We start from the raw sequence: 56090 nt of genomic DNA, 5'->3' as shown, positions 1-56090 counted from the left end.
GCTCGGGCAAGTCCACGCTGGCGTTTGACATCCTGTTCAACGAAGGCCAGCGTCGCTACCTCGAATCCCTCAATGCCTATGCGCGCTCCATCGTGCAGCCTGCAGGCCGGCCCGAGGTGGATGCGGTGTACGGCATTCCGCCTACCGTCGCCATCGAGCAGCGCCTGTCGCGCGGCGGGCGCAAGTCCACCGTGGGCACCACCACCGAGGTGTGGCACTTCCTGCGCCTGCTGTACGTCAAGCTCGGCACGCAGCACTGCGTGAAGGACGGCGCCGCCGTGCAGCCGCAGACGCCCGAGAGCATCGCCGCGCAGCTGCTCACGCAGTTCCGCGGCCAACACATCGGCCTGCTCGCGCCGCTGGTGATGAACCGCAAGGGCGTTTACACCGAACTGGCCGACTGGGCCCGCCCACGGGGCTACACGCACCTGCGGGTGGACGGCAACTTCTTGCCGACCACCAACTTCCCGCGCATCGACCGCTTCAAGGAACACACCATCGAGCTGCCCGTGGCCAGCCTCGATGTGTCGCCCGAGAACGAAGCGGCTTTGCGCACCGCGCTGGCCGATGCGCTCACGCACGGCAAGGGCGTGGTGCATGTTCTCTCGGGCATCACAGGCCTGCGTGAGGCCATGGAGGGCGGCCAGCCCACGGCCGGTATTGGCACGCTGCAGGCGTTCTCCACCAAGCGCGCCTGCCCCGTGTGTGCCACCAGTTATGCCGAGCTGGACCCGCGCCTGTTCAGCTACAACAGCAAACATGGCTGGTGCCCCGACTGCGTGGGCACCGGCGTCAAGCTCACCAAGGACCAGCGCAAGGTGTTTGACGACTCGGTGCAGGACGACAAGGAAAAAGGCCGCGAGCAGACCTTTGCCGAGCCCGAGGTGGAAGACCTGGCCGACACGGCCTGCCCGAGCTGCAGCGGCACACGCCTGAACGCCACCGCGCGTGCTGTGCAGTTTGCCGGTGTGGGCATTACCGACATTGCCGCGCTGTCCGTGACCGATGTGCGCCGCTGGGTCGAGACCCTGCGCATTGAAGGTGGCATGACGGCGCGCGAGGCCGACATTGCCCGTGACCTGGTGCCCGAGATCCAGAGCCGCCTCGAATTTCTGGAAGAAGTGGGCCTGGGCTACCTCACGCTGGACCGGGGTGCGCCCACGCTCAGCGGTGGCGAGGCCCAGCGCATCCGCCTGGCCGCGCAGCTGGGCAGCAACCTGCAGGGCGTGTGCTACGTGCTCGACGAGCCCACCATCGGCCTGCATGCGCGCGACAACCAGATTTTGCTCAACGCCCTGCACAAGCTGGGCGACAAGGGCAACACGCTGGTGGTGGTGGAGCACGACGAAGACACCATCCGCCGCGCCGACCACATCATCGACATCGGCCCCAGCGCGGGCAAACGCGGCGGGCGCCTGGTGGCGCAGGGCAGCGTGGCCGACATCACGGGCGCGGAGGATTCGCAAACCGGCCGCTACCTGCTGCACGCGATGAAGCACCCGCTGCAGCTGCGCCGCAGCATGGCGCCCGGCGAGGTGAGCGCTGAGGCCACAGCCGCCTTTGCCCAGGCCGAGGCGGCCGCGCCCACCGGCCGCCAAAGCGCGGCCGTCAAGAAGCGTGCGGCGCAGGCTGCATCGCTGGCTGCAGACGCGCTGACCGAGGCCAAGGAACGCGCCGCCATGCGCTGGCTCACGGTGCACGGCGCGCAGCTGCACAACCTGCAGAACGTGACGGCCACCGTGCCGCTGCACCGCCTGGTGGCAGTGACGGGCGTGAGCGGTTCGGGCAAGTCCACCCTGGCGCGCGATGTGCTGCTGGCCAACGTGCAGGCCTGGGTGCAGCAGCGCAGTACCAAGGCCGGGCGCGATGCCATGGATGCAGGCAAGGCACCGCCGCTGGTGGGTTGCACGGGCCTGTCGGGCTTCGAGAGCATCGACCGCGTGCTCGAAGTGGACCAGACGCCCATCGGCAAGACGCCGCGTTCATGCCCCGCCACCTATATCGGCTTCTGGGACACCATCCGCAAGCTGTTTGCTGAAACGCTGGAGGCTAAGGCACGCGGCTATGCCGCAGGGCGCTTCAGCTTCAACACCGGCGAAGGCCGCTGCCCCAGCTGCGAAGGCGCGGGCGTGCGCACCATCGAGATGAGCTTCTTGCCCGATGTGAAGGTGCCCTGCGAGACCTGCCACGGCGCGCGCTTCAACCCCGAAACGCTGGCCGTGACCTGGCGCGGCAAGAGCATTGGCGATGTGCTGCAGATGGAGGTGGACGAGGCGGTGGGCTTCTTTGCCAGCATGCCCAGCATTGCGCATCCGCTGCAGCTATTGCAGGACGTGGGCCTGGGCTACCTCACGCTGGGCCAGCCGTCACCTACGCTCAGCGGTGGCGAGGCGCAGCGCATCAAGCTGGTGACTGAACTCACCAAGGTGCGCGATGAGGTGGGCCGCCGGGGCCAGAAGGCGCCGCATACGCTGTATGTGCTGGACGAGCCCACGGTGGGGCTGCACATGGCCGACGTGGACAAGCTCATCCGCGTGCTGCACCGCCTGGTCGATGGCGGCCACAGCGTGATCGTGATCGAGCACGACCTCGATGTGATCGCCGAAGCCGACTGGATCCTGGACCTGGGGCCCGAGGGCGGTGGCGCAGGCGGCCGCATCGTGGCGGCGGCCACGCCCGAAGACGTGGTGGCGGCGGGGACCCATACCGGCAAGGCCCTCGCGCCCGTGCTGGCCCGCTGAGGCGTGCAGGGCTGACGGCAGGAGGCTGGGCCAGCCTGGTGGTTGGCGCACAGCCCTGTCGGCCTCTGTCCTACGCACTGCGCAGAACAAGGCGCACGCGCTGCATGGGGTGGGCTTCCTACGATGGATTGCAGGGGATCGGCTCCCCACCTTCCATCCACATTTCAAGGACACCCATCACCATGAACGCATTCAAATTCCTCAAGACCTGTACCGCTCTGGCGGCCACCTCCGTGTTGCTGGTGGCCTGTGGCGGTGGCAATGACGACGACCCATCTCCCAGCAATGAGCCCGGTGTGCTGACAGTCAGCAACGCCACCATCGACGGCCTGAATGGCGTGTATGGCAACGGCGCTCTCAACCTCACCGATGTGGACAAGAAGAACCCTGTCGGTTCGGTGCCGGAGCTGTGCACCTTCCGGTTTGATGGCGCCAACAAGGTGGGCTCATCGGCCACGGCCTTTGGCGATATCCGTTACCGCCCCGACGCCACCAGCCTGCACCAGGTGTTCCTGACGTTCGATGGCAAGGAATACGGCAGCGGCGAACCCACCGACACTGCCGTGGTCCGCGAAAGCGACCAGGTGCGCTTCAGCGGCAAGACGCTGACGGCGTCGGACGGATCTGGCGCCACGCTGCGCGTCAGCGGCATCGTGCCCATGCGCCCCAACCGTCCTTCGGGTTGTTGAGTCCGCGTTTTGCGCCTCTGAGACTCGGTTCAAGATCTCATTGCTTGTCTCCCTCCCCGGTCCCTTCGGCCGGTTCAGCCCCAGCTGCGATAGCGGCAGGGGCTTTTTTATGGGGCGTGCGCGGGGCGGGTGCACACCGCTGGCCCACGGGTTGCGGCGCAGGGCTGGGCGAACCTGTGTACCTGCGATCCCGGTGCGCGCAGCGGTTTGCTGGCGGCACAATGCATCGGTGCGCGTGCGGCGCTGTGGCCGCGCTGCACGCTACCCATCGTCCATGCCCGTACCACCCCCTCACCCAACCACCGTGGTGTGGCTGCACCCCGAAGCACCTGCCAAGCCGGCCGAGGGTGCGCCCTGCAATGGCTGTGGTCTGTGTTGCCTGGCGGAACCCTGTCCGCTGGGGGTACTGGTCTCGCGCCGCCGCAGTGGCGCCTGCGTAGCCCTGCGCTGGAGCGATGTGGACCAGCGCTACTGGTGTGGCATGGTGGCCGATCCGGCCGGGGTGACGGGGCTCACCCACCCCTGGGCAGTGCGCGCCATGTCGGCGCTGGCGCGGCGCTGGATCGCATCGGGCGTGGGTTGTGATGCGCGGCTGGACGTGCAGGGCCCGCCACCAGGCAACCAGTTGAAGTAGCATGCTATAAATTCAATAGCTATTCGGGCATGTTCGACTAGCGCAAGCAGTGAATTGGACTGAAATTTCAGCCCCCCGCACTGCGCCGGGCCAGGTGCACGCCCGCCAGCATGCAGCGCACCGATCCACCCGCCAGTTCGATGGTTGGCACGTCCAACGGCAGCAAGCGGGCGCTTTGCTCGATGGTGGCACGCTGCGCCGGTGTGAGGCTGGCAGCGGCGCGCGCCGACAGCGCCAGCACCCGGCCCTGGGCGCCCGAGAGCTCCAGCGCGTTGCCGGCAAATTCCCTGATCTGGTGGGGGCTCAGGGCGATGACCTCGCGGCCCGTTTCGCGCAGGCGCTCGCACACGGCCGCTCGCCGCGCAGGGTCGGTGATCATGTGAAAGCCACCCAGCGCAAACGTGGTGCCGATGCAGAGCATCACGTTGGTGTGGTAGCAGGGCTGGCCCTCGTCGTCGGCCGTGGCAAAGACCATGGGCTCGTAGTTGAAGTGCGTGCAAAAGCGCTCCAGAGCCACGGGGTCGGCGCGGTTCGATTGCGCGGTGTAGGCAATGCGGCCGATGTGGTCCAGGACCATCGCACCGGTGCCCTCCAGAAACATGCCATCGGCCTCCAGTCCCGAGTAGTCGATCACGTCCTGCACGCGGTACTCGGCCTTGAGCAACTCGATGACATCGCTGCGCCGCTCGCGCCGCCGGCTCCTGGCGTACATGGGGTAGATTGCCACATGGCCGCCCGCGTGGGTGGAGAACCAGTTGTTGGGGAACACTGCGTCGGGCGTGTCGTGCTCGCCGGGGTCGTCGAACAGGTGCACGCGCACCCCTGCGCCCTCCAGGCGCTCTGCAGTAGCAGTGACCTCGGCAAACGCGCGGCGCGAGGTGTCTGGGGCCGCCAGCTGCGCGGTGCGCACCTGAAAGGCGTTGTCGGCGGCGGTTTCGGGGTTGGGGCGAAAGCGGTGGGGGCGCACCATCACAACGGCGCTGGGGGCTTGGACTGAGGCGTGCATGGCGGGGCTGGGTGTGAAAGAAGCGGGAAGAAGTTCCAGAATTTTCTTGGCAGCCCCTGCTATCCTCTAGCCTCATAACTGGTCAAAATGGCTGATAAATTGCCGTTCTGCCAGTTTTGAAGCCCACTATGACCAAGCTCGACGACACCGACCGCGAAATCATCAGCATCTTGCGTGCGGACGCGCGCACCCCTGTGGCCACGTTGGCGCAAAAGCTGCGCGTATCGCGCGGCACGGTGCAGAACCGCCTGCACAAGATGGAAGAGAGCGGCGTCATCACCGGCTACACCGTGCGCCTGCGCCCTGATTCCGAGCCGCAGCGCATCCGTGCGTGGATGAGCATTGCGGTCGAAGGCAATGCCGCCCCTGCCGTCATCCGGGCGCTGCGCGGCGAGCCCACGGTGGGGACGCTGCACACCACCAATGGCCGCTGGGACATCGTGGCCGAGGTGCGTGCCGAGAGCCTGGAGGCGTTTGACGCGGCCCTGGGCCGCATTCGCCTCACGCCCGGCATTGGCAACACCGAAACCAGCATCTTGTTGTCCACCTACAAGGCGTGATGCGACCCGGGCGGTGCACCAGCGCAAGGGCTGCGCGCTGGCGCCTGGGCGACAGCGGCTAGGGGGTTTCCGCATGCCCTCGCAGCGCGGCCTGCAGTCCAATGGCGAAGTCTTTGTTTTTGCATTTTCAGGAGCCTCGCCATGCAACGTCGCCAGATCATCCAATGGGGAGCCGCCAGCCTCGCTGCCCCCGCATTCCTGGCGCAGGCCCAGAGCTTTCCCAACAAGCCCATCAAGCTGGTCATCGCCTTCCCGGCCGGTGGCCCCACCGACATCACCATGCGGTCGCTGGCCGACAACGCCAGCAAGATCCTGGGCCAGCCCGTGATCGTGGAGAACAAGCCCGGCGCCGGCGGCACCTTGCCCGCGCAGCAGCTGCAAACGTCTCCGGCCGATGGCTACACGGTGGCGCAGATTCCGCTGGGCGTGTTCCGCCTGCCCTACACCACCAAGATCAACTGGGACCCGGTCAAGGACATCAGCTACGTGCTCAACGTCACCGGCTACGCGTTTGGCCTGGTGGTACCTGCCGACTCCCCGCTCAAGACCTGGACGCACTTCGTGGCCTGGGCCAAGGCCAACCCCGGCAAGCTGAGCTACGGCTCCACCGGCACCATGACCAGCCCGCACCTGACCATGGAGCTGATCGCGCAGCAGCTGGGCCTGGAGCTGCTGCACGTGCCCTACAAGGGGAGTGCCGACCTGATGCAGTCCATCCTGGGCGGGCAGATCATGGCGGCGGCCGACTCCACCGGTTTTGCACCGCAGGTCGAGGCGGGCAAGCTGCGCGTGCTCAACACCTGGGGCGCCGAGCGCCTGGCCAAGTTCCCCGACGCGCCCACGCTCAAGGAGCTGGGCCTGAACCTGGTGCAGAACTCGCCCTTTGGCATCGGTGCACCCAAGGGCACACCCGATGCGGTGGTCAAGCGCCTGCACGATGCCTTCAAGCAGGCCATGGAGCAGGAGAGCTATCGCACGGCCCTGGCGCGCTATGACATGGTGCCGATGTACATGAGCACGTCGGCGTACAAGAAGTTTGCGCAGGACACATTCACGCGCGAGAAGGCGCTGGTGGAGAAATTGGGCTTGGCCAAACCCACCTGAGGCCACTCCCTTCGGAGGGTGCAATGCGTTCCGTGTGATGATCCGCAGCATTGAACGGAACTCACACACGATATGGCATCCCCCTCCGACAGCATCAGCATGGCCTTGTTCTGCGACTTTGAAAACGTCGCTCTGGGCGTGCGCGATGCGCAGTACGAAAAGTTCGACATCAAGCCCATCCTGGAGCGCCTGCTGCTCAAGGGCTCCATCGTGGTCAAGAAGGCCTATTGCGACTGGGAGCGCTACAAGGGCTTCAAGGCCACCATGCACGAGGCGAATTTCGAGCTGATCGAAATCCCGCATGTGCGCCAGTCGGGCAAAAACTCAGCCGACATCCGCCTGGTGGTGGACGCGCTGGACCTCTGCTACACCAAGTCGCACGTCAACACCTTCGTCATCATCAGCGGCGACTCGGACTTCTCGCCGCTGGTGTCCAAGCTGCGCGAGAACAACAAGCAGGTGATCGGCGTGGGCGTGAAGCAGTCGACGTCCGATCTGCTGATTGCCAACTGCGACGAATTCATCTTCTACGACGACCTGGTGCGCGAAAACCAGCGCGCCCAGGCCCGCCGCCAAAGCCCCGGCAGCAACCCACCACCAGCAGCCCGCCGCAGCCCCGAAGAGGAGCGCAGCCGCAAGGAAAGCCAGGATGCGCGCCGCACCCAGGGCGTGGAGCTGGCGGCCGAAACGTTTGAAGCCCTGCTGTCCGAGCGCGGCGACACCGGCAAGATCTGGGCGTCGGTGCTCAAGGAGGCCATCAAGCGCCGCAAGCCCGATTTCAGCGAAGGCCGGTATGGCTTCCGCACCTTTGGCAACCTGCTCGAAGAAGCGCAGGCGCGCGGCCTGCTGGAGTTTGGGCGCGATGAAAAATCGGGTGCGTATGTGTTCCGCAGCCACGGTGGGCCGACGGCCGCCGCCGCGCGGCCTGAAGGATCCGGTGAGCGAGCCAGCCAGGGCGGCGCCACGCGGCACGACTTTCATGCGGTGGCGACGGCACCCGATCTGCGTTCTGACAGTGGTGAAGGGCAGGGCGCGCCGGGCCGCAGCCGGGGGCGCCGTGGTGAGGGCGCAGACCGCCCGGACACTCGCTCCACGCAGCGCAGCGAGCCGCGCAGTGACTCGAACCAGGAGCCACGGGCGTCCGAGCAGGCGGATGTGCCGTCAGAGCGCCCGGCCAGCCGCTATTTCAGCCAGCCGGTGGCCCACGAGGCCGGGCCATTGGAGCGGGTGATCGACAGCAGCCCTGAGCAGGATGCGCGCGCCGAAGCGTTGGATGGCTCCGAGGCCCCGGCAGAGCAGATACCTGCTGAGAACGATGGTGCCGAGCCTGCAGCCCCTCGCCGCAGCCGCGCACGCAGTGGAGGCGGTGCCAAGCCCGCTGCCAGCGCCCCCAAGACTGCTGCCACGCCCCGAGCGCGTGGCGCGCGTGCCGTGGCGCATGCGGGCGGTGCTACAGATGCCGGGGCATCGGCTTCTGCGGCCGAGGCACCAGCCGCTGAGGCACAAGACGCGGCTCCCACCAAGGCGGCCGCTCCCCGTCCACGCAGCCGGGCCCGCAAGCCGGCCGCCAAACCCGCCGAGTAAGTGTTATTGGCCCGCTGCGGTCGCTGAGCGCCGCAACGCCAGCCGCTCTTGCACTTCTTCGTAACGGGGGGGCGTGCAGCCCGCCCGCTCCACACAGTGGCTGGCGCTGGCCAGCGCATGGTGCAGCACGGCGCGCAGCCGGGCCTCCGCAACGGGCGCCGTCAGGCCACCCGTGCGCAAAGTCAGGGCTTCTTCGCCCCGCTCAGGCCCTGCCAGCCAGGCGGTGATCAAACCCGCAAGAAAACAGTCGCCCGCGCCCACCGTGTCCACCACCGTGATCGGCGCCTCTTCGCGCGCATGCACGGCCAAGCCGTCGCGTTGCAGCAGCCAGGCACCTTCCGGCCCCAGGGTCAGGGCAAGCCATTGCGCCTGTGTTTGCTGCTGCAAACAGTGGGCGCGTTCCAGCGCAGTGGTGCCCGGCACGGCCAGCGCTTCCAGGTCGTCGTCGCTCACCTTGATGAGGTGGGCGTGCTGCAGGGCGGCCTTCACATTGGCGCGGTAGGCCTCCGCATCGTCCACGGCCGATAGGCGCAGGTTGGCATCGACCACCACCATGCGGCCGGCTGTGCGTTGCGCCGCCAGCCAGGGTTGGTAGATGGCGGCATCTTGTGCCACCAGCGCCAGGCAGCCCGTGGCCACTACTTGCAGCTCTGGTAATGCGGCGCAAGCAGCCGTCAGCGCAGCGGCCGTCACTTGGCGGTCGGCCACGCCGTCGCGGTAGAAGCTGTAGCTGGCCTTGCCCTCGGCATCCAACGCGGCCAGGGCCAGCGCGCTGGGCGCACGCACCGGCGTGGGCGCTGCCAGGGCCACGCCAGCATCGTGCAGGCCGCGCGCCAATTGCCGCCCCAGCATGTCGCCCGACAGTGGGTTGAGGTACTGCGTGCCCACCCCTTGCAAACCCAGCGCTCGCGTGAGGTTGTACACCGCGCCGCCCGCGCAGGGCTTGAGGCGGCCATCGGGCTCTTCGATCAGGTCAAACAAGGCCTCGCCCGCCGTGGCCACCCGCAGCGGCGGTGCGGTGTGGGCGGGCCTGGAGTCGGCGGACTGGATAGGGAAAACCATAAGTAAATCCACTTGATTTATTAACTAGTCGGCCACTATAGTTCGATCCCATCCACCCGACAAGAGTGGTTCACCTGCCAGCCGCGCAGCACGGGGCCGACAGGAATCTGCCATCCCACAACCCGGAGACAACGCCATGCAACGCACCCCCGCCTTCGCGCTTTCTGCCCTTGCCCTCACCGGCGCCCTGGCCTGTGGCCTGGCCCAGGCACAGACGTCCGAGCCCGTCATCGGCCTCATCACCAAGACCGAGACCAACCCCTTCTTCGTGAAGATGAAAGAGGGCGCCACGGCCGAGGCCAAGAAGCTGGGCGCCAAGCTGGTGTCGGCGGCGGGCAAGACCGATGGCGACAACGCGGGCCAGGTCACGGCCATGGAGAACCTGATCGCCGCGGGCGCCAAGACCATCCTCATCACCCCCAGCGACGCCAAGGCCATCGTGCCCGCCATCAAGAAGGCGCAGGCACGCGGCGTGATGGTGATTGCGCTGGACAGCCCCACCGAGCCCATGGATGCGACGGACGCGCTGTTTGCCACAGACAACTACAAGGCGGGCGAGCTGATCGGCCAATACGCCAAGGCCGCCGCGGCGGGCAAGAAGCCCGTGATCGCCACGCTGGACCTGTTCCCCGGTCACCCCGTGGGCGCACAGCGGCACAACGGCTTCCTGAAGGGCTTTGGCCTGCAGGCTAACGATGCCAAGAGCAATGAGTTGTCGCGCCCCGCCGAAGTGGTGTGCATGGCCGACAGTTTTGGTGACCGCGCCAAGGGCCAGACCGGCATGGAAAACTGCCTGCAGAAGAACCCCGACATCAACATCGTCTACACCATCAACGAGCCCGCCGCCGCCGGTGCCTACAACGCGCTCAAGGCCGCAGGCAAGGAGAAGAACGTGCTCATCGTCTCGGTGGACGGCGGCTGCGCAGGCATTGCCGACGTGGGCAAGGGCGTGATCGCCGCCACCAGCCAGCAGTACCCGCTGCGCATGGCGGCCATGGGCGTGGCGGCAGGCGTGGAATACGCCAAGACCGGCAAGAAGGTCAGCGGCTACACCGACACGGGCGTGACGCTGATCGCTGCCAAGCCCATGGCGGGCGTGGAAAGCAAGGATGTGAAGACCGGCACCGACCTGTGCTGGGGCGCCAAGTAAGAGCCGTTCTCAAAACTCTTCTGGCGTCGTTGCTGCGTCTTGTCGTACTACCGTACTGCCTGCGACGCAGCGCCTAGCCAGAACCGCTTCGCTGAGTTTTGCGATCGGCTCCCAACCGTCAACTGCTTTCTGAGCGCCACCTTTGTCCACCCGCACGGAGCCGCCATGTCCTCGACCGCTTCCAAACTACCGCCGCTGGCCACGCTGGGGCCGTTCATCGCGCTGATCCTGGCGTGCGCCTTTTTTGCCACGCAGAGCGAGCGTTTTCTGTCGGCGCAGAACTTCGCGCTGATCCTGCAGCAGGTCATGGTGGTGGCGGTCATCGCCATTGGCCAGACGCTGGTCATCCTCACCGCGGGCATCGATTTGTCGTGTGGCATGGTGATGGCGCTGGGCGGCATCGTGATGACCAAGATGGCGGCGGACTATGGCCTGTCGGCCCCGGTGGCGATTGCCTGTGGCATGGCGGTGACCATGCTGTTCGGGCTGGTCAACGGCCTGCTGGTCACCAAGATCAAGCTGCCGCCTTTCATCGTGACCCTGGGCACGCTCAACATCGCATTTGCCGCCACGCAGCTGTACTCTGGCGCGCAGACCATCACCGACATCCCGGCTGGCATGACCGCACTGGGCAATACCTTCCAGCTCGGGCAGACCGCCATCGTGTGGGGCGCGGTGCTCATGCTGGTGCTGTACCTCGTCACCTGGTTTGCGCTGCGCGAAACCGCGCCTGGCCGCCACGTGTACGCCGTGGGCAACAGCCCCGAGGCCACGCGCCTCACCGGCATTGCCACCGACAAGGTGCTGCTGGGCGTGTATGTGCTGGCGGGCCTGTTCTACGGCATCGCGTCGGTGCTGTCGGTGGCGCGCACCGGCGCGGGCGACCCCAATGCCGGACAGACGGAAAACCTGGACGCCATCAGCGCCGTGGTGCTGGGCGGAACCAGCCTGTTTGGCGGGCGCGGCATGATTTTGGGCACGCTGGTGGGGGCGCTGATTGTGGGCGTGTTCCGCAACGGGCTCACGCTCATGGGCGTGTCGTCGGTCTACCAGATCCTGGTCACCGGCATCCTCGTGATCCTGGCCGTGGCCACCGACCAACTCTCGCGCAAAGGAGTGCGTTGATCATGACCAACTCCCCACACACCACGAACGCCCCGCTGGTCATGCAGGCCAAGGGCCTGGTCAAGCGCTACGGGCAGGTCACCGCGCTGGATGGCGCCGACTTTGAACTGCGCGCCGGTGAAATCCTGGCCGTGATCGGCGACAACGGCGCGGGCAAGTCGAGTCTCATCAAGGCGCTGTCCGGCGCCACCGTGCCCGACGAAGGTGAGATCCTGCTCGACGGCCAGCGCATCCAGTTCAAAAGCCCCATCGACGCGCGCAAAGCGGGCATCGAAACCGTGTACCAGGACCTGGCCGTGGCCCCGGCCATGACGATTGCCGAGAATTTGTTCCTGGGGCGCGAACTGCGCCGCCCCGGTGTGCTGGGCAGCGCGCTGCGCATGCTCGACAAGAAAAAGATGCTGGAAGAAAGCGTGGCCCGCATGGCCGAGCTGAAGGTCGGCATCCGCTCCATGACGCAGGCGGTGGAGACCCTCTCGGGCGGCCAGCGCCAGTGCGTGGCCGTGGCGCGCGCGGCAGCGTTTGCGCGCCATGTCGTCATCATGGACGAGCCCACTGCCGCCCTCGGCGTGAAGGAGGGCAACATGGTGCTGGAGCTGATCCGCCGCGTGCGCGACAAGGGCCTGCCCGTCATCCTCATCAGCCACAACATGCCCCATGTGTTCGAGATTGCCGACCGCATCCACATCGCCCGCCTGGGCAAGCGCGCCGCCGTCGTCAACCCCAAGAAGATCAGCATGAGCGATACCGTGGCCGTGATGACCGGTGCCATGGCCGCGTCCGACCTGCCCGCTGAATGCCTTGCCTGAAACGCCCCCATGCTGAAGAACATTGATCCCCTGCTGACCCCCGACCTGCTCAAGGTGCTGGCCGAGATGGGCCACGACGACGCCATCGTGCTGGCCGACGCCAACTTCACTGCAATGAGCCTGGGCGCGGGCAAGCCCGTGCTGCGCTTGCCCGGCATTGGCATGGCACGCGCCGTGCAGGCCGTGGCCAGCGTGCTGCCATTGGCGCAAGACGTGCCGCACCCCGTGGCCTACATGCAGGTGGGCGGCACCGAGGTGCCGTACCGATCGGCCCTGCAGCGCGAAACCATGGACGTGCTGGCACGCGAGGGCGTGGCCAGCGAGCAGGCCGAAGGCGTGGAGCGTTTTGCGTTCTACGAGCGCGTCAAGAAGGCCTATGCCATCGTGGTGACGGGAGAGCTGCAGCCCTGGGGCAACTTCCTGCTGCGCAAGGGCGTCATCGGCGACACTCTGAACGCCTGATCGTTTCATCACCATGCTGGACACCGACGCATCCCTACCCGCCGTTGACAACGCTGCCGCCAGCCCCGCGCTGCTGCGCCAGCGCGGCTCCAACCATGTGGGGCTGCGCCAGTTCAACGAGCGCGTGGTGCTGCAGGCGCTGCGCACCCATGGCAGCCTGGCCAAGGCCGAGATGGCGCGGGTCACGGGCCTCACGGCGCAGACCATCGGCCTCATCACCGCCCGGCTGGACGAAGACCAGCTGCTGCGCCGCGAAGCGCCCGTGCGCGGCCGCGTAGGCCAGCCCTCGGTACCGATTGGCCTGAACCCCGACGGCGCCTTTGCCATCGGCATCAAGATCGGCCGCCGCAGTGCCGACTGGCTGCTGGTGGACTTCACCGGCCATGTGCGCGAGCGTATCGTGCTCGATTACGCCTTCCCCGACATCGATGTGCTGCTGCCCGCCATCCGCACGCACCTCAACCAACTGCTCGACGGCCTGGGCCCACTGCGCTCGCGCGTGGTGGGCGTGGGCGTGGCCGCGCCGTTCCAGCTCGGCGGCTGGCACCGCATGCTGGGGCTCACCGAGGCCCAGTCCGAAGCCTGGAACAACATCGACCTGGCCGAGCAGGTGCAGCAGATGACCGAGCTGCCCGTGAGCTTTGCCAAGGACACCTCCGCCGCCTGCGTGGCCGAGCTGCTGCAGGGGCGCGGGCGCGACATCCCGAGTTTTCTTTACCTGTTCATGGACACCTTTGTGGGTGGCGGGCTGGTCATCAACTCGCACCTGCACCGGGGCTTGCACGGCAATGCCGGCGCGGTGGCCTCGCTGCCGCTGTCACCAGCCCTTCCCGGGCAGGCCCCCGCGCAGCTCATCAGCCAGGCCTCGCTGTGGGAGCTGGAGCAGCGCTTTCGCGAACATGGCCTCGACCCTATGGCCGCCTACGACAAGCGTGTGCTGCAGGCCCCGTGGCTGGAACACAGCCGGGGCTGGATTGCGCGCGCTGCGGCGGGCCTGGCGCACTGCATCGTCTCGGCCACGGCGTTTTTGGACCTGGATGCCGTGGTGGTCGATGGCGCCGCAGCCCCCGAGCTGCTGCAGGCCCTGTGCGAAGGCGCCCGCCACGCGCTGGCCGACTACAACTGGGAAGGCCTGCACCAGCCCCCCCGCCTGGAGCTGGGCACCATGGGCTCGGACGCCCGCGCGCTGGGCGGAGCGCTGCTGCCGCTGCATGCGTGTTTTGCGCCGGATACCGATATCTTCCTCAAGGCTTGATGGTCGTGCTATTAAAATAATAGCTATCACGGCATATTCCACTAGCGCAAGCAGGCGTTTTCAGTCAAAACTGCTTCCTGGAGGTCTTGCGTGCACTGTGCCGTCTCGGGGGGGGGGCCAGCCCCGCCGCGTCGATCATCCAGGGGCTGTAGCGACCGCCCTCTGTTGCCTGCTGCGCTTGCTTCGCTGACAGTCAGCGCCCCGCCAGGATCGCCCGCGCCACTTCGGCAAACCCCGCGCCCCGTTCGCCCTGCGTCACATAGCGTGGCAGATGTGTGAGCTGCGGAGCAAACCGCGCGATGTTGGCCACGCCTACGCTGTGGGTGAAGTGCTGGAACATCGCCTGGTCATTGCCCGAGTCGCCCACAAACACCCAGCGATCCAGCTCCTGCGCCAAGTCGCGGCCCAGCAGCTCGCGCACGATCCAGTTGGCACCCTGCCATTTGTTGAAGTCGCCGAAGCAGCCGTGGATGTGGATGCTGCTCACCGTGGTCTGCATGCCGGCGCGCTGCAGCACCGCCAGCACCTGCTCCACGGTGTCGTGCGCGTGCCGGTCGAACTCTGCGTAATCAAAGGCCAGGTCCGTCTCACGCCCGGCGCTGTCGCGGCTGAGTGCGACACCTGGCACTTCCGCAGCCACCTGGGCGGCGATCTCACGCATGCGCGCCTGGTTGGCGCTGCGCGTGGTGGTGTCTTGCTGGTAGCGCTTGACCAGCGGTTGTTGCGGGCTGGAGCCCGGGGTAAATGCCACGGCACCGTTCTCTGCCACCATGGCATCGACAGGCCAGGTCGAACCGGCAGGCCCCGCCATGAAAGGCTCGCACCAACCAATCGGCCGCCCGGTGATGGGAATGACCACCAGGCCCGCCGCCTTCAGGTCAGCCAGCGCCTGCAGTGCGTCGGGCGTGATGGCGCCCTCGGTGGTCAGGGTGTCGTCGATGTCGGTGAACAGACCTGCGAGATTGGCCGGTGGAATCCAGGCACTCAATGGCAACAAGGGGGGGCAAGAAGGCATGGTGTGGCGGGTTGGATATTGGCGGATGTCATGGCGGCTTGGTGCTTGGGCTCACCCCTCCGGGTGAACGGAAGGAGATCCGTTGTCAGCGAGGGCTTTGGGCCGGTTGCACGCGCGTTGGGTTGTGCCATTTCTCCGCGAGTTTGTCGGTGGACATGGGGACCATGTGGCCGCCACTGAATTCGAAAAACTGCAAGATATCCAAGGCGATGGAGTCCGGGCTCGGGCTCTTCTCGTCCACGACCCACAGGTCGCCCGGCTGAGGATTTGGCGCAAAGAGGTCGGCGGTTTGTCTGGCTCGGGTCAGCACAAAGCGCTTGTATCCCTCATCGGTGCCACCGAATTCTGGGGCGACGAAGATGCCCTGCCGTGCTTTGTCCAGCGACAGCGCAAAACGGTACAGCGTGTCCCAATAGGCCAGATTGGGCCCCAGCACCTGTTTCTCCTGCGCATGCACGCCCGCCAGGGCAGCAACGAGCACCCCACTGGCGAGCGTTGCAGCCATGGGGCGCAGCCCCTGGGGCCAGACGGCTGCCAGACAGGCCGAGAACGCAATCCATGGCACAAACAGGTAGCGGTCCGGGCTGTGGATGCCTGGAAAGGCTGTGAGTGGTACCAGCGGCAACAAGACGATGCCAAAGGATACGAGGAGCATGGGGCCGTTCAACCGCCGTTTCACGGCAGCGAGACACAGCAGGCCAAAGAATGCGAGTGCAAGAAGGTTGCCGGGGGGCTTGGAGCCCAGGAGCAGCTTGGGAACCTTGAGCAGCTGGCGCAAGGCCTCGCTGGCCTCAAAAATCCCCTGGCTGTAGCCCCCCATGAGACGCCCCAGCAGCAGATAGCGCCATCCCACATAGGCGAGCGCAATCAGCACGAACGGGATCAGTGCGTGCATCCGTTGCCGCAGCCCGCCCACGGGCAGGAAGGGCAAGAGAATGACCAGGGGCACGTAGACTTCTTTGCACGCGGTCGCTAGCAGGTAAGCAAGGGTGGATAGCCCCAGCCAATATCCGCGCCCGCCCTGCAGATGCCGGGTCCAGCCCAGGATCGACAGCATGGCGAACAGAAAGCCGGTCGCATAGTGCCCATGCATCAGGCCCGCTGCAATGTGGGCTGTGGGCTTGCCAAGCAGCAGTGCGACGGCACCGACCAGCGCAGGCAGGGGCGTCAGCCACTGCCGCAACACGGCGTAGAACAGCACTGAACCCAGCGCCATCACGAACAGCAAATGTGCGTAGTGGCCAGCCGGGGCCATGCCGAACAAGCTCAGATTGATGTCGTAGAACAGCAGGTTCCATGGCGCCACGTTGGCGCTGGAGTGCCCTTGGGCAACGAGGGGCTCGAAGAAATATTGCCAGGGCGCATATTGGGCCGCGTAACTCAGGTGCGCGCCGTCATCCCAGCGCCAAAAACCCTGGAGTGACTGGCCGTGTGCAAGCAGGGTGATCACTGACAGAAGCAGCGTCACGCTGAGATACTCGACCCCGGGGTGGCGGTCGATCTTTTCGCGCAGTGCGAGGCGGCCGGTCGTCAGTGCTTGAACGTCCATCGCCAATGTAGGAGGAACGTGAGCGCCGGAAGTGCGACAAAAACCATCCCGAGCCCCACCAGGTAATGCCAGCCCGCCCAGGCAGCCAGCCCGCTGACCAGCACGGTGATGGCCAGCCCGGCCAGGGATACCAGGAGAAAGCGCCCGTATTGCCCTAGCGACGCCGCCGTCTTGAAATTCCATCGGCGGTTGGCCCAATAGGAAAAGATGTTTGCGGCCATGAATGCTATGGCGTTAGCCAGGGAGGGGTGAGCGCCCAGGCGCTCCACAAACAGCACAACGATGGCCGTATGGATCAACGTATTGATGACACCGATGCCAGAGAACTTGGCAATCTTGCTCGATAGGGAATCAGGTGCGATCCGGAAAGTCATAAAGTTCGCGAACAATGTAGATGGGTCGCTGCTTCACTTCCCCATAGATGCGGCCGATGTATTCGCCAAGCACGCCCAGCCCGGCGAGCTGGAGCCCGCCGAGAAAGAGAACGGATGTGATCAGCGAAGCGTAGCCAGGCACGTCGCGCCCGAAGATCAAGGTTTTGAGCAACAGAAAGATGGCATAAACCAGGGCGAAGGCCGCAATGGTGGAGCCGATGTAGGTCCAGATGCGAAGCGGGACCGTGGAGAAGGAGGTGATACCTTCCAGCGCAAAATTCCACAAACGCCACCCTGAGAAATTGCTCGCGCCGGCAAACCGGGGCTCGCAGACAAAAGTGACCGTCGTTTGCCGAAAGCCCGCCCACGCGAACAGACCCTTCATGAAGCGGCGGCGTTCCGGCAGTCTTTTCAGGGCTTCGATGACTTTGCGGTCCATGAGTCGGAAATCGCCGACATCGGCGGGAATATCGACTTCGGAAATCTTGTTCTGCAGGCGGTAAAACCATCCGGCGGTTGTGCGCCGCGCCCAGTGTTCCTCCTCGCGGCTTTGCCGTTTCGCCAGGACTACCTCGAAGCCCTCGCGCCAGTGGCGCACCATGTCCGGGATCACTTCGGGCGGGTGCTGGAGGTCAGCATCTATGGGGATGACGACGTCGCCCCTTGCCAGCTCTATGCCGCAGGTGAGGGCCGCCTCCTTGCCGAAGTTTCGTGATAGGTCGGCGATGCGAATGTGAGGATTGCGCTCCCTTGCCAGCAGTAATTGCGGCAGGGTGTCATCGCTGCTACCGTCGTTGATGCATAGGATTTCGTAAGTGTCCGCAACGGACTCCAGAACGGGAACCAGTCGCGCAAAAAATGCAGCGAGATTTCCAGCCTCGTTTTTCATCGGGCAGATGATCGTCAGCGAGGAAGGACGAGGCTTCAGGGGTGGCTGTTCCATGGTCGAAGGCTGGGTGATTCATTTCTGCATGAGGAAAATCCGAGGGGCTGAGTGCGCACGAATGTTGTGCCTTGTGCGGACTAGGCTCCCTGCAAAGCCAGCCCCGCATGCTCCCGCAGTGGATGGAAATGGATCTTCGGAAACCGCTCCTGCGCCAGCCGCACGTCGTAGGGCGAGGTGCAAAGGTACGCCAGTGTGTCGGCCGCGTCGTGCGCCAGGCGCAGCGGGTAGGCGTCGGTGAACGCGCGCAGGTCGGCCGCGTTGTCGGCCGTGATCCAACGCGCGCCCGTGTACTGGCAGCCCTCCAGCCGCACATCGGCGTCGTACTCGGCCTTCAGGCGGTGCTGCACTACTTCAAACTGCAGCTGGCCCACGGCGCCCAGCAGCATGTTGCCGCCGGCGTCGGGCTTGAAGACCTGGATCGCGCCTTCCTCGCCCAATTGGGCCAGGCCCTGCTGGAGTTGCTTGGTGCGCAGCGGGTTCTTCAGCACGACGGTCATGAACATCTCGGGTGCGAAGAACGGCAGGCCAGTGAACTGCAGGTTGGCGCCGTCGGTGATGGTGTCGCCCAGCTGCACGCCGCCGTGCGTGGTAAAGCCGATGATGTCGCCTGCATAAGCTTCTTCGACGGCCTCGCGGCGCTGGGACATGAAGGTCACGACCGAGGTGGGACGCAGTTCCTTGGCGGTGCGCTGCACCTTGAGCTTCATGCCCGGCGTGTACTTGCCGCTCGCCACGCGCACGAAGGCGATGCGGTCGCGGTGGTTGGCGTCCATGTTGGCTTGCACCTTGAACACCACGCCAGCAAAGCCTTCGTCTTCGGGCTGGATGGTCTTGACCACGGGCTGTTTGTTGACTTCGAGCGTGCTCACGCGCGGGCCGGGTGGCGGTGCCATGTCCACCAGTGCGTCCAGCACCTCCATCACCCCGAAGTTGTTCACGCCGGAGCCAAAGAACACGGGGGTCAGCTTGCCGGCCAGGAAGGCCTCGTGGTCCCATGCGGGGGATGCGCCCACGGCCAGTTCCATGCTCTCCAGCGCGGCGTCAAACTCGGCGCCGAAGCGCGCGCGCAGTGTGGTTTCATCCGACAGAGGTATGGATTCAAAGTCCTGCGGGCGGCGTTCGCTGCCGGACTCAAACACCGTCATGGTCTTGGTGCGCAGGTTGATGATGCCGCCGAAGGCCTTGCCCTGGCCTACGGGCCAGGTCATGGGGCAGCAGGGCATGCCCAGCTCGCGCTCCACTTCGTCCATGATGTCCAGCGGGTCGCGTACTTCGCGGTCCATCTTGTTGACGAAGGTAATGATGGGCGTATCGCGCTGGCGGCAGACTTCGATCAGGCGGCGCGTCTGCGCTTCCACGCCGTTGGCGGCGTCGATCACCATCAGCGCCGAATCGACGGCGGTGAGCACGCGGTAGGTATCTTCCGAGAAGTCCTTGTGGCCGGGTGTGTCGAGCAGGTTGATGACATGCTCGCGGTAGAGCATCTGCATGACCGACGAGGCCACCGAGATGCCGCGCTGCTTTTCAATTTCCATCCAGTCGGAGGTGGCGTGGCGGCTGGCCTTGCGGCCCTTCACGGCGCCGGCGATCTGGATCGCGCCCGAGAACAGCAGCAGCTTTTCGGTCAGCGTGGTCTTACCCGCATCGGGGTGGGAAATGATGGCAAAGGTGCGGCGGCGCCGGGTTTCTGGGGCGTAGGACACAGGGGTTCCTGAGTGGGATGGAGCGGGGCAGCGTGCCCTGCACAAGAATCTGGGGGCAGGGCCTGCGGGGAGGCCACGAGGTCTGCGGTCGCGGGATTTTACTGTTCCGTGCAAGGCTGGGGGATGGATTGCCCCGCTGGCGTAGCGCCGGGCGAGCACTTGCTTTTATAATCCGCCGATCCGAGGAGCGTTGCAGCGTCCCCAGCACAGGCGGGGCGTGAGGCTCGGAGTCATCTAGCAACGACGCTCATCCACTTCGCGTGCGGTGAGTCGTATCGACCATCCCCTTCGCGCAGTGGCTTTTCAAACATGCTTTGGAGCACACCATCATGAACGCACGCGTCAACGCCCCGGTCAACACCGACTGCATCATTGCCGACATCGGCCTGGCCGAATGGGGCCGCAAAGAGATTCGCATCGCCGAAACGGAAATGCCTGGCCTCATGGCCATCCGCGAAGAATTCGCCGCCAAGCAGCCGCTCAAGGGCGCGCGCATCACCGGCTCGTTGCACATGACGATCCAGACCGCCGTGCTGATCGAAACCCTGCAGGCGCTGGGTGCACAAGTGCGCTGGGCATCGTGCAACATCTTCTCCACACAAGACCACGCCGCAGCCGCGATTGCTGCCGCTGGCACGCCCGTGTTCGCCATCAAGGGCGAGACCCTGGCGGAATACTGGGACTACACCCACCGCATCTTTGACTTCGGCGCGGCCGGCACCGAGGGCGAAGGCCCCAACCTGATCCTGGACGACGGCGGTGATGCCACGCTGCTGATGCACCTGGGCAAGCGCGCCGAAAAGGACGCATCGCTGATCGCCAACCCCACCAGCGAAGAAGAAACCTGCCTGTTCGCCTCCATCAAGGCCAAACTGGCGCAAGACCCGACCTGGTACAGCCGCAAGAGCGCCCAGATCATCGGCGTGACCGAAGAAACCACCACGGGCGTGCACCGCCTGAAGGAAATGTCGGCCAAGGGCTCGCTGATGTTCCGCGCCATCAACGTGAACGACTCGGTGACCAAGTCCAAGTTTGACAACCTGTATGGCTGCCGTGAGTCGCTGGTGGACGGCATCAAGCGCGCCACCGACGTGATGATCGCCGGCAAGGTGGCCGTGGTGGCGGGCTACGGCGACGTGGGCAAGGGCTCTGCCCAGGCGCTGCGCGCCCTGAGCGCCCAGGTGTGGGTGACCGAGATCGACCCCATCAACGCCCTGCAGGCTGCAATGGAAGGCTACAAGGTCGTGACCATGGAATACGCTGCCGACAAGGCCGACATCTTCGTGACCACCACCGGCAACAAGGACGTGATCCGCCACGAGCACATGCTGGCCATGAAGGACCAGGCTATCGTCTGCAACATCGGCCACTTTGACAACGAAATCCAGGTCGCCACGCTGGAGCAATACCAGTGGGAAGAAATCAAGCCCCAGGTGGACCACGTGATCTTCCCGGACGGCAAGCGCATCATCCTGCTGGCCAAGGGCCGACTGGTGAACCTGGGCTGCGGCACGGGCCACCCGAGCTTCGTGATGTCGTCGAGCTTCGCCAACCAGACCATCGCCCAGATCGAGCTGTTCACGCACAGCGACTACTACGAGAACGGCAAGGTCTACGTGTTGCCCAAGCACCTCGATGAGAAGGTGGCACGCTTGCACCTCAAGAAGGTGGGCGCCATGCTGACCGAGCTGAGCGATGAGCAGGCCGCCTACATTGGCGTGCCCAAGCAAGGCCCCTACAAGCCTGACACCTACCGCTACTGATCCCGGTGCAGCGCGCCCCGGCGACGGGGCGCGCGCACGGTGGTCTGGCGCCGTTGCTCGGAGCAATGTCTGATTGCTCTTTAATTGATAGCTGCTGGCGCATGATTCACTAGCGCTACCAGCCGATTTGACTCTAAAAGGATGGGCGCGATGCGCGCAGATGTATTTTTGGTGGAGCGTGGCCACGCTGCCACGCGCTCGCAGGCGCAGCGCCTGATTGCCTCGGGCGTGCAGTGGCGCCTGTCGCCGCTGGCGCCCTGGCAGAAGGTGGTGAAGAACGGCGACGACATTCCGTCAGTGGCCGAGGTGCAGCTGCTGGACGATGCAGAAGCCAAGTACATCTCGCGCGGCGGGCTCAAGCTGGAAGGCGCGCTCAAGGCGCTGGGCCTGTCGGTGGCTGGCCTGCGGTGCCTGGATGTCGGGCAGAGCACAGGCGGCTTTACCGACTGCCTGCTTCAGCAGGGCGCCGCCCAGGTGATTGGGGTGGACGTGGGCCACGCCCAGTTGCACGACCGGCTGCGCAGCGATCTGCGTGTGGTGTGTGTGGAGGGCGTCAATGCCCGCTCGCTCACGCCCGATGCGCTGGTGCAGGCTTGTGAGATGGCCTTGTCCGAAGTCATCGTGCCCGAAGAAGACAACGAGACCCAACCCGAGGCCCCCTACAGCTGGATGCGCAATGGCGGCTTGGTGGACGAGGCGTACGACGACAGCGACGACGCCAAGGACCAGGACATCGAGGCCTTCAAGTCCGAGCGCGCGCAGCGCGCCCAGGGAACGCTGCCGGTGGAGCGCCGCCGCCGGCCCGAGTGCGCCGATGTGGACATCACGCCCAGTTTTACGCTGGTGACCGGCGACCTGTCTTTCATCTCGCTCACCCTGGTGTTGCCTGCGTTGGTGCCGTTGCTGGCGCCCCAGAGCGACCTGGTCATGCTGGTCAAGCCGCAGTTCGAGCTGCAACCCGGGCAGGTGGGCAAGGGCGGCATCGTGCGCGACGAGTCCTTGTATGCGGTGGTGGAGCAGCGCATTCGCGATTGCTGCGCCACGGTGGGCCTGGAGGTGTTGGCGTGGATCGATAGTCCCATCCAGGGCGGCGATGGCAACCGAGAATTTTTTGTACACGCAAGGAGAGCCGCATGAATGCAGCCCACGCGCAAGGCACCGGGTTTCCGGTAAGTTTCGAGTTTTTTCCGCCCAAGACGCCTGAAGGTGCCGACAAGCTGCGCGTGGCGCGCCAGCAGCTGTATGCCCTGCACCCCGACTTCTGCTCGGTGACCTATGGCGCAGGGGGCTCCACGCAAGAAGGTACCTTCGGCACGGTGCGCGAGATCCTGTCCGAAGGCGTGGGTGCCGCCTCGCACTTTTCGTGCATCGGGGCCACGCGCCAGTCGGTGCGCGAGCAGTTGGCCACACTCAAGGCCATGGGCGTCAAGCGCCTGGTGGCGCTGCGCGGCGACCTGCCTAGCGGCTATGGCGCGGGCGGCGAGTTCCAGTACGCCAGCGATCTGGTGGCCTTCATCCGCGCCGAAACGGGCCGCGACTTCCACATTGAAGTGGCAGCCTACCCCGAGGTGCATCCCCAGGCCAGGTCGCCCGAGGCAGACCTGCAGGCCTATGTGACCAAGGTGCGTGCGGGCGCGGACTCCGCGATCACGCAGTACTTCTACAACAGCGACGCGTATTTCCGCTTCGTCGAAGACGCTCACCAGCTGGGTGCCGACGTACCGGTGGTTCCGGGCATCATGCCGATTTCCAGCTCCACGCAGCTGATGCGGTTTTCGGATGCCTGCGGTGCCGAGATTCCGCGCTGGATCCGGCTGCGGCTGCAGGCGTTTGGGGACGACACCGCCAGCATCAAGGCGTTTGGCCTGGATGTGGTGACCGACCTGTGCGACCAGCTGCGCAGTGCCGGCGTGCCCGCACTGCACTTCTACACCATGAACCAAAGCGCCGCGACGCTGGAGATCTGTCGCCGGCTGGGGATCTGATGGCGGGGGGCACACAGCCTCCCGGGGCCCACCGCGGCGCTGCCCTGCGGGTGCTGCTGCGGCGAGCGGTGGGTCTGTGGCTGCTGTGCAGCGCCTGCACGGCTGTGCAGGCCCAGGGGTTGCAGGCAGAGCCGGATGCGCTGGCCCCTAATCTCTTGTCCGTGCCGGGTGAGGCCATGCTGATCGATCCCCCGGCCAAACCGGAGCCGAACACTCCTGCCGGGTCGCCGCTCAGCCTGGAGGCGGATGAGGTGGGCCTTGCCTCATGGTACGGGGCGCAGTTCCACCGGCGGCGTACTGCCAGCGGGGAGCTGTTTGACATGCGAGCGCTCACGGCCGCGCACCCCACGCTACCCTTTGGCTCACGCGTGTGCGTACGCAGCCAGGCCACAGGGCGCACGGTGATCGTGCGCATCAACGACCGTGGTCCACACACCCGCAACCGGGTGATTGATCTGAGCCGGGGCGCCGCCGAGGCGCTGGGCATGGTGGGCCTGGGGCTGAAGCCAGTGGAGCTGTTCGCCCTGCAGGACGACGACAAGGACTGCCCGGCGGCGCCCTGACGCCAGGCTTTAGAACCCGTTCAAAGGAGGCCGGTCAGCCGCCCGATTCGAGCGTGTGGGTGGCGTGTTTGTCCTGCGCCAGCAGCTCGGCCATCTGGGGCAAGGCGTCTTTTAGCGCGGCCTTCAGTGTGTAGGGCGGGTTGATCAGGAACATGCCGCTGGCGGGCAGGCCGGGGCGCTTGGTGTCGCCCGTGACCGTTTCCGTGATCTTGCTTGATTTGACGGTGAGCGTGGCGTGCAGCCAGCTTTTGCCCGCCTTGGTGGCCAGCGTTTTCAGGCGGCGGGGCAGGTCGTGGGCTTCGGGTCGCGGAATGATGGGGTACCAAAACGCATAGGTACCCGTGGCAAAACGCTTGAGCGAGTCGGCTGCCATGTCGAGTACCTTGGCGTAGTCGCTCTTGATTTCATAGCTGGGATCGCACAGCACCAGGGCGCGCCGGGCCGGTGGGGGCAGGAACTTTTTGATACCCTCAAAGCCGTCCTCGTGCAGCACGGCCACCTGGCGGCCCGCCTCCAGCTGGGCCACGTTGCCGGCCAGCGCGCGCAGGTCGGTGGGGTGCAGCTCAAACAGCTTGAGCTTGTCGTGGTCGCGCAGCAGGCGCTGCGTGATGAAGGGCGATCCGGGGTACACGCGCAGCGCCTTGCCCTGGTTGAAGGCGCTCACCATGTCCACATAGGCCTGCAGGGCAGGGGTGAGGGCGGGGGTGGTTGGCGCAAACAGCCGGGCCACGCCATCGGCGGCTTCGCCACTGGTGCTGGCATAGTCCCCGTCCAGCCGGTACAGGCCCGCGCCCGCATGGGTGTCCAGCACGGTCAGCGCCGCGTCTTTTTCGGTGAGATGTTGCAAGGCGGCAATCAGGACGGTGTGCTTGAGCACATCGGCATGGTTGCCTGCGTGGAAGGCGTGGCGATAACTGAACATGGCCCAATGGTAACGAGTGTGTTGTGCCAAGGGGGCTCCCATGTCCGGGCGCGGCACAATCGGGGGGGCCGTGTGGTGGCGGGGGACGTGATGTTTTTGGCAGACAGGCCGTACTTTGTTAGCCATTTGTTGCCAAATCCGGCGCGGCCATGCTTCATGATCGCGCCTGCGGCGGGGTCAGCGTTTCGCCGTCGCCGTAGTTGCCTCATTGATTTGCATTTGAAATTGCCAGCCCGCCCCGTCCTCTGACCATGACCGCAAGCTCCAGCACAGCCCCCGCCAGTGGTGTCAGCCATATCGATGCGCTGCCCCCTGGCACCCGCCTGGCGGAGTTCGAGATCCTGGGGTTGCTGGGGGTGGGCGGGTTTGGCATGGTCTACAAGGCGTTTGACCATTCCCTGCACCGGGCGGTGGCCATCAAGGAGTACATGCCCTCGGCGCTGGCCGGACGCTCGCAGGGGCAGTCGCTCTGGGTGCGGTCCTTGTCCGACCAGCAGACCTTCCAGGCCGGGCTGGTCTCTTTTGTGGGCGAGGCCCGTCTGCTGGCGCAGTTTGACCACCCCTCTCTGGTCAAGGTGTTCCGCTTCTGGGAGGCCAACAACACAGCCTACATGGTCATGCCGCTGTACTCGGGCATGACGTTCAAGCAAGCCCGTGCCCAGATGCGCACCCCCCCACCCGAGGCCTGGCTGCGCAAGCTGCTGTGGTCGGTGCTGGATGCGCTGCGCGTGCTGCACGATGGCAACACGCTGCACCGCGACATTTCGCCGGACAACATTTTCCTGCAGGACAACGGTCCGCCGGTGCTGCTGGACCTGGGCGCCGCCCGGCACGCCATCAACGACCAGGACCGCAAGCACACGGCCGTGCTGAAGGTGAACTACGCCCCCATCGAGCAGTATTCCGACGGCGATGAGGAACTGCGCCAAGGCCCGTGGAGCGACTTGTACTCGCTGGCGGCGGTCATGCACGGGTGTCTGGCCAATGACACGCCCCTGCCCGCCACGCTGCGCTCCATCCGTGACCGCATGGTGTCGTTCTCCCGTATCGCCAAAACCGTCAAGCGGCAGTTTGGGGTGGAGTATTCAGCGCCTTTTGTCGCGGCGATTGCCCAATCGCTGGCCCTTCGGCCCGAGGACCGCCCGCAGAGCATCGATGCCTTTCTCCAGACCATGGAGATGACGTCGGCGCCGGACGATGTGCAGCACTTCGACTTCCGGGCGGAGTTGGGCGACATCTGGGTGGAGCCCGCCGACCAGCCTGGCCCGGGTCTGGCCACCCCTACCGTGGATGTGACCTCCGCCCCCAAGATCGTGGCCGAGATGCAGGCGCAGGCCCAGCGTGAGGACTTGGTGGCGGCGGCTCCCGCATCGGATGCCAGCCGCCCTGGCGATGATTTCGGTGGGGACACGGTCATGCTGGCTGGTCCTGACACCGTGGCGGCCGATGCTGGCGACACGGTGTTCATCGATGCCGGCGATACCGTGGTGGCCGACGACGATTCGCGCTTTGAGGACCTGCCACACCACCGTTCACCGGGCGCAGGCGGGTCGCGTGCAGCCGATCGGCGTTCTGCGCCTTTGGAGCGGGATGTCGTGCGCAGCAATGGCAAGCCGACCCCATCCCCACGACGTTCGCCTTTGGTGGCGGGCATCGTGGTGGCGGCGTTGTTGGCTGTGGTGGCTGGCGCCGGTTGGCGCTGGAGCCAGGGCAGCAAGCCGCCCCGGGACGAGATCATTACGGAGATGGCCGAGCGGCCTGCCGCAGCGGCAGCTTCAGACGCTGCCCTGGTGGAGGTCAGCGCTCCGGCTGCTGCCGGGGGCGGCGCGCAAGGTCTGAGCTCGGATGGCGCAGTGGCGTCAGCCAGCGCCGCCTCTGCGGCCGCACCTGCTCCTGCCTTTGTGGTTGCGTCTGCACCCAAACCGAGCCCCCGGGTGGCCAAGCGTGCAGGCGCAGAGCCCGCACCCACACCCATCGTGGTGCATGAAGAGCCTGTGCCGGCGCCGCCTCCGGTGGTGGCCGAGCCCAAGCCCCGCCCCGCGCCGCCGCCCCGTCTGCCCTCGCCGCAAGAGGTGTGCGCCGACGCCAACTTCCTGGCCCGCCCGATGTGTATTCACCAGGAATGCCAGAAACCGTCCCAGGCCAATCAAATTGTCTGCGTGGAAAACCGTCGCCGTTACGAGGCCGACGAGCAGCGCCGCCGGCAGACGCCGAACTGACCGGAGCAGATGCCCTGAGGGCCGTGGCTGGGGTGCTCTTGCGCAAACGCATGGCTCTTTCGTATAATGGAAGGCTTCGCAGCGCTTTTGTGGTCCCGCGGCGAAGACTTTTTGCCACCTAAGAGGCTTCCTTTAGAGAAGCACCGACCGTGGAAAAGGACCCGCCAAACCCTCTTTTGAAGAGAAAACTCATGACAACTACTTTCAGCGCAAAGCCCGCTGAGGTCGTGCACGAGTGGTTTGTGATTGACGCGACCAACAAGGTCCTCGGACGAGTAGCCAGCGAAGTTGCTCTCCGTTTGCGCGGCAAACACAAGGCCATTTACACGCCTCACGTCGATACCGGTGACTTCATCGTCGTTATCAACGCAGCCCAACTCAAGGTCACCGGCACCAAGTCCCTGGACAAGGTGTACTACCGTCACTCGGGTTATCCCGGCGGTATCACGGCCACGAACTTCCGCGACATGCAAGCCAAGCACCCCGGCCGCGCGCTGGAAAAGGCTGTCAAGGGCATGCTGCCCAAGGGCCCCCTTGGCTACGCGATGATCAAGAAACTCAAGGTGTACGGTGGTGCAGAGCATCCCCACACCGCCCAGCAGCCCAAAGTGCTGGAAATCTAAGGAGCCTTGAGATGATTGGTGAATGGAACAATGGCACCGGCCGTCGCAAGTCCAGCGTCGCCCGCGTGTTTCTGAAAAAAGGCTCCGGCAAGATCACGGTGAACGGCAAGGACATCCAGTCCTACTTCGGCCGCGAAACCTCGATCATGATTGCCAAGCAACCCCTGGCGTTGACCAACCATGTCGAAACCTTCGACATCCAGATCAACGTGCACGGTGGTGGTGAATCCGGCCAGGCTGGCGCTGCCCGTCACGGTATCACCCGCGCCCTGATCGATTACGACGCATCCCTCAAGCCCGTCCTGAGCCAAGCCGGCTTCGTGACCCGCGATGCCCGTGAAGTCGAGCGTAAGAAGGTCGGTCTGCACTCCGCACGCCGCGCCAAGCAGTTCTCCAAGCGTTAAGCTGTGGCCCTGCCGGATGTTGCCTTGTGCAGCATCCACTGCGAGGCACTCCTTGCGGGTGCTTTACAGAGAAAAACCGCCTTCGGGCGGTTTTTTCGTTTATGGTGCGCTCTTTTCGTTTTTTGGGGAGGCCTTCCATGGTCCGCCTGTTGAGCCTATGCGCTTTCGCCTGCTTCGCCGTCGGTTGACCATCAGCGCCCCCCGGGTGGCCATCCGCAGCGCCTTGCCCTGGCCCTTTCGATGGCTGGCCCTGGCCGTGGTGATGGGTTTCTGCGCTGCCGTGGCGTTGTGGGCCTTTGAATTCGGCAAATCCATTGCTGGGATCGATACCGTTTCGCGTGACGAAGTGGTCCAGATGAAGGCGGAGATCAGCCGCCTGCGCGAAGAGGGCCAGGAGCGCCAGACGGTGGCATTGACCGCCGAGAGCCTGCTGGCCACCGAGCGCGCTGCCAAGGAGAGCCTGATGGCCCAGGTGCGCCAGCTTGAAGCCGACAATCGCACGCTGCGCGAGGATCTGGGCTTCTTTGAAAAGCTGATTCCTGCTGCCAAGACCGATGGGCTGGCCATTCGCGCGCTGCAGGCCGAGGTGCTGGGCGGGATGCAGCTGCGTTGGCAGGTGCTGGTGATCCAGGCTGCCCGCAATGCGCCGGAGTTCAACGGGCGGCTGGAGTTGGTGCTGGCGGGCACTCTGGATGGCAAACCGTGGGCACAGACCCAGCCGCCCCAAGGGCAGTCGCTGCAGGTCAAACAATACCGCCGCATCGAGGGCGTGCTCGATCTGCCGCCGCAGGCCGTGGTAAAAACCGTGACCGCGCGCGTGCTGGAGGGCGCCACCGTACGCACCAGCCAGACCATGGCCATCGAATAGTGCAGGGCGGACGGTGGATGCGCTGATCAGGTCTTGGCGCTCTCGCCCCGGCAATCCAGCCCCAGCTACCACCCACAACCATCCGCCTTGCAGGCACGAATTCCATCCCCAAGCGGGCCTTTGCAACCGCTTGGCACTTCAGGAGTCTTCCGACCATGTTCTCGCGTAAAAAGCAGCCACCCATTAAAAGCCTGGTGGCACAGGGCACCAAGATTGAAGGCAACGTGCATTTTGCCGAGGGCATGCGCATTGACGGTGAAGTGGTCGGCGATATCCGGGCGGCGGCGGACCAGCCCAGCATCCTCGTGATTTCCGAGACGGCGCGGGTCGAGGGGGCGGTGCATGCCGACCATGTGATCATCAATGGCCAGGTGCTGGGCCCTGTGCATGCGGGAGAGCTGCTGGAGCTGCAGCCCAAGGCGCAGATCACGGGCAACGTGCATTACAAGGCCCTGGAGATGCACCAGGGCGCCGTGATTGCGGGGCAATTGATTCCAATGGCCGTGCTGGTGGAGGAAAAGCCCCCACTGAAGTTAGCGTCAAACAGCCAGTGACCTGAATTCCCGAGAGGTTTGCAGTAGTATTCCCTGCAAACCCTGAACCCGGAGTACCCCATGAGCGCAGTTGCCGAAAACATCCAGACCGAAATGCCCGCCCCCATCCTGTTCACCGACAGCGCGGCGGCCAAGGTGGCGGACCTGATTGCCGAAGAAGGCAACCCCGACCTGAAGTTGCGGGTGTTTGTGCAAGGCGGCGGCTGCTCCGGCTTCCAATACGGCTTCACGTTCGATGAAATTACCAACGAAGACGACACCACCATGACCAAGAACGGTGTGTCGCTGCTCATCGACGCCATGAGCTACCAGTATCTGGTGGGTGCCGAGATCGACTACAAGGAAGACCTGCAAGGCGCGCAGTTCGTGATCAAGAACCCGAACGCCACCACCACCTGCGGCTGCGGCTCCAGCTTCTCGGCCTGAGGGGCGCCGTGACAGGCGCAGCCCTGCTCCCCTGACTGAATCAACCGCCTTCGGGCGGTTTTTTCATGGGGCGCGTTCGTTTCGTTTGAAAAACCCTGCAAACCATGCACCAGGAACCCTCCCAGAAAGTACTGCTGTGGCTGGTGGCCGTCGGCTTCTTCATGCAGACGCTGGACGCTACCATCGTCAACACCGCGCTGCCCGCCATGGCGCAGAGCCTGGGCGAGAGCCCGCTGCGCATGCAGTCGGTGGTTGTTGCGTATTCGCTGGCCATGGCGATGCTGATTCCGGCATCGGGCTGGGTGGCCGACCGGTTTGGTGCGCGCCGGGTGTACTTTCTGGCCATCGTCTTTTTTGTGGCGGGCTCGGTGTTCTGTGCGCTGTCGCACAGCCTGACCCAGCTCGTGGCTTCCCGGGTGCTCCAGGGGCTGGGGGGCGCGCTGCTGCTGCCCGTGGGGCGGCTGGTGGTGTTGCGCACCTTTCCGCGCGAGAAGTTCTTGCAGGCCATGAGTTTTGTGGCCATTCCCGGGCTGATCGGCCCGCTGATCGGTCCCACGCTGGGGGGCTGGCTGGTCGAGGTGGCCTCCTGGCACTGGATCTTCCTGATCAACGTGCCGGTGGGTCTGCTAGGCTGTGTCGCCACCATGCGCTACATGCCCGGGGTACCCGCGCCGACGGTGGCACGGTTTGATCTGGCGGGCTACCTGATGCTCGCCTTTGGCATGGTGGCGCTGTCGCTGGCGCTGGATGGCCTGGCCAGCCTGGGGCTGCGGCAGGCGAGCGTGCTGGTGCTCATGATCTTCGGACTGGCGAGCCTGGTGGCCTACTGGCTGCACGCGGCGCGGCGGCCCGACCCTTTGTTTTCGCCCCGCCTGTTTTCGGTGGACACCTTGCGCATCGGGCTGCTGGGCAATCTGTTTGCGCGGCTGGGCAGCTCGTGCATGCCGTTCCTCATTCCGTTGCTGCTGCAGGTCACCATGGGCTATTCGCCGCTGCAGGCGGGCATGATGATGTTGCCCGTGGCGGTGGCAGGCATGTCCATGAAGCGGTTCACCACCACGCTGATCACCCGCTTTGGCTACCGCCAGGTGCTGGTGGGCAACACGCTGCTGGTGGGGGTGACCATGGCCAGCTTCGGGCTGGCGGCACCCTCGCAGCCGCTGTGGGTGCATGTGGTGCAGCTGGCGGTGTTTGGTGCGGTGAACTCGCTGCAGTTCACGGCCATGAACACCGTGACCCTCAAGGACCTGGGGCACGACATGGCCAGCAGCGGCAACAGCCTGCTGTCCATGGTGCAAATGGTGGCCATGGGGATGGGGGTGGCTGCGGCGGGAGCGGTGCTGGCGGCGTTCACCGATTTCTTCCAGCCCACCGGCACGACACAGACCCTGCAAGCCTTTCAGGCCACGTTTGCCTGCATGGGGCTGATCACGGTGGCTTCAGCCGGTATCTTCTGGCAACTGTCGCCGCAAGACCGGTCCGGCACCCAGGCAGGCGCCTCGGTCGATGCCGGGGACCACGGCTGATCGCCCTGCCTAGGGCTGTGTAGACCGGGAGGTTCAGGCGGGGTACACCGCGCCCAGCACACGGCTACCGGCCGCACCGGTCACGCTGGGCAGGTTGCCTGGCGCCCCCTGCAGCGCCTGGCGTGCCAGCCAGGCAAACGCGGCGGCCTCCACCTGCAGGGCGGGCAGGCCCAGCGCATCGGTGGCCACCACCTGCAAGGACGGGCAGGCGGACTGCAACCGCTGCATGAGCTGGCCATTGAGCGCGCCACCGCCGCATACGGCCAGGGTTTTGCTATTGTTTAGATAGCTGTTAGCACATATGGCACTGGCGCTTGCGGTGAATTCGGTCAATGTAGCCTGTACGTCGGCCGCTGCGGCCTGCGTAAAGGGCTGCAGGTGCGTTGCCAGCCAGGCGGGGTTGAACAGGTCGCGGCCCGTGCTTTTGGGGGGCGCCTTGTGCAGATACGGCTCCTGCAACAACGCAGCCAGCAGGTCCGGCAGCACCTGGCCCGTGGCGGCCCAGGCACCATCCTTGTCAAACGGCTGGCCGGTGTGCTGCTGGCACCAGTGGTCCATGAGGGCGTTGCCCGGGCCGCAGTCGAAGCCCAGCACGCTGCCATCTGCCCCCAGCACGCTGAGGTTGGAGATGCCGCCAATGTTCAGCACCAGCACCGTCTCGTCCGGCCGGCCGAACACGCCCTGGTGGAAGGCGGGCACCAGCGGCGCACCTTGGCCGCCCGCGGCCACGTCGCGGCTGCGCAGGTCGGCCACCACGGTGATGCCCGTCAGCTCGGCCAGCAGGGCGGGGTTGCCCAGTTGCAGGGTGTAGCCTGTGCCGTCAAATTCCTGGGGGCGGTGCCGCACCGTCTGCCCGTGGGCACCTATTGCACGGATGGCGCTCGCCGGGTGGCCGCTGCGTTGCAGCAGGGTGTGCACCACCCCGGCATAGGCCCGGGATAGCGCGTTGCCTGCGAGGGCAGCGCGGTGCAGTTCGTTGTCGCCGGGGGTATTGAGAGCTAGCAGCTCGGCGCGCAGTGCGGGGGCGAAGGCGGCGCTGGCGTGGTGTGTGACCTGCAGGCGCGGGCCCGAGAAATCAGCCAGCACGCCGTCGATCCCGTCGAGCGAGGTGCCCGACATCAGGCCGATGTACAGATCGGACATGGCCTGACGGGTGGTATCTGGAAGTGCGGGGGATCAGTCTGCGCTGGCCTGCTCGATGAGCGCAGCGGCGTTCAGCTGAACACGCATGTTGGCCGCGAGGCGGTCAAACGCAGGGCGTGCGGCTGCAGACACCGGTGCTGCGGCTTCGCTCTGGGCGACGATGGTCATCGGGTCCTGGTGCACGCCGTTGACGCGGAACTCGAAGTGCAGGTGCGGGCCGGTGGCCCAGCCCGTGGCGCCCACGGCGCCCAGCGTCTGGCCTTGTTCGACCGACTGGCCCTGGCGCACATCAATGCGGCTCAGGTGGGCATACACCGTGACGTGCTGGTTGCGGTGCTTGATGAACACCACGTTGCCGTAGCCGTTCTGCACACCCGCAAACTCCACCACGCCATCGCCCACGGTGCGCACGGCGGTGCCTGTGGGGGCTGCAAAGTCGGTGCCCAGGTGGGCGCGCCAAGTTTGCAGGATGGGGTGCAGGCGCATCTTGAAGCCGCTGGTCACGCGCGAGAACTCGACGGGCGAGGTCAGGTAGGCGCGGCGCATGCTTTCGCCGTCCAGCGTGTAGTACGCGCCCTTGGTGGCATTGGGTTCCTGGAACCAGACGGCCTGGTGGGTCTTGCCGTTGTTGACGAACTCGGCGCTCAGCACGCGGCCGCTGGACAGGGGCTCGCCATCGGCTTCCAGGGTTTCGTACACCACCGAGAAGCGGTCGCCCTTGCGCAGCGAGCGGCGGAAGTCGATATTGCCCGAGAACAGTTCGGCCACTTGCACGGCCACGGCGTCGGGGATGTTCGACGCGTCGGTGGCGGCAAACAGCGAGCTATTGATGATGCCGCCCGCCAGACGGCTGTTGGTCGTCATCTTGGCGGTTTCGATGCGGGTCGCAAACTTGTTGTCGCCCGTGCGCTCGACGATCAGGCGGCGGAAGTTGCCGCTGTCGTCCGGCACCCAGCGCACCGTCAGGCGGATCAGGCGGTGGTCGTCGGTGGTCTCTGCCGACACGATGCGGCCGGTGCGGCCCAGCACGTTCTGGCGCACCGGCGTGTCGCTGCGCATGAAGGCGGCGGCGGCCGGGTCGGCCACGCCCATGCGCTGCAGCAGCGACTCGGGGGTGTCGCTGCTGCGCACCTGTTCGGAGCGGAACAGCGAAAAACTGGGCGCATCCAGCTGGCCCAGCACCAGGTTCTCAGCGAGCGATTCGACCGGGTAGTTCACCATGCGCACCGGCAGCTCGGCCGGGTCGGGTGCGAAGGAGGCCACAGCAAATGCGCCGCCGCCACCCGTCAGCAAAATGGCTGCGACGGCGGCGGTGATGCGTTTGGGATGTTGTTGGATCGTGTGGGACAGCCGGTCAAGCAAAGCGATGCTGGCGGTGCGGACCGTAGTGAGGCCGTGAATCAAAGGTCTATCCCCAGGGTGATTGCGGATCCGTGGCACACCCCCGGTGTGAATGCGGGGCGGGGCCAGGAGCACAGACTGTCAGGCTGCAGCCATTCGACAGGTTGATGAAAAACAGGTCGAAACGGCGGGCCCACTAGAATCCGCCTCTGCAATGTGGGCTGAAGTATAGCGGTGCATGCTGTCTAGACATCCCAAAAAACCCTTATGAATCAATCTGCTGTTACAACAACCCCGGTCTCTGATGGTGTAAGACAAGCCCTCGAAATCTCGCTGCGCGGCGTGCAAGAGCTGCTGCCACAGGACGAATGGGTCAAGAAGCTGGCGCGTTCGGAGGCCACCGGCCAGCCGCTGCGCATCAAGCTGGGTCTGGACCCCACGGCCCCCGACATCCACATCGGCCACACGGTGGTGCTGAACAAGATGCGGCAACTGCAAGATCTGGGCCACCAGGTCATCTTCTTGATCGGCGACTTCACCAGCCTGATTGGCGACCCCTCGGGCCGCAACAGCACCCGCCCGCCGCTCACGCCCGAGCAGATCAAGGTGAATGCCGAGACCTACTACAAGCAGGCCAGTCTGGTGCTGGACCCGGCCCGCACCGAGATCCGCTACAACAGCGAATGGAGCGAACCCCTGGGCGCCACCGGGATGATCCAGCTGGCTGCCAAGTACACCGTGGCGCGCATGATGGAGCGCGACGACTTCCACAAACGCTTCACCACCGGTCAGTCCATTTCGGTGCATGAGTTCCTGTACCCGCTGATGCAGGGCTACGACTCGGTAGCCTTGAAGAGCGACCTGGAGCTGGGTGGCACCGACCAGAAGTTCAACCTGCTCATGGGCCGCCACCTGCAGCAAGAATATGGCCAGGAACCGCAGTGTGTGCTCACCATGCCGCTGCTGGTGGGGCTGGACGGCGTGGACAAGATGTCCAAGTCCAAGAACAACTACATCGGCATTGCCGAGGACGCCAACACCATGTTTGCCAAGGTGCTGTCGATCAGCGACACCCTGATGTGGGACTGGTACACGCTGCTGTCGTTCAAGAGCCTGGCCGACATCGCCGCGCTCAAGGCGGAGATCGCTGGCGGGCGCAACCCCAAGGACGCCAAGGTGATGCTGGCCAAGGAGATCACCACGCGCTTCCACAGCGCGGCTGCCGCCGATGCGGCCGAGCAGGACTTCATCAACCGCAGCAAGGGCGGCGTGCCGGACGAGATCCCCGAGGTGAGCGTGTCTGGCGCGCCGCTGGGCATCGGTGCGCTGCTCAAGCAGGCCAACCTGGCCCCCTCGACCAGCGAGGCCAACCGCCTGATCGACGGCGGCGGCGTGCGCGTGGAAGGCAGCGTGGTCAGCGACAAGGGCCTGAAGCTGGACGCCGGCACCTACGTGGTGCAGGTGGGCAAGCGCAAGTTTGCACGGGTGACTTTGGCCTGATTTGGGGTCAAAACAGCCGCAAGCGCTAGAAGAATAAGCGCTGATAGCTATCAAAATGAAAGCGCTGAGGCCGCAGGGCCCAGCGCTTTTTTCATGACCCGTCCAGGTTGTCGTTCAGGTCCGGGTCGGGCACATCGCCAATCGCCTGGCGGGTGGCCTCGGCCTGCACTTGCAACCAGGCGCAGAAGGCCTTGATCTCCGGCCGTTGCGCGCTGCGCGGCCCCACCATGAGCCAGTAGGCCAGGGGTGAGTCGATGCGGTGGCCGGGCAGCACCTCCACCAGGTCGCCCGCGGCCAGGGCATCGGCAATCAGTGGCATGCGCGCCAGTGCCAGGCCCTGGCCGGCCAGCGCGGCCTGCACGATCTGGTGGGCGTAGTTGAAGTACAGCCAGCGCTGGGGTTGCAGCTTGGTCAGGTCGCGGGTGTCGAACCAGCGGCGCCAGCTCAGGTATTCCAGGTAGTGCGTGCGGTGGGCGTCGCCCGCCTCGATCAGGGTGAACTGCGCCACATCGGCGGGGGTGCGCAGCGGCTTGCCGCTCTTGAGCAGCCAGGGGCTTGCCACCACGGCCAGTTGCTCGCCAAACAGGCGGATGCCGCCCTGGGTGGCCCCGGCCGGCATGGCATAGCGCAGGGCCAGGTCCACGTCCGAGGTTTCCAGGTCCACCTGCACGTCGCTCGCATCAATGCGGATGTCGATGCCCGGGTTGTCGCGCTGAAACTCCTCCATGCGTGGGATCAGCCACATCGATGCAAAGCTGGCCCAGGTGGTGATGGCCACGCTGCGGCGCCCAGCCGTCTGGCGCACCAGGCGCACGGCGGCGTCCATGCGCTCCAGCGCCGGGCCCACGGCGCGCTGCAACTGTGCGCCCGCGCTGGTCAGCTCTACAGCACGGGTGTGACGCAGGAACAGGGGCACGCCCACTTCTTCTTCCAGCGCCTGGATCTGGCGGCTCACGGCCGACTGGGTGAGGGCCAGCTCGTCGGCGGCCGCGCGAAAGTTCAGGTGTTTGGCCACAGTCAGGAAGGCGCGCCAGTGCCCTGTGGCCACGGGCCGGGTGCGCAAGACGGCGGGAGAGTATTCGGCAGAGGCCATGGCAGTGATCCTGAGTGCGATTCATGCGTTGACGGAATGAATAGCGTACCTTGTTTTCATTGGACTGTGTACGGTGTAAAGCGCACTATCCAGGCTCCTCAACACGTTCTACTGAAGCCAAGGAGCCTGTCATGTCCCCCCGCAACGTTCTGGAATCGCAACAATCCGTCCACGCCGCCACGGCTGGCCGTCGCGCGGCCGGTTGCTGGAAACTGGCCACAGGCCAGGCCTTGTCATTGCACCCCGACACCCATGGCGTGCTGCAGATCGCCCAGGGGCAGGCGTGGGTCACCTTGCGTGGCGTTCTGGCGGACATGCCGGGCGCCGCTGTGGACCACGTGCTGCAGCCCGGCCAACAGCTGACGGTTGCGCCGGGGCAGCATGTGGTGATGGAAGCCTGGACCGGTTCCGGCTGCGCGGAGCCGGTGGCTTTCCGCTGGGACGTCGTGGCAGCCCCCGCTCTGGCGCAGCCCGCCAGCACGGCTGCCAGAGATTGGGAATGTGGCGTCGTGCAGCCGCTGCGCGATCTGGGCCAGGCGCTAGGGCAGGGCGGACGTGCGCTGGGCACGGCGCTGGCCGGTGTGGCGGGCGCTGGGGGCCGGTTTGCCGCTGGCCTGGCCCGGTTTGCTCTGCTTCGGATAGCAGCACCGCTACAGCGCAGAACCGTTTGAGCAGCTCATGCAGGAAAAGCATCAATCGGTGCCGTGCTTTTCATTGGACGTTGTTCTGCAACCGGCGCACCATACGGTCGTATTAGGGTTAACCCGGAGAAAGCCATGACAACCTCTCACGCTCTTCATCTGTTTGCATCTTCCCGCGCCACGGGCGCTGCCGCCGGTGAGGCGGGACATGTGGCCGCAGGCGCCGCCGTCACCCTGGCCCCCAAGGCCGCGATGACCCTGCGCATCGCCGAAGGCCAGGCCTGGGTCACGCTGGGCCAGGGCCTGGGCGATGGCAGCGACGTGTTTCTGTGCGCCGGTCAGTCGCTGCCTGTGGCCGCAGGCCAGGCGGTGGTGGTCGAACCCCTGAACGGTCGCCGCCTGCAATACCGCTGGGTGCGTGGCGATGCCGCCGATGCACGCCCTGCCACGTGGTGGCGCCGTGCGTCGGTGGGCAATGGGGCTCCCGCCTGGGGCGACGCCTGCTGCGCCTGACGTGATCCCAGGGGCGTCTTGCCCCGGGTGATGTGACTTGTTAAGAACGGCCAGTGCTTGTGACGCAAGCGCTGGCCGTTCTTTTTTACTTCGAGGGGCTGGATGTGTTGTCCAGCCAGTCCGTCAGCTGCGTCTGCAGCGTCACCATCAGCTCATTCGACAACGCGGGTTGCGCCGCTGCAGTGGCGCGGGCCAGCACCATCCCCCCCACCATGGTGGCCAGCACATGGATCGCGCGGGCGCGGTCTTGTGGCGATGGGGTGGCGCCGCCGCCGGCATCGGCAGCGCTGTCAGCCAGCAGCTGGGCAAACCGCTGGATGTTGCGCTCAATGCCCTGGGCAAACACTTCAGACAAGCCGCCGCCCGCCCGCGCGGCGTCCACCGCCAATGCGGCCACGGGGCAGCCTGAGCCCGGCGCGTCGCGGTGTTCAGGTGAGAGGTAGCGCTGGATGCGGTCGCCCACCGTGGCGTGGGGCCGCTCGCCGTCCAGCACGGGGATGGACCAGTCGAACGCCTTGGTGCACGCCTCCTGCACCAGCACATCCTTGGACGCGAAATGCCGGTACAGCCCGCCATGCGTAAGCCCGGCATCGCGCGTGATGTCGGCCACCCCTACACCGGTCAGCCCCCGCTCGCGGTACAGGCGGGCCGCCGCGTCCAGGATGCCCTGCCGGTTTTCTGCGGCCTGTGCTTTGGAAACCTTCATGGAAGCCTCTTATTGATTGCGGTCGTACGCAAAAATGGGTTTGCGGTTTATGATGACGATTGCAATCATAAAGGTGCAGAACCTCTGTGCCCCAACTGTCTGACGAGGTGAATCCATGAAAAAAGCGAGTGGTATGTGCAGCAACGAGGGGGTGGCCTGATGCGCCGCGTGGTGGTCACGGGCATGGGCCTGGTGTCGCCGCTGGGCTGCGGCGTAGAACTGGCGTGGCAGCGCTTGCTGGCTGGGCGCTCCGGCCTCTCGCGCTTGCCGGACGCGGTGACAGAAGGCATTGCCGCCAAGGTTGCCGGGCAGGTTCCCGGCATAGCGCAAGACCCCGAGGGCGGCTGGGATGTGGACGCCATCGTCTCGTCCAAAGACCAGCGCAAGATGGACCGCTTCATCCCCTTTGCGCTGGGCGCCGCGCAGCAGGCGCTGGCGCAGGCGGGCTGGCCGCCGGCCGACGAGCGAGCGCGTGAGCGCACGGCCACGGTGATCGCCTCGGGCATCGGCGGCTTTGGTGCGATTGCCGAGGCCGTGCGCACCACCGACACGCGCGGGCCGCAGCGGCTATCGCCGTTCACGGTGCCGTCGTTCCTGGTCAATCTGGCGGCTGGGCAGGTGTCGATCCGCCACGGGCTCAAGGGACCGCTGGGGGCGCCGGTCACCGCGTGCGCCGCCAGCGTGCAGGCGATTGGCGATGCCGCACGCCTGATCCGCAGCGGCGAGGCCGATGTGGCCGTGTGCGGCGGCAGCGAGGCCGCTATCGACCGTGTGAGCCTGGGCGGTTTTGCGGCGGCCAAGGCCTTGGGTACGGCGTTCAACGACACGCCGGAGCAGGCATCGCGCCCGTTCGATGCGCAGCGCGACGGCTTTGTGATGGGCGAGGGCGCAGGCATGCTGGTGATCGAGGCGCTGGACCATGCCCTGGCGCGCGGCGCACAGCCGTTGGCCGAGCTGGTGGGCTACGGCACGTCGGCCGACGCGTACCACATTACCTCAGGCCCCGAAGACGGTGACGGCGCCGCGCGCAGCATGTGGGCCGCGCTGGCGCAGGCAGGGCTCACGGCCCAGGACGTGCAGCATCTGAACGCTCACGCCACGTCCACCGGTGTGGGTGACCGGGGCGAGCTGGCCGCCATCCGCAGGGTGTTCGGCGCGGGCGCGCAGGTGGCCATCAGTTCGACCAAGTCGGCCACCGGGCACCTGCTGGGGGCGGCGGGCGCCGTGGCCGCCATCTTCACCACCCTGGCGCTGCGCGACCAGGTGGTGCCCGGCACGCTGAACCTGCACACGCCCGATGCGCTGGCCGAGGGGCTGGACCTGGTGGCCCTGCAGCCCCGGCCCATGGCGCTCACGCATGCCATGCTCAACGGGTTTGGTTTTGGCGGCGTGAATGCCACGCTGATCCTGCGGCGCTGGACCGAGGCCGCGTGATGGTTTGAATGAAAGAAGCGCGAGGAGGCCGGTCAGATCACCAGCTCGCCCCGCACGATCTCAAATGCGGCGATGGCCGCTTCCCCATCCAGCAGCTCCATGCGGGCCAGTGCATCCACATCTTCTACGGTGCTGAACGCCAGGCTGAAGTGCTGAAAGCGCCGCCCCGCCAGCGGGCCGTGGTGCAACACCTCGACGTTGATGTGGCGGGGGTCGTTGCGGATGCGTTCAATGAGCTTGAGCACGGCCTTTTGCGGGCCTTCTAGCTGCTGACAAAAGCGCTGTCCGTCAAAGATCAACAGGCCCGTGATGTCCAGCTCGGCATTCACAAAGCGCGCGCGCCCTGCAATCTCGGCCACCACGCTCAGCGGTTGATCGGGGGCGATGGTGCTCACGTAGAGCACCTCGTACAGGGCAGGGGATAGGTTCATAGATGCAGCCCAATGTAGGTGGCGCATGGTGCCTGCGCAATGTCAAAAGACATAGAGGAGACAGCCGTTGCACATTGCGCGCAGCTTTGTTGCAACGAGCTGTTTCTGCGTGATTTCCATCCCTAGAATCGCTTCCTCATGAACGTCACCTTGCCCCCCAATGTCTGCCCTCCGGCCTGCCGCGATTGCCGATTGCGCAAGACTGGGGCCTTCACACCCGTGAAGCCGGAGGTGCTGGATTTCATCGAAGGCTTTCGCACCGACAGCCTTGCCGTGGAAGCGGGCGGTGCGCTGGTGCGCGAGAACCAGACCAACGCCAAGCTGTTCACGCTGTATTCGGGCTGGGCGTTTCGCTACAAGACGCTGAGCGACGGGCGCCGCCAGATCCTCAACTTCCTGCTGCCCGGTGACCTGGTAGGCCTGCAGCAGGAGTTTGGCGATGTGTCGGCCCACGGCATCGAGGCGCTGACCGACTGCTCGCTGTGCGTGTTCCAGAACGACAGCCTGTGGGCGCTGTTTCGCGAGCACCCGCGCCTGGGCTACGACATCACCTGGCTGTCGGCGCACGAAGAGGGCCATGTGGACGACAACCTGCTCACCGCCGGCCGCCGCAACGCCACCGAGCGTGTGGCCATGCTGCTGATGCACCTGTACCGCCGGCTCGACCGTATCGGGCTAGTGGAGGATGGCTCGGTGGCCTTCCCGCTCAACCAGCAGCACATTGCCGATGCACTCGGGCTGTCGCTGGTGCACACCAACAAGACGCTGCGGCGCCTGGCCATGCTGGGCCTGCACGAGCTGAAAAACGGGCGGCTGCGCCTGCTCAACACCCGCGCGCTGGCGCGCATTGCCGAGTACTACGACACCCCGCCACGCTTGATGCCGCTGCTGTAGCGCCGTCGTTGCGACAGGTTTGGGGTTAAAAAGGCCGCAAGCGCTAGTCAATCATGTGCAGTTAGCTATGGACTGGATAGCGTGTTGTGCCCCGTGGGCTGCAGCCGATAATCCACCCAACGCCCGCGCGCCGGGCTTGTGCTGCGCAACCCCCATTCCATTTTCATGACCCCACTCGACATCCTCATCATGGCGGCCGGCAAAGGCACGCGCATGAAAAGCCGCGTCCCCAAAGTGCTGCAGCGCCTGGCCGGGCGCCCGCTGCTGCACCACGTGCTGGACCAGGCCGCGCACGTGCAGGCCCGCAGCGCCATTGTCATCACAGGCCATGGTGCTACAGAAGTAGAAGCGGCTACCGTAAGCACGACTAGCGCTACCGGCACTTTTGACCTGAAGTTTGTGCGCCAGGAGCCCCAGCTGGGCACCGGCCACGCCGTGCAGCAGGCCGTGCCGCACGTGCGCGACGACGGCACGGCCGTGGTGCTGTCGGGCGATGTGCCGCTGACGCAAGCCGACACCCTGCGCGCCCTGGTGGCCGCCAGCGAAGGCAGCAAGCTGGCCCTGCTGACGGTGACCCTGCCCGACCCCACCGGCTACGGCCGCATCGTGCGCAACGCCGACGGCGCCGTGCAAGGCATCGTCGAGCACAAGGACGCCACCGACGCCCAGCGCGCCATCACCGAGGTCTACAGCGGCATCATGGCCGTGCCCACGCGGCTGCTCACGCCCTGGCTGGCGCGGCTGACCAACCACAACGCCCAGGGCGAGTACTACCTCACCGACATCGTCGCCATGGCCGTGGCCGACGGCGTGCCCGTGGTGGCCCACCGCATCACCGACGCGCTGCAGGTGGCGGGCGTCAACAGCCCGCTGCAACTGGCCGAGCTGGAGCGTGCCCACCAGCTGCGCCAGGCCCGAGCCTTGATGGAGCAAGGCGTGCGCCTGGCCGACCCCGCCCGCTTTGACCTGCGCGACGACACCCGCACCGGCGTGCGCGGCGAGCTGGTCTGCGGGCAGGACGTGGAGATCGACGTGAACTGCGTCTTCACCGGCCGCGTGGAGCTGGGCGAGGGCGTGAGCATTGGCGCGAACTGCTGCATTGCCAATGCGCGCATTGCGGCAGGTGCGGTGATCCACCCCTACACCCACATCGACGGCGAAAAGGCCGGAGCCACCGTGGGCGAGGGCGCCTTGATCGGCCCCTTTGCCCGCCTGCGTCCCGGCGCCCAACTGGGCCGCGAAGTGCACATCGGCAATTTTGTGGAAGTGAAAAACAGCACGCTGGCCGACGGCGCCAAGGCTAACCACCTGGCCTACCTGGGCGACGCCACAGTGGGCGAGCGCGTGAACTACGGCGCAGGCAGCATTACCGCAAACTACGACGGCGCCAACAAGCATCGCACGGTGATCGAGGCCGACGTGCATGTGGGCAGCAACTGCGTGCTGGTGGCGCCCGTGACCATTGGCGCAGGCGGCACGGTGGGCGGCGGCAGCACCATCACCAAGAGCACGGCGCCCGGCGCGTTGAGCGTGGCGCGGGGCAAGCAAGTCAGCATTGCCAACTGGTCCCGCCCGAAAAAATGAAGCACCCCCTGAGTCGCTTCGCGCCTTCCCCCTCCAGGGGGACGACAGCCTTTGCTGCGGGGCGGCCCTTGCTGGCTGTCCTCGCCTGCGCCTTCGTCTTCGTGCGTAGCGCGTTGGCGCCTCGTTGTGCCGTGCACGCTTCTGTGGCCTGCGGCGGGAGATGAAAGTGGCTGGTGCAGACATGACCCCCGAACAGCTGCGCGCCGAACTGGCCCGCAGCCAGCAGCAGGTGGCCGATATGGCGGCTGCGCAAGAGGAGTTCTTGCGCGCCGTCTCGCACGACCTGCGCGCGCCGCTGCGGCACGTGACGTCTTACGGAACGCTGGTGCGCGAGGTGTTGGGCGACCTGCCGCCCGAGGTGGTGCAGGGTGCTGAGGTGCAAGAGGCCCTGGGCTTCCTCGCCACCATGGACCACTCGGCTCGGCGCATGGGGCTCATGATCGACGGCCTGCAAGCCCTGGTGCGTGCCAGCCGTGCGCCGCTGCGCCTGCAGCCCGTGCCGCTGACCGATGCCATGGCCCAGGCGCGCGCCACACTGGCCCCGGCCGAGGTCGGACGCGCGGTGGAACGGCGGGTGGGCGCCGATTTGCCCACGCTGTGGGCCGACCCGACGCTGCTGCAGGATCTGCTGGTGCAACTGTTGGGCAACGCCCTCAAGTTCACGCGCTCCGTGGGGCACCCGTGCATCACGGTGTCGGCGGACGCGGCACCCGCAGGCCAGGGCGCCTTCACCGTGCAGGACAACGGCGTGGGCTTTGACCCGGCGCGCGCGGGCAGCTTGTTTGGCGTGTTCCAGCGCCTGCACCGCGAGACGGAGTTCGAGGGCGTGGGCACAGGGCTTGCGCTGTGCCGTGCCATTGCGCAGCGCCACGGTGCGCAGATCAGTGCGACGGCGGTGCTGGGGGGCGGTTGCACGGTGCGGGTGCAGTGGCCGGTGAATCCTGCAGTTGCCGCCGACGAGTCCTGAACCTGCACGCAGTGCTGGTGGCTACACCGCCGGCACCAGCGCCGGTTCCATGCACCCCGCCACCTGATTGCGTCCGCCGTTCTTGGCGACGTACAGCGCCGCATCCGCCGCGTCGATCCACGCGCGCAGGCTGCTGTGGCGGTGGTCGGCCGGGGCCACGCCGATGCTGCTGGTGATGCGCAATTCGGGCAGGCTGCGCAGGCGCACGCCTTCGGTCTGCTCGCGGATGCGCTGGGCAATGGCCAGGGCGTCCCGGGCCTGCATGCCGGGCAGCACGATGGCGAACTCGTCCCCGCCGTAGCGCCCCGCGCAGTCGCCTGCGCGCACGTTGCCCCGCACCACATGGGCCAGCGCGCGGATCACCTCGTCGCCCACGGTGTGGCCGTAGGCGTCGTTGATCTCCTTGAAATGGTCGATGTCCAGCATCAGCATGCAGGCGGGCTCGTCGGTGGTGTGGTGGCGGCGCAGTGCGGCCTCCGCCTGTTCTTGCCAGTGGCCGCGCCCGAACAGGCCGGTCAGCGCGTCCACGCGGCGCAGTTCGTCCAGCATCTGGTTCTGGCGCGCAGACTGCCGGATGAGCTGGTAGCTGACGACGCTGACCGACAGCGTGTGCAGCGACATCACCGGCAAGCAGGCCACCATCACGCGCATGGAGGTCTCGGGCGCCCAGTGCAGGCCCATGACCGCCGTGCTGGCCACACCGGCCGGCAGCATCACCCACAGGGCGCGCACCCACAGCCCCCGGATGCCGGTCGTGATCTTGTCCACCATGGTCAAGGTGAGCAACATCACGCTGGGCAGCAGGTTGAAGTGCATCAGCGGCACCAGCGCAGCGACCAGCGCCGAGTCGATGAGCAGGTTGCGCACTTCGGCGGCATAGGGGTCGGCGGCGCGGCGGGTGAGCAGGTAGGCCACATGCGGCCACACCAGCGTTGGCAGCAGCAGCGCCACCCAGGCTGCGGCGGACGCCTGGCGCTCCCACAGCACCACCGCCACCACCATGCCGCCCAGCCCCATGCCCAGGATGCGCAAGGGGTAGATGCGGCGTGGCATCTGGCGGCGGGGCGTCGGCATGGGGGTGCAGGAGAAGGGCGGTGCTGCCACGCGGGCATCCACCGGCCAGGTAGGTTGAAAGTGCGGGGGAGCTTACAACGCCCGGTCAGGCGATACCAGCAAGAAATGACCGTGCTCCTTTCCCATGAGGCGCATGGATGACGTTGCTGGGTTGTGGGATGTGCTGCCGGGCCTGTCAGGGGTGGGGCTGAGGGGCGAGGTGGTGAGAGGGCGCCGGTGAGGGTGCAGGTGTTTTTGCTAATAAATTGATAGCGGCTAGCGCATATCAATCTAGCGCTACTGGCACTTTTGTCTCAAATTTTGCCCGCCGGGTCGCGAAGAACGCCTTCACATTGCGCACATTGGCGTCGCCCGTGAACAGCCGCTGCGACAGCGCCAGGTAGCCCGGCATGTCCCGCGTGTGCACCACCAGCACAAAGTCGGGCCCCGGCGACACGCGCCAGCACTGCTGCACCGCGGCCTCCTGCACGGCGCGGGCTTCGAACGCGTCGAGTTGTTCTGCGCCCTGGCGGTCCAGCGACACCTCCACGATGCACCCCAGCCCATGGCCCTGCAGCGCTGCCAGTCGGTCGGGCTGCAGGATGGCCACCTGCCGCTCGATCAGCCCCACATCGTGCAGGCGCTTGACCCGGCGCAGGCAGGTGGGCGGGGACACGTGCACCTGTTCGGCCAGGGCCTGGTTGCTTTGTGCGGCATCGGTTTGCAGCAGGTTGAGCAGCTGGAGATCGATCGCATCGAGAGATATGGATTCCATCAATTAATAAAAAATGAATGATAATTTCATCGGTATGAATTGGTGAAATTTAAGTTCATTTTTGTGCAAATATCAATGAATAATTTTTCTCTTTGCTGCCTACGATCGCCCCATCGAATCCAACCCAAGGGCAACCACCATGTGCGGCATCGTCGGCGCAGTCTCCACGCGCAACATCGTTCCCATCCTCGTGCAGGGCCTGCAGCGGCTTGAATACCGGGGCTATGACTCCTGCGGCGTGGCCGTGCATGCGTCCAGCCTCGACGCCACGCGCCCTGCCGGCCTGCAGCGCGCCCGCAGCACAGCCCGCGTGGCCGAGCTGCTGGAGCAGGTGAGCACCGAGCACATCGACGGCGCCACTGGCATCGCCCACACCCGCTGGGCCACGCACGGCGCGCCCGCCGTGCACAACGCCCATCCGCATTTCAGCCACGGCACGGGCGCAGACGCGCAGGTCCAAGGCGCAGGTCGCGTGGCGCTGGTGCACAACGGCATCATTGAAAACCACGAAGAACTGCGCAAGGCACTGCAGTCACGCGGCTATGTGTTTGCGAGCCAGACCGACACGGAGGTCATCGCCCATCTGGTGGACAGCCATTACAGCGGCGACCTGTTCGAAGCCGTGCAGGCCACCGTGGCCGAACTGCACGGCGCCTACGCCATCGCCGTCATGCACAAGGACGAACCCCACCGCGTGGTGGGGGCACGCGCCGGGTCCCCATTGATCCTGGGGGTGGGCAAAGACGCCACCGCTGGCGCATCTGCGTCGCGCGAGCACTTTCTGGCCAGCGACGCCATGGCCCTGGCGGGCGTGACCGACCAGATCATCTACCTGGAAGAAGGCGACCTGGTGGACCTGCAGCTGGGCCGCTACTGGATCGTAGGCAAGGACGGCAACGCGCTGACCATCGAGCAGCGCCCAGTGCGCACCGTGCTCGCCCACAGTGGCGCGGCCGAGCTGGGGCCTTATCGCCACTACATGCAAAAGGAAATCTTCGAGCAGCCGCGCGCGATTGCCGACACGCTGGAAGGCCTGGCCGGCATCGTGCCCGAGCTGTTCGACGGCGCAGGCCAGCATGGCGAGCCCGGCGCGGCCGCCTGGCGTGTTTTCAAGGAGATCGACAACGTGTTGATCCTGGCCTGCGGTACGAGCTACTACAGCGGCTGCACCGCCAAATACTGGCTGGAAGACATTGCTGGCATCCCCACGCAAGTGGAAGTGGCCAGTGAATACCGCTACCGCACCAGCGTGCCCAACCCGCGCACCCTCGTTGTCACCATCAGCCAAAGCGGCGAAACCGCCGACACGCTGGCCGCTCTGCGCCACGCGCAGTCGTTGGGCATGCAGCACACGCTCACCATCTGCAACGTCGCCACCAGCGCCATGGTGCGCGAATGCAAGCTGGCCTACATCACGCGCGCCGGGGTCGAGATTGGCGTGGCCAGCACCAAGGCCTTCACCACCCAGCTGGCAGGCCTGTTCTTGCTGACGCTGGCGCTGGCCCAATCCAAGGGTCGTTTGAATGACGAGCAGGAAGCTGCGCACCTCAAGGCCATGCGCCACCTGCCTGTGGCCTTGCAGGCCGTGCTGGCGCTGGAGCCACAAATCATCAGCTGGGCCGAAGACTTTGCGCGCATGGAAAACGCGCTCTTTTTGGGTCGGGGGCTGCATTACCCCATCGCCCTCGAAGGTGCCCTGAAGCTCAAGGAAATCAGCTACATCCACGCCGAGGCCTACCCGGCCGGCGAACTCAAGCACGGCCCCCTCGCCCTGGTGACCAGCGCCATGCCCGTGGTCACCGTAGCACCCAACGACACCCTGCTCGAAAAGCTCAAGAGCAACATGCAAGAGGTGCGCGCGCGCGCGGGTGTGCTGTACGTGCTGGCTGACGCCGACACCCGCATCGAGAGCAGCGAGGGTATCCACGTCATCCGCATGCCCGAGCACTACGGCCCCTTGAGTCCGCTGCTGCATGTGGTGCCGCTGCAGCTGCTGGCGTACCACACGGCCTGCGCGCGGGGGACGGATGTGGACAAGCCCAGAAATTTGGCCAAGAGCGTCACGGTGGAGTGACTTGTCGAACGGACCGCTTTTTTTTGACTCGGACAAATAAAGTGCGTCGAGATCACCGCTCATAAGCTGTTGATTTTTCGACACTTGCGCATTGCGCGAAAGTTCGTCGGAGATTGCCAAACAGAAGGGAGACCTTGCGCCATCGTAAATATAGTCCGTCGGAAGTCCAAGTCAGATCCGAGACGCCGTGCATGCGAAGCGGCTCAGTACAAATTCACGACTGACCGCCGCGCCAAATGTTTCCCGAGCTGAAGAACGCTAACGGTTCCGACGCCGACCCTACACAGAACTGCGCCGTTTCAGTTGCCGCCTACCGACGATACCCACACGAAGCGACTGAGCTGGCCTTTCGAGAAGGGCTCCTAGGCTGCCCAGCAAAGTGCTCAGGAAATGCGAGGCTAGGTCTTTGCAGACGGATCTTTTGCCAGCGATGCCAAGAAATCTTGAGCCGCCTCCTGCATGCCCTCGAGCGTACGAGGTTTACGACTCTTTGGCATCTTGATGACTTGCGCCGGCGATGCTCGCGAGGGCTCGGCGGCTTTTTCAATGTTCTCGATAGCCTCTCGTTCTTGCCGGTTCATAGACGCTTTCACAGTGGCGATTGCCACCTTTTCAGCACGTGCCTCGCGGAGCTTTTCTGAATACGTGCTGATGGCGGCCTGGATCTCGGGACCATCGAATGGGCACCGTAAACCCTTCTTGAGTTTGCCTCCCTGCCCAGCATTTGAGATCAAGGCGTTTATGTCGGCACGCGCAACACTAAAAGATGCAGAGGCGAAAGCTCGGCGTACGTGTGACCAGGAAATCTGCGAGTCTCCCCCATGCCGAGATATGCGGTAGCTGGTCACGAGAAGGCTGACGAGCTCGCGCTTTAGGCCAGCGCTGAGATTCCAGAGTTCAACTTGATAGGTCAACAACTCAAAGTCCAGCACCTCCGCTAACACGACCTGGTACTCAGCCAAAAGATTTACCCAATCTGAGGACTCGGGCGGATCGGGCATCATGATCACAGGGTCATGGATAAGACGTTGCGTCGCCTCGGGATCGCGTTCACACAGCTTCCACCCCAAAGAGTAGTTTCCGATCACGAACCAAGGAACCTGGAGATTCGCGAGACTCAGCAAGGTGCGAGTTATCAGTGTTGCTGCAGAGGCTGACTGCGCCATGAACTGCGTTTCATCCGCACCGAGGAGACACGCACCGCTGAGGCGGATGACACGGGCGCACTCTTCAACCGCCCCTCCCTTACCGTCCATGTCACCGATGCCCAAGACTTCTTCAATCAAGCTCTTCACGACGGCAGAGGGGCCGGTCTTCCTACCGATATTGCCGTCGATGAAATCGATCAGGGGCACAGCAGGATGTGCCGCATCTATCTGAACCATTCTGCGTCCTGAAAGCACCCTTCGGAGCACGATTCGAAGGCTTGACTTGCCGACCCCAGCCAGTCCCGTCAGGAACATCGGTGTAACAAAGTCCTCAATCGTTGTTCCGTGGTACGCAAATTTCAGTACAGCATGTGGATCCTTATAGATATCCACGGCATGAGCCCTTGCTCTTTGGATCAGGGTTGTCGCGATTGCCTCCACCTGAGCAGTTACCAGAACTACCTCTTCCATCCCTTCCCGAATTGCCTTACATGCTGCTTCAACGTCCAACGTCATATGGGACTGCAAAGGCCTGCCTCGGCTCTCGCCTCGAGATTTGATAACTCCAGGCTTGAGGGCGTCTTCGTACCGCCCAGCCCAGATTGATGGATCAATCTTGGTCACGCTACCTTGCGCCCCACAGCGCTATTTTTCGCCTCCTTGGCCTCCCGTTGGGCTACAGCACCGCCACGCTTGGGTCGCCCGACAACGCGACTGCCGGACACCAGTTCTTCTCCGGTCTGCTCCTTGTAGTCTTGTTCGAAAAAGACCCTTGCGCCGCGCTTATGTTCCGTGTGCTCCTTGATGCGGCCTTGCATGTGCGCGTCGAACTCGACGGCTTCGTCGAGCGACATATCCATCACTTCCTTAGAAACGGGCGTCGGATACCGAACGTCTAGCTGAACGAGCCTGCCTTTCCACTCGAACCAAACATGCCGAATGCAGCAGTTCAAGACGTAGACTTTCACATCTATCTGGCGGCCTCCGCCCTTCACGGCGGAAAGAGCTTCCATAAAAGCTTCCGACTTTGAGTAGTACCTGCGTCCTGCTATCTCCAGGTAGCCGTCTTTCAGTTTCGCTGGCACAAGGTCCAGGTAGCCGCGGACTGCAGACTCGAAGTTCACCTGGACGGCGTCATTGCGCCCTACCGAGTCCATCGCGTCCCAGACCCCATTGGGGCTAAGGCGGCTTACGCGATGTTCCAGCTCCGGATCTACCCGGTTAGCGACCTGCGTCAATTCGTTGTAGGCCAGCAGGTTGCCGACCTCACGCCGTGCGAGTGCTACGGTCGTCTGGTTGGATCGGCGAAATGAAGGAGCTTCGTCGTCGGACGGTGTCTTTGGATTGGATGTCTCCACAATGGCCTTTGACTTGCCTGAATAGGACGGCGTGAGCTGCCGAACCACGGGCAGCAGTTCCGCATCGCGCGGGAGCCCTCCAGCCGTCGCACCAGGTCCTCGATCGGTGACCATGTGCGGAGAAACGCCCTTTGCACTGTCTTTGATTTTCAGACCGAGAAGCGCCCCGAAGGCTTCCAGACCAATTGCTGCGCAGAACTGCGCCATGCGGTAAGCAGCAGCGGTTTCGCTGCCCTGGGAGAACCCGATGCCAACCTTTTTTCCGCTGGCGACGTCTCGTATAGTGACTACAACTAACGCCGGAAGGTCGCTGCCTTCAATGTAGCCTTTGGGTAAGTCGAAAACACGATACCCATCTGCTTCGACACGTTGCATCAAATTCCAGGCCGATTCGGTAAAACTACCGAGAGCGGGTTTGAACTTGGACTGCGCCCGTTTCTTTCCTAGCCGCGTTTCACGCACTAGGTGTGGCCTGAAGTGCTGATTGACGTAGTAGAAGTACGCTCCAATCTGCGGAAACGCCTTTCCTTCAGGGTGATACAACTCAAACTGTTTTACATGGCCTCGGCACACGATTCGTGACTTACACCCGAAGTCCTTTGTCATCGCGTCCGTGTAGACCTGATCGTCGCTGACACCAATTCCTGCGCGACGCGGATATGACTCGATGATCATCTGCCGCATTTCCGTTGTGGTGTTGTAGCCGCCTTTGCGGCCCGGAGCGCCACGTTTCTCGTCTTGCGCATGCTCAGGCGCCATTCGGTCCCAGTGCCCAATGCGATGGATCGGATAGTGAAGCGCGTCCCTGTTTCGACCGAAGACTAGGTACACGTAAAACCACAATCTGACGCGCGTCTCATTCTGGACGGGCATCAAGCTGCGCGCATGAGCATTGATGTATTTGTCGAGGTTCTCATGGTCCAAAATCTCGGGCGCCTCAGCCACCAGCTTCGAGATGCAAAAGAGCTTGTCATCGACCCTGTCCCGATGTAGCTTCGCGGCGTCGGTGCGGTGTAGGTCGATTTCCGCCAAGTCCAATCCTTCGAGAGCATCAAGCCAAGGCGGCATTGTCTTGGCCTCTCCAGCGACGACCATCCCCCGTAGCAAGCCACTCTCCCATACGTCGCGGGGCAGATGGATCGGAATTGGCAATGGCAACGGCAACCGAGTGACCGTCCGTCTCCGCCTCTTCTTTCTCATTCCATCTTCTCCGCCCTCATCTTTCTTACTTTCGCCGACAACTACCTTTGCAGGGCGTTCCACAAACTCCAGCAGCGTGACAATCTTCGTTTGCGGACTGCTACGCAGAAAGAAGTAAGTTGCTCCGGTTGCTAGTTCATGGAACCCCTTTGGCGCGTGGATGACAGTTCCAGAAGTGATGCTCATGTCGGCCGCCTGAACCAGTCAGCAAACACTTTTAGTACATCCTGCTGCTCGGGGAGCATCGGCTTGTCTATGAAGAAGTGACATTCAAATAGATCAAGGCGGACCTTTCGAGCCATGACACCGTGCGCTAGAACAATTTTTTGCCGATACAGGTCAATGCCATGGGAGACTTCCACACCGTTCATCACGTCCAACGCCGACTCATACCTATCTAGGCCATCGTTGAGCGCGTCAAGGACGATTTGCTGCTGCGCAGTCGAGAGGCCGTGTTTTCGCCGCTGCCAGCTCTGTGCCCATCGCAGATTGGCAACCAAGATGCTCGGGAGCTCATCGGCAGCCACTTCAACGGTACGAATGCCAACTTCTGCGTAGACCTGCTTCTCTACTTCATGCCTTCCAGTCTCTCTTACCGTAGCGCGCCTCATGTTGGTCTTTACTGTCACACCCACCGCCGGAACGGTGAATTCGCCCCGCGATTGCTTGACATTGAAGTTGACGCAGTAGAGTCCTTGCGCGTCCTTCAGGAACACGAGGAAATCGCCGATCCAGCAGCCGGGTGTCTCGCGCTTTTCCTTGCCCTCGGTGGTCCACGTGACGACGGGATGAAAGTGCATGTGGTGCAGATCGGCGGCTACTGCCAGAGTGCCTCGAAACCGCTTCAGTTCCATAGGGCCAGCAAGTGGGTGCCCTTCCAGCGGGTGGGCAGCCGGAACGTTTGGCAACATGCGCTGCTCCTGCAGGTCCACGAGCCAGGGGCAGTAGAGCAGGACCGCAAGGACGTATCGCTCGGGCTCCGACAATGTGTGTATTTCTCGCTGCAATAGGTCAGACCATACGGTCGCGGGACTGCTCTTAGCGGGCGCCTCTTCACGGCATGCCTTGATCGAGGGTTCATAACCTGGCCCAAAGGTCGGTGTCAGTTGGCGCCTCAGGATCGTTCGATAGCGGGACTCCGTAAGCCTGTGCTTTTCCATCTCCGTCTCCAAGCATCGGCCGCAGCCGAAAGGTCGAGTTCGGGACAAGCAACGCGATGCAATCCGGTTCCTCGAAACGGATTGACAGGAGACGCGATTTGATGGAAAGTCGAACCAAGCCGCTTTGTCAAGAACTGGCTCGCACATTCCAAACACGCCCGGTGACCTTTGGCGAGGTCTCCGGGCGTGGTGCTTTTATCCCACGATTGTTGAGGTTGTGGGTCAGGTCATGAAGGAACTCCTCCGTGATTTAGCTGCGCAGCCTGCGGCTGGGCTGAAGCCAGCGGATGCTCCTCATCGGGTGCCGGTGGCGATCTCAGCCCCAGCGCGATTGCCGCTTGATGCGCTTCCCCCCAGTTACCCTGCGACCGTCCGGCCAAGAGCGAGGCCACGACTGACGGTTTAAACCCATGAACATGGGCCCACTCCGTAATGGTTACACCGTGGCGTAGCAGCCAGGCGCGGGCCTCGGTCGGCGTTCTGAGAGATGGCATGCTGAATCGTCTCTCTTATTCCAACATTTGTCAAAATTTTGTGCATATGATCGAAATTGCGACATGTGCTCAAAATTTTGATAGCATCCGTACATTCAAGGAGTACTCACAATGTTTGGCTCTCGTCTCGCTTCCGAGCGAAAACGATTGAAGCTCAGCCAAGAAGCGGTGGCCACGGTGCTCGGCACCAGCAGATCAGTCGTCGGCATGATCGAAACGGACCAGACCTCTCTCGGCGCAGAGCGACTCTTGAAGCTCGGTGCGGCCGGCTTTGACGTACTCAAGGTTCTTACCGACGAACCAGGTAAGACAGCGGCTGGTCGATTGCTGAACTGGGATTTGGCCATGAAGATTTCAGAATCAGTAGACGACTGGGCAAGAATGCGGGGCGTCAAGCTGCATCCCGAGAAGAAGGCACTGCTCGTCAAGCACTTGTACCTGCAGTTCGCGTCACGAGAGCAGATCGACGCACACCTGCTGAACGAAACTCTGCAGATGGCGGCCTGAGTTGTGAATCGCCCTCCTCCCCCTGATGTTGCGAGCGAAACTGCCATATTGCTGGATGAGGCACTGCAGGATCTGCTGCTGCATCAGCCAGATCCTCGCACTCTAGGGCTGCGTCGCCGTCAGCGTCTTGCCGGTACCACGCTGCTTATCCTTGCTAGCGGGTGCATGGTTGCGATTACAGCGCTATCTCCGCTTTCTACATCGTTACCATTTTGGAGACTAGCGCTCGGCGTCCTGGCCATCGTGCTGATGTTCCTTGGCGCTTGGTTGATAGATCACGCGGGCAAACGGGAGATGAGTGAGCGCCTTGAGGGACTCGCGGGAGAAGTTGGCGAGTCACTGAACGAACCATCTCAGGCCCTCGCCAACAGGCAGCGGCATTTTGGGATCAGTATGCTGGCTCTGGCTGCGTTCTGCGTGTGCGTCTCCGTCGCACCGCTTCCAGGCAAGGACCATCTTGACGTACTGATGTGGTCGGGTTACTCGATCATCCTACTTGCCACCGGCGCTTGGCAGATCAAAAGGGCCTCCAAAGCAGCGCTGCGTGCGCAGGAACTTGTCGCAATCGAACGCCGCAGGAAAACGTCCCAGGCCGGTAGACACCTCCGTAGGATGTCGTAGTCCTGCCAACTGATGGCGCGAGAACGATGCTGGCCACAATCGAGCTAGGGCTACCTCAGTCCTGGTTGCCAGACGAAACGCTATTCAGCCTGTGTAGCCGGTATCACCGCGCCAGTGGACAACGACTGGCATCAACGACATGTCGATTGCTTTTTGGACATCCAAACCAGGGATGCGCCCACGACTTTCCTGCGCGGCTCAATCACTTCCTAGCAGTTTCTGGAAACACACTCGGTAGCGTTGAGCACATCGTAGAGCACCGAACAGTCCTGCCGCTGTACCTTCGGTTCGCCAGCACAAACCAAGTCAATGCAACCCTCAATGCGGCCGCCCTGAATTCTTCAGGCAGGCTGAAGTTCCAACTCGGGCTCCTCACGAGCAGGTTCCGGCAAACCACCCGCTCAAGGCCTGCCCCTATTGCATGGACGAGGACATGAAGGCGCACAGCACGCCGTACTGGCATCGCGAGCATCAGTTGCCAGGGGTCTGGGTGTGTCTTCGCCACGGGCGCAAGCTAGAGACATCAAACCTCAAGGCCACGGGTGTGTCAAGGTTTCACTGGGTATTGCCTTCGCCCTCCCAGTTCACTGACCCAGCGGAGCCAACCGCTATAGCCGACAGCACCGTGCGGCTTGCGCGGATGGTGGCTGATCTCGTTGGCAGATCCGACGTACGCCTCTCTACACCGATGCTGGGAGCAGCATTTCGGACCGCGCTCGCTCAAAAAGGCTTTCTCACAGGTCCAAAGCAGCGTCTAAAACATGCCGCCGCAGGCGATGCCTACGTAGCATTCCTTGCGCCGCTGCTTAACCTCGAGCAAATGGATGGACTTCCGTCATCCGCAGATGAAGCCTGTGCCGAAATCGCCCGGCAGATCGCCTCAGAGCGATCCGGCGTCCATCCGTTGAGACGTCTTACTCTTGCTGCGTGGCTGTTCGATAACCTCGACCAGTTGCTTGCATGCGTTGATCAGGCGACTTGCGCCGAAGGCACTTGAGGTCACTAAAGACGCGAGGGAGGCACCGAGTCCCGTAGATCCGCGACGTGCGCAATTCTTCAAAGTGCTGGCCTCCGGTCTGTCGACCTCGGCAGCCTCAAGAGAGGCCGGTATCGACACGACAACAGGCATGGTCTGGGCTGCATCTGCCGGGTTATCCACGCCTCGACGCCCAAAGACGCTTAAGGGCAATGATCGGACGCAGCTTATCAAGCTGCTGCGCAGGGATTGCCCAAGGCTGACGCGGCCACCTACAGCAAGGTCTCCATCCAGACCGTCACCACATTGCTCAGAACGGAAGTGGGTCTGCATGAGCCTGGCGGCTTGCAGGGTTCGAGAACGCACGACTGCGTTATCGACGTACCTGGCAGCGATCATCGCGATAAACCCGCTCTCTGGTGTCAAGGCTGCACGGGATGGCTGAGCCAGCCACTTACGCTTGGCTCTACGCAACGACCGCGACTGGCTTAGCGAAAGGACTGGCGATATGGCCCAAGAAGCCCGACGCCTCAGTCTCGCGTCGATGGGATACCCGAGATCGAGAACTTGCCGATCTGGTCCGCGTGACTGCGCTGAGCTTTGGTCGAAGTAGAGCGTGTGCGGGCGCAATCAAACTCCACCATCTCTATCAGCGAATCCCCGAGTTGAAGGCCAAGCTGAATACGCTGGATCGCCTTCCGCTCACGCGCGCTGTAATCTTCGATGTTGTTGGGCCCAGGACCGGCCTCTGAGAGCATCGTCAGAATCCTTGAACAGGTCGCCCAAGCCAAGCGACTGACACTCGGTCCAACTCTAGATGCAAGGTAAATCACACAGCCAAGCGACACTAGACGAG

The 56090-nt window shown here is 64.5% G+C and carries 51 protein-coding genes, 1 pseudogene and 1 riboswitch (1 of these 53 running past the window's edge); of the genes and pseudogenes, 33 read left to right on the top strand and 19 right to left on the bottom strand.

Annotation, left to right across the window (positions count from 1 at the left end; all coding sequences use genetic code 11):
- The 3 genes from uvrA to C8C96_RS00255 all read left to right on the top strand — a co-directional run.
- Positions 1–2741, top strand: partial view of an excinuclease ABC subunit UvrA gene (uvrA, locus tag C8C96_RS00265; RefSeq protein WP_121941068.1) — the final stretch only. 3133 nt of this gene lie to the left of the window's left edge; the window shows 2741 of its 5874 coding nt (coding positions 3134–5874); the start codon falls outside the window, past its left edge; it ends in the stop codon at positions 2739–2741.
- A 182-nt stretch (positions 2742–2923) separates the two neighbouring features.
- A complete protein-coding gene (locus C8C96_RS00260) occupies positions 2924–3430 on the top strand; it encodes a hypothetical protein (protein ID WP_121941067.1) in 507 nt (168 codons plus the stop codon).
- Positions 3431–3704: 274 nt separating this feature from the next.
- Complete coding sequence (locus C8C96_RS00255; protein ID WP_121941066.1) at positions 3705–4064, top strand: hypothetical protein; 360 nt, start codon at positions 3705–3707, stop codon at positions 4062–4064.
- Between the two features lie 67 nt (positions 4065–4131).
- Here C8C96_RS00255 and ctlX read toward each other — a convergent pair whose 3' ends face one another.
- Positions 4132–5070 (bottom strand): citrulline utilization hydrolase CtlX, encoded by a 939-nt coding sequence (gene ctlX, locus C8C96_RS00250; protein WP_199737418.1) that lies wholly within the window; start codon positions 5068–5070, stop codon positions 4132–4134.
- A gap of 128 nt (positions 5071–5198) precedes the next feature.
- Here ctlX and C8C96_RS00245 point away from each other — a divergent pair, with 128 nt between their 5' ends.
- The 3 genes from C8C96_RS00245 to C8C96_RS00235 all read left to right on the top strand — a co-directional run bounded on the left by C8C96_RS00245 (position 5199) and on the right by C8C96_RS00235 (position 8318).
- Positions 5199–5630 carry an Lrp/AsnC family transcriptional regulator gene (locus C8C96_RS00245; protein WP_056057905.1) on the top strand — a complete coding sequence of 144 codons (432 nt, stop codon included), beginning with the start codon at positions 5199–5201 and terminating at the stop codon, positions 5628–5630.
- Positions 5631–5771: 141 nt separating this feature from the next.
- Positions 5772–6734: a tripartite tricarboxylate transporter substrate binding protein gene (locus tag C8C96_RS00240; protein ID WP_121941065.1), complete on the top strand. Its 963-nt coding sequence runs from the start codon at positions 5772–5774 to the stop codon at positions 6732–6734.
- A gap of 72 nt (positions 6735–6806) precedes the next feature.
- A complete protein-coding gene (locus C8C96_RS00235) occupies positions 6807–8318 on the top strand; it encodes an NYN domain-containing protein (protein WP_121941064.1) in 1512 nt (503 codons plus the stop codon).
- Positions 8319–8321: 3 nt separating this feature from the next.
- On the opposite strand, the gene C8C96_RS00230 is transcribed toward C8C96_RS00235, so the two are convergent.
- Positions 8322–9380 carry a PfkB family carbohydrate kinase gene (locus tag C8C96_RS00230; protein WP_121941063.1) on the bottom strand — a complete coding sequence of 353 codons (1059 nt, stop codon included), beginning with the start codon at positions 9378–9380 and terminating at the stop codon, positions 8322–8324.
- A 136-nt stretch (positions 9381–9516) separates the two neighbouring features.
- Here C8C96_RS00230 and C8C96_RS00225 point away from each other — a divergent pair, with 136 nt between their 5' ends.
- The 5 genes from C8C96_RS00225 to C8C96_RS00205 all read left to right on the top strand — a co-directional run bounded on the left by C8C96_RS00225 (position 9517) and on the right by C8C96_RS00205 (position 14181).
- Positions 9517–10530 carry a sugar ABC transporter substrate-binding protein gene (locus C8C96_RS00225; RefSeq protein ID WP_121941062.1) on the top strand — a complete coding sequence of 338 codons (1014 nt, stop codon included), beginning with the start codon at positions 9517–9519 and terminating at the stop codon, positions 10528–10530.
- Positions 10531–10695: 165 nt separating this feature from the next.
- The gene (locus C8C96_RS00220; RefSeq protein WP_121941061.1) at positions 10696–11655 is read left to right on the top strand and encodes an ABC transporter permease; all 960 of its coding nucleotides are present in this window, start codon (positions 10696–10698) and stop codon (positions 11653–11655) included.
- Between the two features lie 2 nt (positions 11656–11657).
- Positions 11658–12464: an ATP-binding cassette domain-containing protein gene (locus C8C96_RS00215; protein ID WP_121941060.1), complete on the top strand. Its 807-nt coding sequence runs from the start codon at positions 11658–11660 to the stop codon at positions 12462–12464.
- A gap of 9 nt (positions 12465–12473) precedes the next feature.
- Positions 12474–12926, top strand: coding sequence for an RbsD/FucU family protein (locus C8C96_RS00210; protein ID WP_057270393.1), 453 nt, complete (start codon positions 12474–12476; stop codon positions 12924–12926).
- A gap of 13 nt (positions 12927–12939) precedes the next feature.
- Entirely contained in the window at positions 12940–14181 is a 1242-nt protein-coding gene (locus C8C96_RS00205; RefSeq protein ID WP_121941059.1) for an ROK family transcriptional regulator, read from the top strand.
- Positions 14182–14374: 193 nt separating this feature from the next.
- Here the strand turns inward: C8C96_RS00205 and C8C96_RS00200 are convergent, their stop codons facing one another.
- The 5 genes from C8C96_RS00200 to C8C96_RS00180 form a co-directional block, all read right to left on the bottom strand.
- Positions 14375–15196, bottom strand: a complete 822-nt coding sequence (locus C8C96_RS00200; protein WP_199737417.1) for an HAD-IIB family hydrolase — start codon at positions 15194–15196, stop codon at positions 14375–14377.
- A gap of 85 nt (positions 15197–15281) precedes the next feature.
- On the bottom strand, positions 15282–16745 hold the full coding sequence (locus C8C96_RS00195; RefSeq protein WP_121941057.1) for a hypothetical protein: 1464 nt from the start codon (positions 16743–16745) through the stop codon (positions 15282–15284).
- Positions 16727–17119 carry a GtrA family protein gene (locus C8C96_RS00190; RefSeq protein ID WP_056743831.1) on the bottom strand — a complete coding sequence of 131 codons (393 nt, stop codon included), beginning with the start codon at positions 17117–17119 and terminating at the stop codon, positions 16727–16729. The genes C8C96_RS00195 and C8C96_RS00190 overlap by 19 nt, the downstream gene beginning before the upstream one ends.
- On the bottom strand, positions 17097–18062 hold the full coding sequence (locus C8C96_RS00185) for a glycosyltransferase family 2 protein (protein ID WP_199737416.1): 966 nt from the start codon (positions 18060–18062) through the stop codon (positions 17097–17099). Before C8C96_RS00185 ends, C8C96_RS00190 begins: the two co-directional genes overlap by 23 nt.
- A gap of 80 nt (positions 18063–18142) precedes the next feature.
- Positions 18143–19768, bottom strand: coding sequence for a peptide chain release factor 3 (locus C8C96_RS00180; protein ID WP_056743833.1), 1626 nt, complete (start codon positions 19766–19768; stop codon positions 18143–18145).
- A 176-nt stretch (positions 19769–19944) separates the two neighbouring features.
- Positions 19945–20024, top strand: a riboswitch (S-adenosyl-L-homocysteine riboswitch).
- Between the two features lie 73 nt (positions 20025–20097).
- On the opposite strand from C8C96_RS00180, the gene ahcY reads away from it, so the two are divergent.
- From ahcY to C8C96_RS00160, 4 genes are all read left to right on the top strand, one after another.
- Positions 20098–21531 carry an adenosylhomocysteinase gene (gene ahcY / locus C8C96_RS00175; protein WP_056743912.1) on the top strand — a complete coding sequence of 478 codons (1434 nt, stop codon included), beginning with the start codon at positions 20098–20100 and terminating at the stop codon, positions 21529–21531.
- A gap of 150 nt (positions 21532–21681) precedes the next feature.
- Entirely contained in the window at positions 21682–22668 is a 987-nt protein-coding gene (locus tag C8C96_RS00170) for a TlyA family RNA methyltransferase (protein ID WP_121943798.1), read from the top strand.
- Positions 22665–23516, top strand: a complete 852-nt coding sequence (gene metF, locus C8C96_RS00165) for a methylenetetrahydrofolate reductase [NAD(P)H] (RefSeq protein ID WP_121941056.1) — start codon at positions 22665–22667, stop codon at positions 23514–23516. Before C8C96_RS00170 ends, metF begins: the two co-directional genes overlap by 4 nt.
- Positions 23516–24079 carry a septal ring lytic transglycosylase RlpA family protein gene (locus C8C96_RS00160; RefSeq protein ID WP_121941055.1) on the top strand — a complete coding sequence of 188 codons (564 nt, stop codon included), beginning with the start codon at positions 23516–23518 and terminating at the stop codon, positions 24077–24079. The genes metF and C8C96_RS00160 overlap by 1 nt, the downstream gene beginning before the upstream one ends.
- Positions 24080–24113: 34 nt before the next feature.
- On the opposite strand, the gene C8C96_RS00155 is transcribed toward C8C96_RS00160, so the two are convergent.
- On the bottom strand, positions 24114–25001 hold the full coding sequence (locus tag C8C96_RS00155) for a 23S rRNA (adenine(2030)-N(6))-methyltransferase RlmJ (protein WP_121941054.1): 888 nt from the start codon (positions 24999–25001) through the stop codon (positions 24114–24116).
- Between the two features lie 251 nt (positions 25002–25252).
- Between C8C96_RS00155 and C8C96_RS00150 the strand changes: the two genes are divergently transcribed.
- The 7 genes from C8C96_RS00150 to mdtD all read left to right on the top strand — a co-directional run bounded on the left by C8C96_RS00150 (position 25253) and on the right by mdtD (position 31621).
- Positions 25253–27220, top strand: coding sequence for a serine/threonine-protein kinase (locus tag C8C96_RS00150; protein ID WP_121941053.1), 1968 nt, complete (start codon positions 25253–25255; stop codon positions 27218–27220).
- 191 nt (positions 27221–27411) lie between these two features.
- Positions 27412–27843 carry a 50S ribosomal protein L13 gene (gene rplM / locus C8C96_RS00145; protein ID WP_015015720.1) on the top strand — a complete coding sequence of 144 codons (432 nt, stop codon included), beginning with the start codon at positions 27412–27414 and terminating at the stop codon, positions 27841–27843.
- Positions 27844–27854: 11 nt separating this feature from the next.
- A complete protein-coding gene (rpsI, locus tag C8C96_RS00140) occupies positions 27855–28247 on the top strand; it encodes a 30S ribosomal protein S9 (RefSeq protein ID WP_005798582.1) in 393 nt (130 codons plus the stop codon).
- Positions 28248–28404: 157 nt separating this feature from the next.
- Positions 28405–29115 (top strand): DUF6776 family protein, encoded by a 711-nt coding sequence (locus tag C8C96_RS00135; RefSeq protein WP_121941052.1) that lies wholly within the window; start codon positions 28405–28407, stop codon positions 29113–29115.
- Positions 29116–29270: 155 nt separating this feature from the next.
- Positions 29271–29669, top strand: coding sequence for a polymer-forming cytoskeletal protein (locus C8C96_RS00130; RefSeq protein ID WP_056057955.1), 399 nt, complete (start codon positions 29271–29273; stop codon positions 29667–29669).
- Positions 29670–29729: 60 nt separating this feature from the next.
- Positions 29730–30095 carry an iron-sulfur cluster insertion protein ErpA gene (erpA, locus tag C8C96_RS00125; RefSeq protein ID WP_008907234.1) on the top strand — a complete coding sequence of 122 codons (366 nt, stop codon included), beginning with the start codon at positions 29730–29732 and terminating at the stop codon, positions 30093–30095.
- Positions 30096–30199: 104 nt separating this feature from the next.
- Positions 30200–31621 (top strand): multidrug transporter subunit MdtD, encoded by a 1422-nt coding sequence (gene mdtD, locus C8C96_RS00120; protein WP_121941051.1) that lies wholly within the window; start codon positions 30200–30202, stop codon positions 31619–31621.
- Between the two features lie 33 nt (positions 31622–31654).
- Here the strand turns inward: mdtD and C8C96_RS00115 are convergent, their stop codons facing one another.
- Both C8C96_RS00115 and C8C96_RS00110 read right to left on the bottom strand, forming a co-directional pair.
- Positions 31655–32764 (bottom strand): anhydro-N-acetylmuramic acid kinase, encoded by a 1110-nt coding sequence (locus tag C8C96_RS00115; RefSeq protein WP_121941050.1) that lies wholly within the window; start codon positions 32762–32764, stop codon positions 31655–31657.
- Between the two features lie 33 nt (positions 32765–32797).
- The gene (locus tag C8C96_RS00110; protein ID WP_121941049.1) at positions 32798–34168 is read right to left on the bottom strand and encodes a M23 family metallopeptidase; all 1371 of its coding nucleotides are present in this window, start codon (positions 34166–34168) and stop codon (positions 32798–32800) included.
- 204 nt (positions 34169–34372) lie between these two features.
- Here C8C96_RS00110 and tyrS point away from each other — a divergent pair, with 204 nt between their 5' ends.
- Complete coding sequence (gene tyrS / locus C8C96_RS00105; protein ID WP_056743852.1) at positions 34373–35605, top strand: tyrosine--tRNA ligase; 1233 nt, start codon at positions 34373–34375, stop codon at positions 35603–35605.
- A gap of 91 nt (positions 35606–35696) precedes the next feature.
- Here tyrS and C8C96_RS00100 read toward each other — a convergent pair whose 3' ends face one another.
- On the bottom strand, positions 35697–36698 hold the full coding sequence (locus C8C96_RS00100; protein WP_056743853.1) for a LysR substrate-binding domain-containing protein: 1002 nt from the start codon (positions 36696–36698) through the stop codon (positions 35697–35699).
- Positions 36699–36829: 131 nt separating this feature from the next.
- Here C8C96_RS00100 and C8C96_RS00095 point away from each other — a divergent pair, with 131 nt between their 5' ends.
- Positions 36830–37369 carry a DUF2917 domain-containing protein gene (locus C8C96_RS00095; protein ID WP_056743855.1) on the top strand — a complete coding sequence of 180 codons (540 nt, stop codon included), beginning with the start codon at positions 36830–36832 and terminating at the stop codon, positions 37367–37369.
- Positions 37370–37474: 105 nt separating this feature from the next.
- On the top strand, positions 37475–37852 hold the full coding sequence (locus C8C96_RS00090) for a DUF2917 domain-containing protein (RefSeq protein WP_108497192.1): 378 nt from the start codon (positions 37475–37477) through the stop codon (positions 37850–37852).
- A gap of 85 nt (positions 37853–37937) precedes the next feature.
- Here the strand turns inward: C8C96_RS00090 and C8C96_RS00085 are convergent, their stop codons facing one another.
- Positions 37938–38558, bottom strand: coding sequence for a TetR/AcrR family transcriptional regulator (locus C8C96_RS00085; protein WP_121941048.1), 621 nt, complete (start codon positions 38556–38558; stop codon positions 37938–37940).
- 159 nt (positions 38559–38717) lie between these two features.
- On the opposite strand from C8C96_RS00085, the gene fabF reads away from it, so the two are divergent.
- Complete coding sequence (gene fabF, locus C8C96_RS00080) at positions 38718–39992, top strand: beta-ketoacyl-ACP synthase II (RefSeq protein WP_121941047.1); 1275 nt, start codon at positions 38718–38720, stop codon at positions 39990–39992.
- A gap of 32 nt (positions 39993–40024) precedes the next feature.
- Here fabF and C8C96_RS00075 read toward each other — a convergent pair whose 3' ends face one another.
- Entirely contained in the window at positions 40025–40423 is a 399-nt protein-coding gene (locus C8C96_RS00075) for a BLUF domain-containing protein (protein WP_121941046.1), read from the bottom strand.
- 138 nt (positions 40424–40561) lie between these two features.
- On the opposite strand from C8C96_RS00075, the gene C8C96_RS00070 reads away from it, so the two are divergent.
- From C8C96_RS00070 to C8C96_RS00060, 3 genes are all read left to right on the top strand, one after another.
- On the top strand, positions 40562–41317 hold the full coding sequence (locus C8C96_RS00070) for a Crp/Fnr family transcriptional regulator (RefSeq protein WP_121941045.1): 756 nt from the start codon (positions 40562–40564) through the stop codon (positions 41315–41317).
- Between the two features lie 165 nt (positions 41318–41482).
- Positions 41483–42901, top strand: a complete 1419-nt coding sequence (gene glmU / locus C8C96_RS00065) for a bifunctional UDP-N-acetylglucosamine diphosphorylase/glucosamine-1-phosphate N-acetyltransferase GlmU (protein WP_121943797.1) — start codon at positions 41483–41485, stop codon at positions 42899–42901.
- A 181-nt stretch (positions 42902–43082) separates the two neighbouring features.
- On the top strand, positions 43083–43868 hold the full coding sequence (locus C8C96_RS00060; protein ID WP_199737415.1) for an ATP-binding protein: 786 nt from the start codon (positions 43083–43085) through the stop codon (positions 43866–43868).
- Positions 43869–43889: 21 nt separating this feature from the next.
- On the opposite strand, the gene C8C96_RS00055 is transcribed toward C8C96_RS00060, so the two are convergent.
- Positions 43890–44942 carry a diguanylate cyclase gene (locus tag C8C96_RS00055; protein ID WP_121943796.1) on the bottom strand — a complete coding sequence of 351 codons (1053 nt, stop codon included), beginning with the start codon at positions 44940–44942 and terminating at the stop codon, positions 43890–43892.
- 265 nt (positions 44943–45207) lie between these two features.
- Complete coding sequence (locus C8C96_RS00050; RefSeq protein WP_121941043.1) at positions 45208–45696, bottom strand: Lrp/AsnC family transcriptional regulator; 489 nt, start codon at positions 45694–45696, stop codon at positions 45208–45210.
- Between the two features lie 139 nt (positions 45697–45835).
- Between C8C96_RS00050 and glmS the strand changes: the two genes are divergently transcribed.
- The gene (glmS, locus tag C8C96_RS00045; RefSeq protein WP_121941042.1) at positions 45836–47770 is read left to right on the top strand and encodes a glutamine--fructose-6-phosphate transaminase (isomerizing); all 1935 of its coding nucleotides are present in this window, start codon (positions 45836–45838) and stop codon (positions 47768–47770) included.
- Between the two features lie 398 nt (positions 47771–48168).
- Here glmS and C8C96_RS00040 read toward each other — a convergent pair whose 3' ends face one another.
- The 4 genes from C8C96_RS00040 to C8C96_RS25370 form a co-directional block, all read right to left on the bottom strand.
- The gene (locus C8C96_RS00040) at positions 48169–49434 is read right to left on the bottom strand and encodes a hypothetical protein (RefSeq protein ID WP_147455637.1); all 1266 of its coding nucleotides are present in this window, start codon (positions 49432–49434) and stop codon (positions 48169–48171) included.
- A 104-nt stretch (positions 49435–49538) separates the two neighbouring features.
- Positions 49539–51662, bottom strand: coding sequence for a hypothetical protein (locus C8C96_RS00035; protein ID WP_147455636.1), 2124 nt, complete (start codon positions 51660–51662; stop codon positions 49539–49541).
- The gene (locus C8C96_RS00030; RefSeq protein WP_147455635.1) at positions 51659–52387 is read right to left on the bottom strand and encodes a hypothetical protein; all 729 of its coding nucleotides are present in this window, start codon (positions 52385–52387) and stop codon (positions 51659–51661) included. Before C8C96_RS00030 ends, C8C96_RS00035 begins: the two co-directional genes overlap by 4 nt.
- 476 nt (positions 52388–52863) lie before the next feature.
- A complete protein-coding gene (locus C8C96_RS25370) occupies positions 52864–53130 on the bottom strand; it encodes a DNA-binding protein (RefSeq protein WP_082576702.1) in 267 nt (88 codons plus the stop codon).
- Positions 53131–53241: 111 nt separating this feature from the next.
- Between C8C96_RS25370 and C8C96_RS00020 the strand changes: the two genes are divergently transcribed.
- From C8C96_RS00020 to C8C96_RS25365, 3 genes and pseudogenes are all read left to right on the top strand, one after another.
- On the top strand, positions 53242–53637 hold the full coding sequence (locus C8C96_RS00020) for a helix-turn-helix domain-containing protein (protein WP_056637541.1): 396 nt from the start codon (positions 53242–53244) through the stop codon (positions 53635–53637).
- A gap of 1018 nt (positions 53638–54655) precedes the next feature.
- Positions 54656–55255, top strand: a pseudogene (locus tag C8C96_RS00010) (TniQ family protein); the annotation flags it as partial.
- Positions 55256–55671: 416 nt separating this feature from the next.
- Complete coding sequence (locus C8C96_RS25365; RefSeq protein ID WP_121941039.1) at positions 55672–55986, top strand: TnsD family Tn7-like transposition protein; 315 nt, start codon at positions 55672–55674, stop codon at positions 55984–55986.
- Positions 55987–56090: the final 104 nt, after the last annotated feature.

The sequence above is a fragment of the Acidovorax sp. 100 genome, assembly GCF_003688355.1.
Taxonomy (GTDB): Bacteria; Pseudomonadota; Gammaproteobacteria; order Burkholderiales; family Burkholderiaceae_C; genus Acidovorax; species Acidovorax delafieldii.
This window is presented reverse-complemented; position numbering and strand designations above follow the sequence as displayed.

Excerpts from the sequence above, each read along its gene's own strand:
- C8C96_RS00260 (WP_121941067.1), top strand. The coding sequence starts at position 2,924 with ATGAACGCATTCAAATTCCTCAAGACCTGTACCGCTCTGGCGGCCACC.
- C8C96_RS00255 (WP_121941066.1), top strand. The coding sequence starts at position 3,705 with ATGCCCGTACCACCCCCTCACCCAACCACCGTGGTGTGGCTGCACCCC.
- ctlX (WP_199737418.1), bottom strand. The coding sequence starts at position 5,070 with ATGCACGCCTCAGTCCAAGCCCCCAGCGCCGTTGTGATGGTGCGCCCC.
- C8C96_RS00245 (WP_056057905.1), top strand. The coding sequence starts at position 5,199 with ATGACCAAGCTCGACGACACCGACCGCGAAATCATCAGCATCTTGCGT.
- C8C96_RS00240 (WP_121941065.1), top strand. The coding sequence starts at position 5,772 with ATGCAACGTCGCCAGATCATCCAATGGGGAGCCGCCAGCCTCGCTGCC.
- C8C96_RS00235 (WP_121941064.1), top strand. The coding sequence starts at position 6,807 with ATGGCATCCCCCTCCGACAGCATCAGCATGGCCTTGTTCTGCGACTTT.
- C8C96_RS00230 (WP_121941063.1), bottom strand. The coding sequence starts at position 9,380 with ATGGTTTTCCCTATCCAGTCCGCCGACTCCAGGCCCGCCCACACCGCA.
- C8C96_RS00225 (WP_121941062.1), top strand. The coding sequence starts at position 9,517 with ATGCAACGCACCCCCGCCTTCGCGCTTTCTGCCCTTGCCCTCACCGGC.
- C8C96_RS00220 (WP_121941061.1), top strand. The coding sequence starts at position 10,696 with ATGTCCTCGACCGCTTCCAAACTACCGCCGCTGGCCACGCTGGGGCCG.
- C8C96_RS00215 (WP_121941060.1), top strand. The coding sequence starts at position 11,658 with ATGACCAACTCCCCACACACCACGAACGCCCCGCTGGTCATGCAGGCC.
- C8C96_RS00210 (WP_057270393.1), top strand. The coding sequence starts at position 12,474 with ATGCTGAAGAACATTGATCCCCTGCTGACCCCCGACCTGCTCAAGGTG.
- C8C96_RS00205 (WP_121941059.1), top strand. The coding sequence starts at position 12,940 with ATGCTGGACACCGACGCATCCCTACCCGCCGTTGACAACGCTGCCGCC.
- C8C96_RS00200 (WP_199737417.1), bottom strand. The coding sequence starts at position 15,196 with ATGCCTTCTTGCCCCCCCTTGTTGCCATTGAGTGCCTGGATTCCACCG.
- C8C96_RS00195 (WP_121941057.1), bottom strand. The coding sequence starts at position 16,745 with ATGGACGTTCAAGCACTGACGACCGGCCGCCTCGCACTGCGCGAAAAG.
- C8C96_RS00190 (WP_056743831.1), bottom strand. The coding sequence starts at position 17,119 with ATGACTTTCCGGATCGCACCTGATTCCCTATCGAGCAAGATTGCCAAG.
- C8C96_RS00185 (WP_199737416.1), bottom strand. The coding sequence starts at position 18,062 with ATGGAACAGCCACCCCTGAAGCCTCGTCCTTCCTCGCTGACGATCATC.
- ahcY (WP_056743912.1), top strand. The coding sequence starts at position 20,098 with ATGAACGCACGCGTCAACGCCCCGGTCAACACCGACTGCATCATTGCC.
- C8C96_RS00170 (WP_121943798.1), top strand. The coding sequence starts at position 21,682 with ATGCGCGCAGATGTATTTTTGGTGGAGCGTGGCCACGCTGCCACGCGC.
- metF (WP_121941056.1), top strand. The coding sequence starts at position 22,665 with ATGAATGCAGCCCACGCGCAAGGCACCGGGTTTCCGGTAAGTTTCGAG.
- C8C96_RS00160 (WP_121941055.1), top strand. The coding sequence starts at position 23,516 with ATGGCGGGGGGCACACAGCCTCCCGGGGCCCACCGCGGCGCTGCCCTG.
- C8C96_RS00155 (WP_121941054.1), bottom strand. The coding sequence starts at position 25,001 with ATGTTCAGTTATCGCCACGCCTTCCACGCAGGCAACCATGCCGATGTG.
- C8C96_RS00150 (WP_121941053.1), top strand. The coding sequence starts at position 25,253 with ATGACCGCAAGCTCCAGCACAGCCCCCGCCAGTGGTGTCAGCCATATC.
- rplM (WP_015015720.1), top strand. The coding sequence starts at position 27,412 with ATGACAACTACTTTCAGCGCAAAGCCCGCTGAGGTCGTGCACGAGTGG.
- rpsI (WP_005798582.1), top strand. The coding sequence starts at position 27,855 with ATGATTGGTGAATGGAACAATGGCACCGGCCGTCGCAAGTCCAGCGTC.
- C8C96_RS00135 (WP_121941052.1), top strand. The coding sequence starts at position 28,405 with ATGCGCTTTCGCCTGCTTCGCCGTCGGTTGACCATCAGCGCCCCCCGG.
- C8C96_RS00130 (WP_056057955.1), top strand. The coding sequence starts at position 29,271 with ATGTTCTCGCGTAAAAAGCAGCCACCCATTAAAAGCCTGGTGGCACAG.
- erpA (WP_008907234.1), top strand. The coding sequence starts at position 29,730 with ATGAGCGCAGTTGCCGAAAACATCCAGACCGAAATGCCCGCCCCCATC.
- mdtD (WP_121941051.1), top strand. The coding sequence starts at position 30,200 with ATGCACCAGGAACCCTCCCAGAAAGTACTGCTGTGGCTGGTGGCCGTC.
- C8C96_RS00115 (WP_121941050.1), bottom strand. The coding sequence starts at position 32,764 with ATGTCCGATCTGTACATCGGCCTGATGTCGGGCACCTCGCTCGACGGG.
- tyrS (WP_056743852.1), top strand. The coding sequence starts at position 34,373 with ATGAATCAATCTGCTGTTACAACAACCCCGGTCTCTGATGGTGTAAGA.
- C8C96_RS00100 (WP_056743853.1), bottom strand. The coding sequence starts at position 36,698 with ATGGCCTCTGCCGAATACTCTCCCGCCGTCTTGCGCACCCGGCCCGTG.
- C8C96_RS00095 (WP_056743855.1), top strand. The coding sequence starts at position 36,830 with ATGTCCCCCCGCAACGTTCTGGAATCGCAACAATCCGTCCACGCCGCC.
- C8C96_RS00090 (WP_108497192.1), top strand. The coding sequence starts at position 37,475 with ATGACAACCTCTCACGCTCTTCATCTGTTTGCATCTTCCCGCGCCACG.
- C8C96_RS00085 (WP_121941048.1), bottom strand. The coding sequence starts at position 38,558 with ATGAAGGTTTCCAAAGCACAGGCCGCAGAAAACCGGCAGGGCATCCTG.
- fabF (WP_121941047.1), top strand. The coding sequence starts at position 38,718 with ATGCGCCGCGTGGTGGTCACGGGCATGGGCCTGGTGTCGCCGCTGGGC.
- C8C96_RS00075 (WP_121941046.1), bottom strand. The coding sequence starts at position 40,423 with ATGAACCTATCCCCTGCCCTGTACGAGGTGCTCTACGTGAGCACCATC.
- C8C96_RS00070 (WP_121941045.1), top strand. The coding sequence starts at position 40,562 with ATGAACGTCACCTTGCCCCCCAATGTCTGCCCTCCGGCCTGCCGCGAT.
- glmU (WP_121943797.1), top strand. The coding sequence starts at position 41,483 with ATGACCCCACTCGACATCCTCATCATGGCGGCCGGCAAAGGCACGCGC.
- C8C96_RS00060 (WP_199737415.1), top strand. The coding sequence starts at position 43,083 with ATGACCCCCGAACAGCTGCGCGCCGAACTGGCCCGCAGCCAGCAGCAG.
- C8C96_RS00055 (WP_121943796.1), bottom strand. The coding sequence starts at position 44,942 with ATGCCGACGCCCCGCCGCCAGATGCCACGCCGCATCTACCCCTTGCGC.
- C8C96_RS00050 (WP_121941043.1), bottom strand. The coding sequence starts at position 45,696 with ATGGAATCCATATCTCTCGATGCGATCGATCTCCAGCTGCTCAACCTG.
- glmS (WP_121941042.1), top strand. The coding sequence starts at position 45,836 with ATGTGCGGCATCGTCGGCGCAGTCTCCACGCGCAACATCGTTCCCATC.
- C8C96_RS00040 (WP_147455637.1), bottom strand. The coding sequence starts at position 49,434 with ATGACGTTGGACGTTGAAGCAGCATGTAAGGCAATTCGGGAAGGGATG.
- C8C96_RS00035 (WP_147455636.1), bottom strand. The coding sequence starts at position 51,662 with ATGAGCATCACTTCTGGAACTGTCATCCACGCGCCAAAGGGGTTCCAT.
- C8C96_RS00030 (WP_147455635.1), bottom strand. The coding sequence starts at position 52,387 with ATGTTGCCAAACGTTCCGGCTGCCCACCCGCTGGAAGGGCACCCACTT.
- C8C96_RS25370 (WP_082576702.1), bottom strand. The coding sequence starts at position 53,130 with ATGCCATCTCTCAGAACGCCGACCGAGGCCCGCGCCTGGCTGCTACGC.
- C8C96_RS00020 (WP_056637541.1), top strand. The coding sequence starts at position 53,242 with ATGTTTGGCTCTCGTCTCGCTTCCGAGCGAAAACGATTGAAGCTCAGC.
- C8C96_RS25365 (WP_121941039.1), top strand. The coding sequence starts at position 55,672 with ATGGCTGAGCCAGCCACTTACGCTTGGCTCTACGCAACGACCGCGACT.